Raw genomic sequence first — 57,671 nt, 5'->3', positions numbered from 1 at the left:
TTTTTGCGGTATCTGAAGGATGAAATAGAGAAAGACGAGGAATCTCTGCCGATACGAGCTTGAAACTATTATTTTGTCGACGTCAAAATGCCTGATTGTAAAAATGAAAGGCGGCTAAAGGAGGTTCAAGAGAGGCTTTACAGAAAGCCTCAGAGTCACTAACGCTCATTAATGGGGTGATGCGGTTGTGCTGCCTTTGTTCATCTATTTGATCATCAAGAGTTAGACGATGTTGAATTCCAAAAACACTACGAATTTTTAGCTTCTTTTGTTTGGTAAACAGGGCCCTGTTTCGTTTTTCTTCTATCTTTCAGGTAATACTGTTCTGATGTGAAAAATTCGGTATACAGCGCTTTCACCTTCTTGCTCAATAATAACAGCGCAATCACATTCGGAACGAGAATGAAAGCTAACGCTAAGTCCAGAAAGCCCCAGATGGCTTTTGCTCCGCCTGCGGCACCTATGATAATAGCCGCTAAATAGACGAATTTAATGACATGTCCCGACAGCCGTCCGAATAGAAATTCAGCTTGTTTTACGCCGTAAAATATGACAACCATAATGGTCGAGACAACAAAAAAGACGAGAGAAATCGAAACGAAGTACCCTCCGCCAGCTCCGAAATAATGCTGAAATGCAGCCGTAGTCAATGCTGCTGGATCATTTGAGGCGTCCTTCCCTGTCCAGACACCGGATGCAAGGACGACAAATGCCGTGGTGGTGCAGATAATCAAGGTGTCAATGACAATTCCGATCACAGACCAGAAGCCTTGTCTTACGGGGTGGTCAGTCATTGCCGCCGCATGTGCAATCGGGGCTGTTCCCATCCCGGCTTCATTAGAATACAGGCCGCGGGCAAACCCCCAGCGGATGGTTTCAGCCAAGGCAGCGCCTGCGAATCCTCCTGCTGCCGAAGAAGAAGTAAACGCATTCGAAAAAATAAGAGAGAAAAACACCGGCACAGATGAAAGATTCATTAGAACAATCAGGAGACCGGCTCCCGCGTATGCCCCTGCCATGAGAGGCACGACAAACTCAGTTACTTTTCCGATCCGCTTCACCCCGCCAATTACAACTAAACCAATCAAAAACGCGATGCCGATTCCGGCGTATATTTTATTGAAAGAAAACGTTTCGGCAAGAGAGACTGAAACTGAATTCCCCTGAACCATTATGCTTGGAATCAGCTCTACGATCAGTGCAACAGAAAAAAACACGCCGAGCCATTTCATGCGCAGTCCTTTTGTTATGTAATACATCGGTCCCCCGACAAATTCACCCTGCTCATTTTTTTCCCTGTAATGAACAGCAAGCACACTTTCTGAAAACTTAATCGCCATAGCAAATAAGGCAACCAGCCACATCCAAAAAACAGCCCCGGGACCGCCAAACATGATAGCCGCAGGCACCCCGACAATGTTCGCCGCCCCAATCGTCGAACTGAGGGCTGACGTCAATGCCTGAAGCGGCGTAACTGTCCCTTCTCCCTTCGGCTTTTTTCCTACGCTGCCGATCGTCTGCTTCAAAATGTATAGAGGATAGCGAAATTGAAAAAACTTCAGCAAAATGGTGAAGTACAATCCCGTCCCCGTCAGTAAGATGATTAGCGGCGGTCCCCACAGCCAATCAGATAGACGCTCTACCCATTCTAATAGTCGTTCCATCCCATCACCCTTTACCCGTTTATGGATCATTTCCCCACAGATGGAAAAACATAAACCTTTTAGAACAGACAGAACTGAGTCAAATTGAGGAAGAAAGGAAATTGGATGGCTAAAAAACAGCCGTCTGACAAGGAAAATTAAGTGGAAGAAGGTCTGTTTCGCCCAAGGCGATCATATACTTGATTCTTATAAAACGATGACGCTGGTTTGGAAAAAATGCCTTTTTTATCGGCAAGCTTATCGAGCATCAGCTGCTTCTCTGATTTTTTTCTTACTAATTGCTCACGTTCCTTTTCGTCATAGCACTTGGAGATTAAATGGTTGAGGGTCATAAGCTCTTTTTTAAGTGCCCCCTCATCATCAGCCATCCCTGCATTTTTTAACATACGATATCCCATCCGCAGAGATTCCGGCAAGTGGGCCGCATCATCCTTTGGCAGCGGTTTTCCCATTCCCGGCAGGTTGTCAAATTCTCCGTCTTTGATGGCGCGTTTAATCTTATCTTCAGACACAATATGAGAAAAATCCATCGTCCCACCTCTATTCATATAATGAACATATTTTATCATACAGCTGTCACAAACCATATTATTCCTTTATTGACAGAAAGAAACCTGTTTTTACATCTGGCGATTTCCTAGGAAATCGTTGATTCGACGGCGTTTTTCGCCACATTTTCCATCGGACGATTTTCACTTTTCTAATCAGCTGATTCGTGTTATATTGGATACGTTCGTTTTTTCTATCGTTTCGCTCGAACTGTGATCGGAAAAAAGGAGTGTAACAATGAAAACATTTATAAAAGAAAGAGGACTGGCCTTCTTCTTAATTGCGGTCGTCCTGTTATGGGTAAAGACGTATGTCGGTTATGTCCTGAACTTTAACTTAGGAATAGACAACACGATCCAGAAAATATTGCTTTTTGTGAATCCGCTCAGCTCAAGCTTATTCTTTCTTGGATTTGGACTTTTGTTCAAGAAAAAATTACAGCAGACAGCCATCATAGTGATTCATTTTTTAATGTCTTTTTTACTGTACGCAAACATTGTGTATTATCGATTCTTCAATGATTTTATTACGATTCCGGTCATTATGCAGGCAAAAACAAACGGCGGCCAACTCGGTGACAGCGCATTTTCGCTGATGAGACCGACTGACGCCTTTTACTTTATTGATACGATCATTCTGATTATCTTAGCGATTAAAGTGAACAAGCCTGCCGAGACGTCGTCTAACAAAAAATCATTCCGAATCGTTCTTGCGTCTTCGATTCTCGTTTTCTTAATCAACCTGGCAGTTGCGGAATCAGACCGTCCTGAATTGCTGACTAGATCATTTGACCGAAACTACCTTGTCAAATATTTAGGAACATACAATTTCACGATTTATGACGCTGTGCAGAATGTCAAATCCAACAGCCAGCGCGCACTCGCCGATTCAAGCGACGTAACGGAAGTTGAGAACTACATGAAAGCCAATTACGATGTGCCGAACAATGTGTATTTCGGCAAAGCGGAAGGAAAAAACGTCATTTACGTTTCACTTGAATCTTTGCAGTCCTTTATCATCGACTATAAGATTGACGGCAAAGAAGTTACACCGTTCTTAAATAAACTGGCACACGATAACGAAACGTTCTACTTTGATAACTTTTTCCACCAAACAGGACAAGGTAAAACATCGGATGCGGAATTTATGATGGAAAACTCTCTGTATCCGCTGGCTCAAGGTTCCGTTTTCGTTAACAAAGCGCAAAACACGCTTCAATCCGTTCCGGCGATTTTGAAGTCTAAAGATTACACATCTGCTACGTTCCACGGGAATACGCAGACGTTCTGGAACCGAAACGAAATGTACAAAGCGGAAGGCATCGATAAGTTCTTCGACTCTGCCTACTATGACATGAACGAAGAAAACACGAAAAACTACGGCATGAAAGACAAACCGTTCTTCAAAGAATCAATGCCGCTGTTAGAAAGCTTGCCGCAGCCGTTCTATACGAAGTTCATTACCCTGTCGAACCACTTCCCATTCGGAATGGATGAGGGGGATACGGACTTCCCGGCTGGAGACTTTGGTGACTCTGTCGTCAACAACTACTTCCAGTCAGCCCATTACCTTGATCAGTCCATTGAACAATTTTTCAATGACCTGAAAAAAGACGGGTTATATGATAAATCGGTTATCGTGATGTACGGAGACCACTACGGCATCTCTGAAAACCACAATAACGCGATGGCCAAAGTGCTTGGCAAAGACGAAATTACCGATTATGACAACGCCCAGCTTCAGCGGGTGCCGCTCTTTATCCACGCAGCCGGCGTGAAGGGCGAAAAAGTTCATAAATATGCCGGAGACGTCGATGTGGCTCCAACCCTTCTGCATTTGCTCGGAGTGGATACAAAAGACTATCTGATGTCCGGTTCTGATATTTTATCTAAAGAACACCGTGAAGTGATTCCGTTCCGTAACGGAGACTTTATATCACCGAAGTACACGAAAATATCCGGCAAGTACTATGACACAAAAACCGGTAAACAGCTTGATGAATCTGAGATCGACAAGTCAGAAGACTCACTCGTCAAGAAGGAACTCGAAATGTCCGATAAAATCATAAACGGAGACCTGCTGCGTTTCTACAACCCGAAAGGTTTTAAAAAGGTGAACCCTTCCGATTATGATTACACAAAACACGGCGAAGATTCAGAGACGTCAACAGAAGACGAAGATAAATAAGAAAAAAGCAGAGAGGCCAGCCTCTCTGCTTTTTCTATTTCACCGCAGCACGTAATTCCTCTGCCGCAAACTCGACATTCGGGCCAATAATGACTTGTACTGATTGCCCGCCCGATTTGACGACTCCTTTTGCGCCTGCTTTCTTTAATAACGCTTCATCCACTAAAGAAGTATCTTTCACTGTCAGTCTCAGCCTTGTCGCACAGTGATCAATCGTCTGCAGGTTTTCTTTTCCGCCAAGCCCCTTCAGCATGATGTTTTCATTGACAGACTGTGCTGTGTTCTCATCCAGCACCTCATCCAAGTCATCATCTTCCCGTCCCGGCGTTTTCAAATTCAACGTCTTAATTAAGACGTAAAACACGACAAAGTATACAGCCGCATAGCATATACCTACCAGAAGCAGAAGCAGCGGCTTTTCTGCAATTCCGTAGCTCAAAAGATAATCGATGGCACCGGCTGAAAAAGAAAATCCAGAGCGTATGCCGAGCAAATTAACGATGAATAACGACAGTCCGGTTAAAACTGCATGCACAGCGTATAACAGCGGAGATAAAAACATAAATGCAAACTCAATCGGCTCCGTAATTCCTGTAATAAAGGCAGTCAAAGCAAAACCAATCATCATTCCGGCCGTTGCTTTTCGCTTTGACGGCTTGGCAGTCACAATCATTGCCAGACATGCGGCCGGAAGACCGAACATCATAATCGGGAAGAAGCCCGTCATGTATGTGCCCGCTGTCGGGTCTTTAGCGAAAAAGCGCGCCAAATCGCCTGTCACTCCGTTATATTCGCCGAATTGGAACCAGAAAATATTATTCAGCACGTGGTGAAGACCAAGCGGAATTAACAGCCTGTTGAATAAACCGAATATGCCCGCGCCGATTCCGCCAAGCCCAAGCATCCACTCCCCAAACGCGTTAATTCCCGATTGAATTGGCGGCCATACCGCACCGAATATCCCTGCTAAAATGATTGTGAAAATAGCGGTGACAATCGGCACAAGCCGTCTACCGCTGAAGAACCCGAGATATTCCGGCAGTTTTGTATCCTTGAAGCGGTTATAGGTGTAACCCGCTATTAAACCGGCAATAATTCCCCCAAATACCGCCATGTTGTTTGCTTCATTAATTGATTTTGTTGCCGCGTCAAGCATCAGATACGAAATCGCCCCTGATAAACCCGCGGCCCCATTGCTGTCCTTTGAAATGCCGATGGCAATCCCAATCGCAAAAATAAGCGGCAGGTGATCAAAAACAGCGGTTCCCGCTTGATAAACAAACGGGATATCGAATAAATCCTCCCTGCCAAGTGCAAGGATAATCCCGACTGCAGGCAAAACCGCAATCGGGAGCATAAATGACTTTCCAAGCTTTTGTAAAAATGAAAGCATACCCATCCCCCTCTTACCCTTTTTTAAAAATATACCATACAAGATATCTAGTGATCTATACCAATTTTCCCGGCCTATTTCTTTTTTCTCAGGTTCGTGTGTTTCCTATTCTAGAGCCAATTGTGGTAAGCTTAAAATAGATTATTTAAAAAAGAAAGCGGGAATGACAGATGATTGTAACAAACGATCAAGAATTAGAAGGCCTGAAAAAAATCGGCAGAATCGTAGCGCTGGCGCGTGAAGAAATGAAGCGGAAAGCAGAGCCCGGCATGAGTACAAAAGACCTTGACCTTATCGGAAAAGCGGTGCTTGACGAGCATGGCGCTGTTTCGGCTCCGGAAAAAGAATACGACTTTCCCGGTGTTACATGCATCAGTGTAAATGATGAGGTGGCGCACGGTATTCCAAGCACATCCACTATTTTAAAAGCCGGAGATCTTGTGAACATTGATATCTCTGCTGAATTCGGCGGGTTCTACTCCGATACAGGCATCTCATTTGTGCTCGGTGAAGGAGAAGAACGCCTTCATAAGCTATGCCAATGCGCGGAAGATGCTTTCCAAAAAGGCCTGCAGCAGGCAAAAGCCGGCAAGCGCCAAAATCAGATCGGGAGAGCCGTTTATCATGAAGCACGTTCTCAAGGATTTACCGTCATTAAAACCTTGACCGGCCACGGAATCGGCAGAAGCCTTCACGAAGCGCCGAACCATATCATGAACTATTATGATCCATTTGATAACGCACTCTTCAAAAACGGCACAGTGATTGCACTTGAACCATTCATTTCAACAAAAGCGGAAACCATCGTCGAAGCTGGAGACGGCTGGACCTTTAAGACGCCGGATAAAAGCATGGTTGCCCAAGTTGAGCACACCATCGTCATCACCAAAGACGAGCCGATTATCCTGACAAAGCTGTAAAAACACATTTCGTATGTTTAACCTCCTCCTTTTACAGGTAAATCATCACTATTCACAGGAGGAGGCACTGTAATGAACAGAGATCAAGAAAAAATCCAAATTGAAAACGAAATGAATGCAATGCACGGAACAATAAAAGAAGAAATTTTAAAAGACTTTGAAGAATTTAAAGACTACCTGAAAAAACAAGTTAACCGGGGCAAGAAATTAGGATTAGATGACGGCAAGCTTGTCAAAAGCGCTGCGATCCTGGGAGACTACCTCGCGAAACATGAAGAGCCGCAAAACGGCGAAGAAATGCTGCTTCAGGAACTTTGGAGCGTTGCGGATGATGATGAGAAAAAACATTTGGCACAGCTATTAGTCAAATTGGTTGAGAAACAATAAAACACCTAAGCCGGGCGTATGCCCGGCTTCTTTATATTGTCACAGCCCGGCCCATCCAGATATGCTACACTAGGATTAATGTGTCTTGAAAGGAGCCTTTGTCCGCATGTGGTTTATTATTTTTGGAATCGTCTTTTTCATTGAAGGCATCATCATGACCGTTTTCGCCATGAAGAAAAAAAACGGGATGCTTACATATATCGGTATTGTGTTCAGCATCATGACACTTGGCATTGTCGTGCTGAAACTCACCGGGCATTAAATCATATTCAGCGTTTACTCCGCATATACATACAGGAAGAACGTTCGCATCACTAGTGCGAAAGACTCAGTTTCCCCCGCATCTCTTTTCAGCATCTTTTGATAGATGTTACAATGCCAATCGTTTGGTCAATCAGATAGGGAAAGGAGTTTTCTGACATGCATTACGGCAGTAAAGGCTGGTATGTAGCAGAATTAAAAAAACAGGGCATCACGAAATATGAAGGAAGAAAGCTTCAAAGCTATAAAACCTATTTTCTTGCCAACCTGCTTGAAACAAAGAAAAAACAATCCTGACATGGTGAAGCCGCGCACGTTTAGAAGCGCGGCTTTTTTATTGAATTGAAAGCAGCCTGTCCCGTTTTTTGATAAAGGAAGATCTCCAGCTTTCAGACAATGCTTCTTCACTTAACATCCGTTCAATGGCAGTGAGATTTTTTGTGTCATGGTATTTGATATGGTTTGCGAATTGGACGGATATGCCTTTTTCGCCTCTGGACAGCAGTTCGAGCTTTGCATCCGGAGCGACCCTGCCCTCTTCCAGCACGCGAAAATAAAATCCTGTATATCCGGTTTGCTGAACTTTCAGCACCATATCCTTCACACCAAACTTTTTGGCCAGTTTTATACACGGCTGACGCGGCTGGCTGACCTGAACAACGGCATCATCAAGCTGAAAGACATCCCCTATGCAAACGTCCTCCTCAGTCAGACCCTGTACCGTGAGATTTTCACCAAACGCGGCGTCAGGGAGCGATCTAGAGAGAAACTCAGTCCAAAACGGATAGTGCTCCGCGGGATAGACACAGACAGCCTTATCAGGGCCGCCATGATTGACGAGGTCCGCCTGTCCGTCTCCATCAAAATTCTCCCGATACAGCATAACCGCGGAAGCAGCCGGCCGCTTCATGATGCCGGTCTCTATTTTCTTTCCATCGTATTCAAGCGTCTGCGGCTTTCCCAGGTTAAGAGAAAGAATGGAATAATGCGCTGATGTCATACGAACACATCCCCTTTACAGTATATAAAATGATTGATTATCATAAAAAGAAAAGGTGGTTTTTACATGCTTCAATATCGAATCGTTGCAGACGGCCGGGTTCAAGGTGTCGGTTTCCGCTACTTTGTTCAAGCGGAAGCTGATAAGCATAAACTCACCGGCTGGGTCAAAAACCGTGATGACGGGCGTGTCGAGATTTTGGCCGAAGGGCCGGAAAACGCCTTGCAATCATTTCTTGAGGCCGTGAAGAAAGGCAGCCCCTTTTCAAAAGTTACCGGCATCTCTGTCACTGAATCCAGCAGCCTTGAAGGCCATCATCGGTTTTCAATAGTCTATTCGTAAGGCTTATCCTGATAAAAGTAATTCGGCTTGACGATTGAATTGTCATAGGACCTGTGAAAAATATGTGTGGAAGCTGGTGAAATCGGCGGAATCAGCCATGTCCAGTCACCCGTCAGCTTTCTGCCCGCTTCTTCCTCCTGCTCTTCAAACCGTTTAAACTGGCTTGCAGCCGTGTGATGATCAACGATGCTGACGCCGTGCTTTTTATATGAATGCAAAACAGCTTTATTCAATTCAACAAGCGCCTGATCCTTCCATAAATCCGCATTGTAATCAGTGGCAATACCGATAACGGATGCCACTTTTTTGAGCTTATCATACCGCTTTTCATCAGCCAGGTTTCTCGCACCGATCTCCGTTCCCATATACCAGCCGTTAAACGGTGCGGCATTATAATGAACGCCACCGATCTCAAGCCTCATATCCGCAATAATCGGCACGCCGTACCATTGCAGCTTCAGGTCAGAAAACGCTTCGAATTCCGGGTGGGTCAGCGGAACTTCTATCACCAGTGACCGGGGCAGCTCATACCAGACCGGCTGTTGGTCACCCTTCATGCGGAAAATAAGCGGCAGCAAATCAAAATCAGTCCGCTCTCCGCGCCAGCCAAGCTGCTCACAGGCTGCGGTAAGAGAACGGGAAGCAGGATCGCCGATTCTTTCTCCGTCGGAATCGTATCCCGCATACCGGATCAGCTGATGGTTCCAGATCTCTATCTGCTTTTCGCCCTTCTCTTCCGGAGGGAAAATCGTAATCGTCGGCCTGATTTTCCCGTTATTTGTTGCGGTTTCAATGTGATGCAATAAAGCGTCCCGTACTTCTTCTTTTGTCCGGACGTCACGTCTGTCAATGACATTCAGCGAATTCCAGAATAGTCTCCCGATGCAGCGGTTGCTGTTTCTCCAAGCCATTTTCGCCCCGTGCGCCAGCTCTTCCTTTGTATGTACATAGCTTCCAGTCCGGTCAATCTCACTTTTAATGTCATCGAGACGGTCTTGCACTTCATCCTCCTTTCCGAGTTCCTGATAGCAATTGGCAATAAACGCTTTCGCTTCATTCCATAGTATTTCTTTATCTTCCAACAAACTCTCCTCCAAATCGCATTCATGCTTCTCATTGTATCGTTTTTGAGCGGGAAGACAAATGATTTTTCTGCATCTTCTTGGAAAAACAAATAAAAAAACACCCGCGTTTGCGAGTGTCAAAGGGATGATAAATGATTGGCCAATTCCATTAAATCACTGCGAAAGTTTCTGCCTGTCATTGGGATGCCGTGCCCGGTCAGCAGAGCTTCCGGTTCTAGTTCGGCAAGTCTTTGAATGGACTCGGCGGCCGTCTCGGTGTCAGGTGTGAAATAAGCCGGCGGGCCGTGAAGCTCCTGTTTTTGAATGAAGACGTCCGCCATTTTTTCCTGTTCAACTGTAATCACCGCATCACCTGCGACAAGCACATGGCCGTCCTCGCGGAATAGTGAAATATGGCCGGGTGTATGGCCAGGTGTGGCGATCCAGATCCACTCGTCCAGAAACGGAACAGTGCCGTCTTCAGGCAATGCTTGAACATGAGAGGAAATATCGATTGAGTGGCGCGGAAACAGCGGCGACAGCTTGGCGACCAGCCCGCTTTTGCTGTCTGGCCGCGCCGACGGATAATCCTCTTTTCCGGTTACAAAAGGCATCTCCCGCGAATGAATATAAACAGGAACATCCCAATGCTCAAGGATCTCTTCAATGGCCCCGATATGATCAAAGTGCCCGTGTGTCAGAATAATGGCTTTCAAGTGATAGTCATCGCCGAATCTCTGTTTTGCTTCGTGTAGAATCATGCCGGCTGATTGAGGCATGCCGGCATCTATTAAAATAAATGAATGAGGTTCAGAAGGATATTGAATAAAATAGACATTCGCAATTTGCACGGTCAGACCATGTACACCCTTTGCGGCTTCGAACCCAGTCCCGCTTCTGACTGAAGTGAGCGGCATATAAGGATCACTCATGTAGACACCTCCGGTACGTTGTATGCCGTTAGTGTATGTCATTCCGCCCGAATTATCATGCAGAAATCGAAATGGCACCGATCAATAAAGCGGTAACCGTCATGACAATCACGGCGAGAACCGCCCATTTCAAAGCGAATTTTTGATGATCGTCAATGGAGACTCCGACAAGCCCGACAAGCAAATGTGTTGATGGCACAAGCGGGCTCAGCATATGAATCGGCTGGCCGATAATCGAAGCCCTGGCAATTTCCACTTTATCCACGCCGTATGCGACAGCCGTTTCTGATAAAATCGGCAGCACTCCGTAAAAATACGCGTCATTTGGCATGAGATATGTGAAAATGCCGCTAGTTAAGGCTACAATCGCCGGGATAAACCCGCCCATTTGTTCGGGAATCATCGACACAAGCGAAATCGCCATTTCGTCAACCATTTTGGTGCCTGTTAAAATTCCCGTAAAAACGCCTGCTGCAAAGATCATGGAGCCAATGGCCAGCACGTTGCTTGAATGTGCTGAAATACGCTGTCTCTGATGATCGAGGTTCGGATAATTCACAATAAGTGCAATACAGAATGCGATGACAAACAGCACCGTTAAACTGACTTTGCCTGATACTAAAAACCCTATCAATGAAAGCGTTAACAACAAATTGAACCACCAAAGCTTCGGCCGCTTCCACTCATCTTCAACCGCAGCGGCTGGTTCGTTGACATCGGCCGGCTGTTTCAGCTCAATCACACCGAGCCGTTTGCGCTCCGCTTTACCCAGAACATACGAAACTGCGACCATACAAAGCATTCCGCTTGCGATCACAGGGATCATCGGCCCGGTCAGCTCAGCCGGATCAACCCCGAGCGCGCTCGCCGCCCGCGGCGTCGCGCCTCCCCATGGAATCGTATTCATAATCCCCATGCCGACTCCGGCGATTCCCGCCAATATAATCGGCCGGATGCCGAGCAGCAGATAGAGCGGGAGCATCGCGCTTGTTGTAATCATATAGGTTGTTGAACCGTCCCCATCCAAAGCAACGAGCATCGTAAGAACCGCTGTACCGACAACAATTTTTAACGGATCGCCTTTGACCATATTTAATATTTTTGCAACCATCGGATCAAAAAGCCCCGTGTCAATCATAATTCCAAAATATAAAATCGCAAACATAATCATAACAGCCGTCGGCGCCACCTGCTGAATCCCCGAGATCATCATATCGCCAACTTCAGTGAACCCGAAACCGGCTATCAGCGCAAACACAATCGGCGTCAAAACCAATGCGGTCAGGACAGAAAGCCGTTTTGTCATGATCAGTACCATAAACACAAGCATCATAAGAAATCCTAAGATTGCTAACACATTCATTCCCCCTTTAAATGAATCCGCTTACATTTTATCCCCTATTCCCCTTTTGCCTTTTTGTCATCGTATGAGAAAAACGTTCTCAAGTAAATAATTTGGTTTTTATGTATTTTTAATTTTTTAAAACCGTTTTGTTCTTTTTGGTCATTTCTCCAACACAAAAAGCATTCCGCATACGGCAGAATGCTTTTTGCTTAATTGCCTGTCATGATGGTTTGATAAAACGCTGATTGTTCTTCAAGAAACCGTGTCGTTTCCTTGCTGTTTAAATAAAAGCTTTCCCAGTCCTGCTCATTTATCTTCTTTTTCCATTCGGGCGAGGATGTCACCTTTTTTAATGCTTGGTCCCAGTAAGAGATCTCTTCCTCAGACATGTTTTTCGGTCCCAGCACCCCTCTCCAGTGAGAGAAGACAAACGGAATGCCCTGTTCTTTCCACGTCGGCACTTTTGGAAAACCGGGCAGCCTTTTCTCTGACGTGACGGCGGCTAATGTAATCTCGCCGTTTCGCTCGTACGGCTTGGCTTCTGAAACGGTCATGGAAGCTGCTTCAATCTCATGCCTGATAAGCGCCTGAATCAATTCTTCACTGCTGTCAAACTGTAAAAACTCAATGTCAAAGGGATCAATCCCGTACATATCAGCGGCTCTGACGAATGAGAGCTGATCGTCATTGCCAAGCCCCGGAGAAAAACCGATTTTGACTTTGCCTGGATGCATCTTGATTTCCTTCAGCACATCCTTCCCGCTTTTCATAGACGATCCTTTCGGAAGAGCGACAGTCTGCCATTCCTTAGCGAGAATCGCCAGAGGCGTAAAATCATCTGTTTTTAATTTACTTTGTCCGAGCAGGTAATTGCTCAGGATTAAACTGGACATCATACTGATGGTCTGCTTACCGCTTTGGTTGACATATTTCCAGCCTTTGTCGCCTCCGCTCCCGGGTTTATACACAAGATGAATACTGCCTTTCATCAGCTGTTTTTGCCTGAGCACGGATTGGATGGCCTGCGCCGTTACATCCCAGCCCCCGGAAGGCTCGGCAGGCACAACGATCTCAACCGGCCCGTCCGGCAGTCGGGGAGCGGCCGCCTGCCGGATATCACCTTGTGTGAAGACTAATAGACAAATGAATATGATCACAAGTTTTTTCATGACTATTCAGCCGCCAAATAATATTTTCTCTCCGGTCTGCCGATAATCCCATACTCCAGCTCTGCCCGCGCTTCTTCCTTAGACACAAGATACTCGGCATAACGGCGGGCTGTTGTTCGTGACGCGCCCATTGTTTCTCCGAGTTCTTCCGCTGTCATTCCTCCGGCCGCAGTACGCAGCGCCTCTTTGATTTTTTTCAGTGTGATCGGATTGATGCCTGTCGGCAAATTCTCCGCAGTGACAGCTTCCTTAGGGGCGCCCCCGAAAATATGATCAATCATGGATTGGCTGACCTCCGGCTGAGACAGCAGCACCTGCCTTTTTTCTTTATACTGGAGCAGCACCTGCTTGAACTTATCAGCCGTTACGGGCTTAATCAAATAGTTTGCGATTCCCGCCCGCAGCGCTTCCTGTAAGTGGCGGGTTTCCGTTGCGGCTGTAATGATCATAATATCAACGTCCGGAAACCGTCTCCGTATCTCTGGAATCAATGCTGTTCCGAGCTCGTCCGGCATATAAATATCCAATAACAGCAAATCCGTTTTGTGTGTCTTCAAAAGCAACATTGTCTCTTTGGCATTGCCCGCTTTGCCGATAATGCTGAATCCATCTAGCTGCTGAATCAATCTCTCATGGATTTGCGCAACCCGAAAATCATCCTCCGCAATCACGATGTGAATCAAATGGATTCCCCCTTTGTCTGTTTCTCCTTCGGTATAAAAACAGTAAATACCGCTCCCCCGCTTTTTTGATTTGTCAGTTCGATCCAGCCTCCCAGCTCACGCACTGACTCTTTTACGTTGGCGAGCCCGTAGCCTCTCTTCATCCCCTTTGAAGAGTAGCCTCTTTCAAACACCGCTTCCATCTTATCGGGCGGCACTCCCGCCCCTGTATCGGATACTTCGATAACAACATCCCGTCCGATATCTGTAATAAAACATGAGACCTCCTGTACGCTTTGATCTGCTACAGCTTCGAAAGCGTTATCAATTAAGTTGCCGATAATCGTAATGAGATGAGACAAGCCGACATGAGGAGGAAGAGGTCCTAGTGTGCTGTTGTCATCGATCGACAGCTTCACCTTTTTTTCCGATGCTTTGCTCATCTTTCCTAACAAAATCGCCTGCACCTGCTGCGAATGAATATTTTGGAATAAAATATCATGCTGTTCATTTTGGATGGCGTATTCCTCTTTAATCAGTTCAATCGCTTCCTCATATTCGCCAAGCTCAAGCAGCCCTAAAATCGCGTAGAGCTTATTGGAAAATTCATGAGTCTGGGCGCGCAGGTCCTCTGAGTATTTCCGCACCTCTGTCAGCGTGTCAATCAGCTTTTTCAGTTCTGTTTTTTCTCTGAAGCTGATAACGATTCCGTACCTCTGTCCGCCTTGTGTCATGACTTTTGTATTGATAATAAAGACTTGGTCGTTGACACATACCTCCTGATTCGATTGCATTTCTTCCTGCTCAAGCACAGACATCAGTTCTGCTCCCGGCATCACGTCATCAACAGGCACGTTCATCACAGGCTCGGGAAGCTTAAGCATCTCAGCCGCCGATACGTTCATCATCGTTACAATGCCATCACGATTGGTGGCGATAATCCCTTCCTTAATCGCCCGCAGCATCGCATCCCGCTCCCGATAAAGAGATGCAATTTCGTGGGGTTCAAGGCCAAGCGTATCCTTTCTGATGCTTTTGGCAAGCGCGGCGGCACCGACAAATCCAAGCAGCAGCACGAGTACAGCCATGAAGCTTAAGTCTCGCAGATGTCTCTTAATGCCTTGCTCTGTCTTCGTCTGCAGAAAATCAACGGACACGCTGCCGATCACTTGGCTGCGCCCCTTTTGTTCCTCGATAATCGGTGCGCTGCCACGAATCACCCTTTGTCCATCCGCTTTTGTCTCTGAGACGTGAGAGCCTCCAAACAGGATTTCTCTGCTTCTCGTCAGATGCTTATTTTCGCTATTGTCCGAGGCGGTTCGGACCATTCCTTTTTCATCAAGCACATAAATGGCATAAGCGCCGGTCTGTTCTTTCATTTGTTCAATGACCTCCTGCGCCTCGGCAGCTTGCCCGTCTTTCGTCACGATGAGTCCCTTTGCCGGCGGCATATAGGAAATCGTTCTCGCCGTCTGCACCGCCAGCTGCTCTGCCTGTTTTCGCCCTTCTTTTGTTTGCTGAACGGCAAACGTGACCGTCAGCACGCCAATCACAAAGATCAGCAGCGCCGCAATCAACCCCATTATTTTCGTTTGCAGAGAAAAATGGAAACGCTTTTTCACCACAGCACCAGCCGTCCTTTCTACCTAGATCATACCATTTTTCTCCCGTAAATTTTCTTATTTTTCAAAATCCATTTCATTGATGATCAGAGGTTATGATTCAGATCATGATTTTTCCTCTCCAGATTTCCAGCAGCCTGTTTTGCTGAACACTCCTTTTTTCAGGAAGGAATCATTCCATCTGAACATTTCGATATATATATATATAGTATCTGAATGATTTGGTGAAGGGCGGTGGTTATGGTGAAAACGAGTATTATTGTGCTGACTTATAATCAATTGGCGCTGACAAAACAATGCTTGGAGAGCATATGGACGCATACCGATGATGACTGTATAGAAGTGATTGTTGTAGATAACGGCTCTCATGACGGGACACAGGACTACCTCAAACAGATTCCTTCAATCAAAACGATTTTTAATGAAACAAACAAGGGGTTCGCGAAAGCCTGCAATCAAGGCCTTGAGGCCGCTTCTGGAGACAATGTTCTTTTTTTAAACAATGATACTGTTGTGACGAATCATTGGCTGGAGCCGATGATCAAGCTGCTTTATCATAATGATAAAATCGGCATGGTCGGGCCTGTAAGCAATTATGTCAGCGGGCCTCAGCAAATTTCAGTTGATTACACCAGTTTAGAAGGAATTGAAGATTTTTCTCAGCGCCATTGCATGCGGCACCGGGGCAAATCAAGAAGCGTTTTAAGGCTGGTCGGATTTTGCCTTCTTGTCAAAAAAGAGGTGCTGGACAAAATCGGCGGCTTTGACGAGCGTTTTGGAGGCGGTTCATTTGAGGACGATGATTTGTGCCTTCGCGCTCTGCAGGCCGGTTATCAGCTGAAAATCGCCCTTGATTCGTTCGTGCATCATCACGGGCATGCCACGTTTTCCGGCAATCCGGATATAAGTATCAGCCGACTATATCAGGTCAACCGCCAAGCCTTCGTAGATAAATGGAAGCAGGATGTGACGGCTTTTATTGATCCCCAGCCAGAGCTGACAGCCCTTGTGCCTTCAAAAGCCCGCTCCATCCTGCATATCGGCTGCGGCGCAGGAGCTGCGGGTGTAGAGCTGTTGAACCGGCAAACCTGTACATTGCACGGCATTGAAGAAGATACATTGCTACGTACAATAGCAAGCGCTTATTATGAACAAGTCACTTCTGCCGATACCGAAACATGCCGCCTTCCTTATCCTGAAGCTTTTTTTGATGTCATTTTGATAGGAGACCTTTTGAACTGCGCGATGTATCCCCAGCGAACGATTGAGGCTCTTGCCCTTTATCTAAAGCCTTCAGGCTCATTAATTTGCAGCATCCCGAATACAGCTTATGCAGACACGCTTTTCTCATTATTATGCGGAACACCCGCACACACACATTTCATCACGCCTCAAAACGTAAACACACTATTTCCCGAACACCTTTATGACATAAAATCAACCACCTCTCATTCAGCCATTCCTGAATCGAACATACAGCTATTTTTACAAGAAGCTGAATATCTTGCCGGGCAATTTGGTTTGTCTTTGGATCACTTGTCAGAACATGCTCAGATTGATTACATGTTTGTCCATGCAATGAAGAAAAAACAGCCTGAAGCGGAGGTGGCGATTTGATTTCTATCAGTCTATGTATGATCGTGAAAAATGAGGAAGCCGTCATCGGCCGCTGCTTAGATTCTGTGCGGAGGATTGCTGATGAAATTAACATCGTGGATACCGGCTCAGTTGATCAGACGAAAGACATCGCTGCCCGTTATACAGACCGCATCTTTGATTTTGAATGGATAGACGATTTTGCGGCCGCTCGAAATTTTTCGTTTCAGCAGGCAACAGCTGACTATATTTTATGGCTTGATGCCGATGATGTGTTTACCGAGAAGGATCAAGAACTGTTCTTGGAACTAAAAAAAACGCTTGATCCGCATATTGACGCGGTATCAATGAACTATCACCTGGCGTTTGACGAAGAAGGCAACGTCACATCCAGCTTACGAAGATACCGGCTCGTAAAACGGGAAAGGGGCTTTAAGTGGATCGGCGCGGTCCATGAATATTTAGAGGTGTACGGAAATCTCCAACACAGTGACGCAGCGGTTTCACATATGCCGCTTAGCCATGACGCTGACCGAAATCTGCAAATTTATGAAAACATGGCCTCGTCAGGGAAGGATTTTTCGCCAAGAGATTTATTTTACTATGCAAACGAGCTGTGTGATCACGGAAAAATAGAAAAAGCGATAGAATACTATTTGCGTTTTTTGAAAACCAAGCAGGGGTGGGTCGAGGATAATATCAGAGCATGCAATAAATTAGCAGATTGCTATCATTCTTTGGGATTGAAGGAAAAAGAATTAAGCTGGGTGCTCCACACTCTCGTCTACGGGCTTCCCAGAGCGGAAACGTGCTGCAGATTGGGGTTCTCTTTTTTAGAAAAAAACGATGTTGAAAGCGCGGTCTATTGGTATGAAAAAGCAATTGAAAATAGAGGCTCAGAAAGCTTGGCTTTTCAAAACCGCGCCTGCGCCACCTGGCTGCCTCACTTACAATTAGCTGTCTGCTACGATAAGCTTGGCCAGCATCAGCTTGCCTATCAGCATAATGAATCGGCTTTACAATACCGTCCTCATGATTCAAGAATGCTTGCCAACAAAACATACTTTGAAGAGGTCCTGCAGCAGCAGGCTGACTCCGGAGGTGAACATCATGGAAATCAATAAAAGGTCACTTGCTGATTCTATGAAAGAATATGAGCGAAAAGATAAAGAATATTACAAAGGCATTAACCGGCAGCTGTTTGACCTGGTAGAACCCCATGCGAAAACCATTCTTGAAGTCGGTTGTGCTGAAGGCCTGTTTGGTGCAGTTGTTAAGAAAAAAACGAAATGCTCCTATTATGGGATTGAATCATATCCGCCTGCTGCCGAAAAAGCCGCTCATCACATTGACGAAGTGATAACAGGAGACATCGAAACATTGAAGCTTCCTTTTGAAAAAAACACATTTGATCACGTCATCTTCGGGGATGTATTGGAGCACTTAATAGACCCTTGGGCAGTGTTAGCTAACATGAAGCCTTACGTAAACGAAACAGGGAGCATTTTGGCAAGCATTCCGAATATCGGGCATATCTCAATTTTTGAAAGTCTGCTGTCCGGCAAATGGACGTATACACAGGCTGGGCTGCTCGATAAAACACACTTCCGTTTCTTCACCTTGCAGGAAATGAAGAAAATGTTTCATGAAACGGGTTACAAGGTCAGCCAAATTGAGCCTATTTCCTTTACGACTCACTATTATGAAAAAATGATCAGCAGACTGGCACATGTCAGAGCAAACATGGGAATTCACCATGCAAACTTTGAGGAGGAAGCCAGGGCCTATCAATATGTCATAAAGGCGCAAAAAAGATGAAACAGCATGTAAATGAAAATTCCATTTGCTTCATTACATGTGTCAATGATGACACCCTTTATGACCTCTGCCTGAGACATATCCAGTCTCTTTCAGTGCCTCCTCATATGGAGGTTGAGTTAATCGATATCCGAAAGGCTGACAGTATGGCCTCCGGCTACCAGGCGGCAATGCATCAGTCAGACGCAAAATATAAAGTGTATGTACATCAGGATACATTTATCATCAATCGTTCATTTATTTACGATATCCTTCATGTCTTTCAGCAAAACGATGCGCTTGGCATGATAGGCGTCATAGGAGCTGAAGAAGTGCCGCAAAGCGGGATTTGGTGGGAGGCTTCTAAAAAAGCGGGAAAAGTCATTGAATACCGCAGAACGTATAGCTATTTGTCGTTTGATGAGATAGACGAGACCGTAAAAACAGTTGAAGCATTAGACGGTTTATTGCTGGTCACTCAGTACGATCTCCCGTGGCGGAAAGAGATCTTTGACGGCTGGCATTTGTATGATACTTCGCAATGCTTTGAGTTCAGGAAAAAGGGGTATTTGGTCGGCATCCCCCATCAGAAAGAGCCATGGGTCATACATGCATGCGGCAATGAGTTTGATTCTGACCAGTATTCTGATTACCTTGAAAAATTTTTGAGGGAGTACTTTCAAACATGATAAGTCTTCCATTGAGCACAACAAGAAACCTACTTTTTTATAAAGTAGGTTTCTTGTTTCATATGCTTGAATTTTAAAAAAGAAGTGACTCTCATTCTCTATTATTAAGGGAACCTAATAGCATTTATATCTAGGTTTAGTGCGGAGCTGCCACTCACATTACTTACTGTGGTAAAAATTATCCTAACCTCATAAGAAGTCGTGCCTGTGACTGTTGTAGCATCTACATACGTTGTAGCCATTGGAAATCTTGACGTAATGGCAACATTAACATTTCTTTGGACGGCGCGTGTGTCTATCAATACTCCGTTTCTATAAATTCTGGTTTGGAAAGTAAAGTTCGAGTTAGCTGTCGTTGTCACATCAACAGAAATGGCAAGATCTAATTTTATTAATTGGCCAGCGACTGTTGGCAGACTTAAAGTTCCAATTGACGTTTCAGTACCGTTAACAGCAACTGTAACTGGGCCTGCTACCTCATTGTAAAACAGCTGCGGATTTGCCCCGGTTGGTCCGGTTGGTCCAGTGACTCCCGTTGGACCTGTTGCTCCTGTTGCTCCTGTTGCTCCTGTTGCTCCTGTTGCTCCTGTTGCTCCTGTTGCTCCTGTTGCTCCTGTTGCTCCTGTTGCTCCTGTTGCTCCTGTTGCTCCTGTTGCTCCTGTTGCTCCTGTTGCTCCTGTTGCTCCTGTTGCTCCTGTTGCTCCTGTTGCTCCTGTTGCTCCTGTTGCTCCTGTTGCTCCTGTTGCTCCTGTTGCTCCTGTTGCTCCTGTTGCTCCTGTTGCTCCTGTTGCTCCTGTTGCTCCTGTTGCTCCTGTTGCTCCTGTTGCTCCCTGTTGCTCCTGTTGCTCCTGTTGCTCCTGTTGCTCCTGTTGCTCCTGTTGCTCCTGTTGCTCCTGTTGCTCCTGTTGCTCCTGTTGCTCCTGTTGCTCCTGTTGCTCCTGTTGCTCCTGTTGCTCCTGTTGCTCCTGTTGCTCCTGTTGCTCCTGTTGCTCCTGTTGCTCCTGTTGCTCCTGTTGCTCCTGTTGCTCCTGTTGCTCCTGTTGCTCCTGTTGCTCCTGTTGCTCCTGTTGCTCCTGTTGCTCCTGTTGCTCCTGTTGCTCCTGTTGCTCCTGTTGCTCCTGTTGCTCCTGTTGCTCCTGTTGCTCCTGTTGCTCCTGTTGCTCCTGTTGCTCCTGTTGCTCCTGTTGCTCCTGTTGCTCCTGTTGCTCCTGTTGCTCCTGTTGCTCCTGTTGCTCCTGTTGCTCCTGTTGCTCCTGTTGCTCCTGTTGCTCCTGTTGCTCCTGTTGCTCCTGTTGCTCCTGTTGCTCCTGTTGCTCCTGTTGCTCCTGTTGCTCCTGTTGCTCCTGTTGCTCCTGTTGCTCCTGTTGCTCCTGTTGCTCCTGTTGCTCCTGTTGCTCCTGTTGCTCCTGTTGCTCCTGTTGCTCCTGTTGATCCGGTTGGTCCAGTTACTCCGGTTGGTCCGGTTGCACCGGTTGATCCTGTTGATCCCGTTGGTCCAGTTGCTCCTGTTGATCCGGTTGGTCCAGTTGATCCGGTTGGTCCAGTTACTCCGGTTGATCCGGTTGATCCGGTTGATCCTGTTGATCCGGTTGATCCGGTTGATCCGGTTGATCCTGTTGATCCTGTTGATCCTGTTGATCCCATTGGTCCAGTTACTCCGGTTGGTCCGGTTGCACCGGTTGATCCAGTCGCACCGGTTGATCCGGTTGATCCCGTGACTCCAGTTGGTCCGGTTGATCCGGTTGATCCGGTTGATCCGGTTTCTCCGGTTGGACCTGTTGATCCGGTTTCTCCGGTTGGACCTGTTGATCCGGTTTCTCCGGTTGGACCTGTTGATCCGGTTTCTCCGGTTGGACCTGTTGATCCCGTGACTCCAGTTGCTCCGGTTGCACCGGTTGATCCCGTGACTCCCGTTGGACCTGTTGATCCCGTCGCTCCCGTTGATCCCGTTGCTCCTGTTGATCCCGTTGCTCCTGTTGATCCCGTTGCTCCTGTTGATCCCGTTGCTCCTGTTGATCCCGTTGCTCCTGTTGATCCCGTTGCTCCTGTTGATCCCGTTGCTCCTGTTGATCCCGTTGCTCCTGTTGATCCCGTTGCTCCTGTTGATCCCGTTGCTCCTGTTGATCCCGTTGCTCCTGTTGATCCCGTTGCTCCTGTTGATCCCGTTGCTCCTGTTGATCCCGTTGCTCCTGTTGATCCCGTTGCTCCTGTTGATCCCGTTGCTCCTGTTGATCCCGTTGCTCCTGTTGATCCCGTTGCTCCTGTTGATCCCGTTGCTCCTGTTGATCCCGTTGCTCCTGTTGATCCCGTTGCTCCTGTTGATCCCGTTGCTCCTGTTGATCCCGTTGCTCCTGTTGATCCCGTTGCTCCTGTTGATCCCGTTGCTCCTGTTGATCCCGTTGCTCCTGTTGATCCCGTTGCTCCTGTTGATCCCGTTGCTCCTGTTGATCCCGTTGCTCCTGTTGATCCCGTTGCTCCTGTTGATCCCGTTGCTCCTGTTGATCCCGTTGCTCCTGTTGATCCCGTTGCTCCTGTTGATCCCGTTGCTCCTGTTGATCCCGTTGCTCCTGTTGATCCCGTTGCTCCTGTTGATCCCGTTGCTCCTGTTGATCCCGTTGCTCCTGTTGATCCCGTTGCTCCTGTTGATCCCGTTGCTCCTGTTGATCCCGTTGCTCCTGTTGATCCGTTGATCCCGTTGCTTGTTGATCCGGTTGATCCCGTTGATCCGGTTGATCCCGTCGCTCCCGTTGCACCTGTTGGTCCTGTTGATCCCGTGACTCCCGTTGCTCCCGTTGCTCCGGTTGGTCCAGTTACTCCGGTTGGTCCGGTTGGACCTGTTGCTCCTGTGACTCCCGTTGGACCTGTTGATCCCGTTGATCCTGTTGGACCTGTTGATCCCGTCGCTCCTGTTAATCCAGTGACCCGTTGCTCCGGTTGATCCGGTTGATCCGGTTGATCCTGTTTCTCCCGTTGGTCCAGTTACTCCTGTTGGACCTGTTGGACCTGTTGGTCCGGTTGGACCTGTTGGACCTGTTGGTCCGGTTGGACCTGTTGGTCCGGTTGGACCTGTTGGTCCGGTTGGACCTGTTGGTCCGGTTGGACCTGTTGGTCCGGTTGGACCTGTTGGTCCGGTTGGACCTGTTGGTCCGGTTGCTCCTGTTGCACCGGTCGGTCCTGTTGATCCCGTTGATCCCGTTGATCCTGTTGATCCTGTTGATCCGGTCGGTCCTGTTGATCCGGTCGGTCCTGTTGATCCGGTCGGTCCTGTTGATCCTGTGACTCCCGTTGGACCGGTTGGTCCGGTTTCTCCTGTTTCTCCCGTTGGTCCAGTTACTCCGGTTGGTCCGATTGATCCGGTCGCACCGGTTGATCCCGTCGCTCCCGTTGCTCCGGTTGGTCCGGTTGATCCCGTTGCTCCGGTTGGTCCGGTTGATCCCGTTGCTCCGGTTGGTCCGGTTGATCCCGTTGCTCCGGTTGGTCCGGTTGATCCTGTTGATCCCGTGACTCCCGTTGGACCTGTTGCTCCGGTTTCTCCCGTTGCTCCGGTTTCTCCCGTTGCTCCGGTTTCTCCCGTTGCTCCGGTTGCACCTGTTGGTCCGGTTTCTCCTGTTGCACCGGTTGATCCGGTCGCACCGGTTGATCCGGTCGCTCCCGTTGATCCGGTTGATCCCGTGACTCCCGTTGATCCTGTTGGTCCTGTTGCACCTGTTGGTCCTGTTGCACCTGTTGGTCCTGTTGCACCTGTTGGTCCTGTTGCACCTGTTGGTCCTGTTGCACCTGTTGGTCCTGTTGCACCTGTTGGTCCTGTTGCACCTGTTGGTCCTGTTGCACCTGTTGGTCCTGTTGCACCTGTTGGTCCTGTTGCACCTGTTGGTCCTGTTGCACCTGTTGGTCCTGTTGCACCTGTTGGTCCTGTTGCACCTGTTGGTCCTGTTGCACCTGTTGGTCCTGTTGCACCTGTTGGTCCTGTTGCACCTGTTGGTCCTGTTGCACCTGTTGGTCCTGTTGCACCTGTTGGTCCTGTTGCACCTGTTGGTCCTGTTGCACCTGTTGGTCCTGTTGCACCTGTTGGTCCTGTTGCACCTGTTGGTCCTGTTGCACCTGTTGGTCCTGTTGCACCTGTTGGTCCTGTTGCACCTGTTGGTCCTGTTGCACCTGTTGGTCCTGTTGCACCTGTTGGTCCTGTTGCACCTGTTGGTCCTGTTGCACCTGTTGGTCCTGTTGCACCTGTTGGTCCTGTTGCACCTGTTGGTCCTGTTGCACCTGTTGGTCCTGTTGCACCTGTTGGTCCTGTTGCACCTGTTGGTCCTGTTGCACCTGTTGGTCCTGTTGCACCTGTTGGTCCTGTTGCACCTGTTGGTCCTGTTGCACCTGTTGGTCCTGTTGCACCTGTTGGACCTGTTGATCCAGTGACTCCCGTTGGACCTGTTGGTCCGGTTTCTCCCGTTGATCCGGTTTCTCCTGTTGCACCTGTTGATCCCATCGCTCCTGTTGGTCCGGTTGATCCCGTCGCTCCTGTTGGTCCGGTTGATCCTGTTGCACCTGTTGATCCTGTTGGTCCGGTTACTCCCGTTGATCCGGTTACTCCGGTTGCACCGGTCGGTCCTGTTGATCCCGTTGATCCTGTTGATCCGGTTGCACCCGTCGCTCCCGTTGCTCCGGTTTCTCCCGTTGATCCGGTTACTCCGGTTGCACCGGTCGGTCCTGTTGATCCCGTTGATCCGGTTGCACCCGTCGCTCCCGTTGATCCGGTTGCACCCGTCGCTCCCGTTGATCCGGTTGCACCCGTCGCTCCCGTTGATCCGGTTGCACCCGTCGCTCCCGTTGATCCGGTTGCACCCGTCGCTCCCGTTGATCCGGTTGCACCCGTCGCCCGTTGATCCGGTTGCACCCGTCGCTCCTGTTGATCCCGTGACTCCCGTTGATCCGGTTGCACCTGTTGGACCGGTTGATCCTGTTGCACCTGTTGGCCCGGTTGGTCCAATCCCCCCAGCAGACTCTATTAAAGAAACATCATCAATTAGAACAGACCCAAAAGTAGTTTTACTTATTACCACTACTGCGTTTACTGCTTCAGCGGGGGTTTCAATTGTTCTATATATTTCATTCCATGTATTAAATGAGACATTTGGCAATTTTCCAGTAGCAATGATAAATTTCTGTCCGCCTTCAATTTGTTCTCCTTCACTGTTAACGAATAAAATTTGTATAGTGACTTGAGGACTTGGATTGTTCCCCGTTTTCCCAAGCGAAACAGTGAATATAAGAGATTGTCCAGAAACGACAGGCACGATCTGCCCTAAAAAAGCATAAGGCTGGCTGCTGATAAACTGTGCGGAATAGCTTCCAGAATGGGCAAAAGTATTAATAACGGACGTATTTGCAAAAGCCCACCCCGTCAGATTGCCGGTTTCAAAACCTCCATTTACAATCACATTATTCACCCTACATCATTCCCCGCCCTCTTTTCTTAGTTCCAGCTATTATATGCAGGAAAACTATCATCGGTCTGTAAGGTCACTAGCAAAAATAAAAAAAGGTGATTGTCCCTGCATCACCTTTTTTCACTGTATTTGCGGAAAACCTGTTGCATGAAAAACACGAATTGCCGCATCTAAGCTAGATATGCTGAAAGTACGCCGGACATTTCTCACTAGGTTAAGCAATCCTGCCATTCATCATCTGTTACTCACGCCCTGAAGTAATGCGATCAAACATAAAAAAAGGCAGACCGCGTCTGCCTTTTTTCTTTCTACCATATCCCTAATAATTTCCACCATAACCCGCCGATCACAAGCCATGTGACAATATGAACGATCGACAGGATAAATCCGATAGACCACCATTTGCCTTGCGAAATGTAGCCTGCTCCGAAGAAGACCGGAGCCGCTCCAGAACCGTAGTGAGTTGTTGACCCGAACAGATTGCTGAAGAATGCGAGGCTCAGCGCTGCTAAAAGCGGCGGTGCGCCCGCTGCCACGACCACAGCCAAAAATGCTGAATACATCGCACTGATGTGAGCCGTCGCACTTGCAAAGAAATAGTGAGAGTAATAATACACAACAATTAAAATTAAAAATGCCACAATCCAAGAGAATCCAGATACAGATGATTTCATGGCGTTGCTGAACCAAGAAACCATGCCTAATTCATTCAGGAAGTTGGCCAGCATAACGAGCGCCGCAAACCAAGTGAGCGTATCCCAAGCGCCCTGTTCTTTCTTGATATCATCCCAAGTCAGAACCTGTGATAATAAAAGAACTGACAACCCAATCAATGCGGTTGTGGTTGCGTCGATGTTGAAGCTGCCGCCAAAAATCCAAAGAACAAGCACTAAAAGAAACACAATAACCATGGAAAGCTCTGATTTTTTAAATGGTCCCATTTCTTTCAGTTTTTCGGTTGCGATTTTCGCTGCGTCCGGTGTTTCTTTAATTTCCGGCGGATACAGCTTGTAAATCACAAGCGGCGTGATGATTAAACTTACAAGTCCCGGAACAATCGCGGCAATTGCCCAGCTTGTCCATGTTAAGTCCACCCCTGCGACATCATGGGCCAGCTTGGCAATCAGCGGGTTTGCCGCCATCGCCGTCAGGAACATAGCAGATGTAATCAAGTTTCCCTGAAAACCGGTTTTTAATAAGAAAGCACCGATTTTTCTTTCTGTTCCATCTGCCGGGCTTGATCCGAATGTTTCGGATAATGATCTGATAATAGGAAATATAATGCCTCCTGCACGCGCCGTATTACTTGGAATAGCAGGTGATAATATTAAATCACTGAACAGCAGTGAATAAGAAAGTCCAAGGGTTTTCTTCCCGAATTTCTGAACGAATACATACGAAATTCTCGCACCTAGCCCGGTCTTGATAAATCCCCGGGAAATAAAGAATGCGATGACGATAAGCCAGATGGTCTTATTCCCGAATCCGCTTAATGTATCCTCAATTGATAATGTTCCAGTTAGTGCAGTAACCGCCAATGCAAAAATTGCAATTGCACCCATTGGCAAGGGCTTGGAGATAAAGCCGATAATTGTCGCGACGAAAATCGCAAACAAATGCCATGCTTTAGGTTCAAGTCCGGACGGAGCGGGAATAAACCAGATGATTAGTCCCACAGCGACAGTAATAAGCAATGGAACAAGCTTTACTGCTGACTGTTTTCCTGCGTCTTTTTCTGAAGCCATAAATAGGTCTCCTCCTATATACTTGTTTTCCGATCCCCTTTCCCATTCTACTCCTTAACTAAGTTAATAAACATTTTAATTAATTTAAAAAACACAAAGGTGAGCACCTTTGTGTTTTTTCTACTTAATTTAGTTTACCCGCGCCCGCTTGAGATGTAACATTTGATTTCACATTGGCGGAAGCATCAATTGTTCCATGCAGAGATGGCGTCCATCCGACAGAGGAGCTCAGCCCGTTTGCAGCCGATGCGTTGATCTGCGTACCGTTCAGCAGTGTGCCGGAATCATATAAGGCCGTTCCTCCGCTGAATACGCTGATCGTTTTAGCAGCGGTCAATCCCGGAACGTCAATGGCATTGTTTTGTGCGTAAATTTTAGATGATTTTCCGATTCCCCAGGCATAGCTGAAAGCATAACTGGAAGAGCTTGTACTGCCTTCATAATAGTTGTTGTAAACGTGTACCTGTCCAAAACGGACTCTCGGTGCGCGCTGAACGATATTTTTGTAGCGGTTGTGATGCAGTGTGATTTTTAATTTGCCGTCATCAGAAGTTTTGCTGTCGCTTGATCCAAAAATGGAGCTTTTATCATGATCGTGATAGAAGTTATAAGACATTGTAATGTAGTTAGCGCCGTTAGAGGCATCAGTTTGGCCGTCATGGTGCTGATATTCTCTTCCAAAATATTTTGGAGAGGTGCTGTCTGGACGGGAACCGTCATTAAATGTACAGTGATCGATCCATACATGTGTACCACCGTTTATTGTGATGTTGTCATATTGTGAATTCCAGTTTCCTGAACTTCCGTCAGTCGGATCCCATTGCGGAAAATAGTCATATGCGTCTTGGAATTCGATATTGCGGATAATGACGTTATCGCTCTTGATCTGGAAGTTTCCGCCCAGAATTTTAGCATTTGACCCTGAACCGACGATCGTCGTATTTGCAGGGATATCCACCATCACGCGTGCTTTTTGGTTTTTCTGTGAGCGTGCTCTGGCCTCTTCCTGTGTTCCTGATGGTTCTTTTTTGCCCCATGTGCCTGGGTCATAGGCCTTCAAATATTTGTTCAGATCGTACGCTGGATCTTTATAATCATTCAGACCAAGCGGCTTTAGATTGTCATCAACATTCATGTCAATCGTTCCCTTGATATAAATGATTTTTGGCGTTGTGTTTGTGTCCTTGCCCAAAGCCGAAACGAGCTGATTCCTGTTGCTGACTGTATACACGTGGGATGACGAGGCTTTTGATCCGCCTGTTGTGCCAGTCGAGTAGGCTCCCCAGCCATCATTCGATCCTAACGTCTGATGGCCCAAATCCGCTGCGTTCGCCCCAACCGGAGTCAAGCCTAATAACAAAGCCGTAGCTAACATCACTTTTTTCATTCAGTATGAACCCCCATTTTCTATTTTATGAGAATTTGTTCCATTTTCTCACAAAAATATAATAGCAAATTCATGGACATCCATAACCGAAAATGTACCGCCTATTATTGCGGTATCCTGCAAAAAAACACCGCAAAGACCGCAAAAATAAAAAACCCCAAAAGGACGATAATCGCCTTTTGGGGTTACAATCCTGCATTACGCCCAAGATTTTACTTTTTCGTTGTCTGTCACAAAGAGAAGGACTTTCCCTTCATCGAGCCGTTTTTCAAACTGAGCCGCTTCGTCTTCTGAAAAACCGATTTCATGAATTTTATTGCGAAGCTCGTCCCCTTTTTTGTTAAACATGTTCCCTACCGCGTGTTTGAAACCTGTTTCTTTGGCTCCGATCGTGTTGGCATTGGTGTTGTCTGCCAGTCGTTCCGTTCTGTCATCGTCGTGAGTTAAGACGTATACATCCTCTTTTGCGACACCCATTTGCTGTAGTTTTTCTACATCCTTCATGAGCTGTTCGTCGTTTGTATATTCTCTTACAACTGGTTTCATTTCTAATTCCTCCTTCATCATTTCTATGTTATGTTTATACCCGATCCTGTTTCTATGAAACAGCATCCAGAGCATTAGGCATAAAAACAGGAAGAATGGTAGTAGATATTTATTTTCTGATCATGGTAAAGTGATAGGAACATAGTATTTTCAGAATAGTCTTAAATCAAAACCGCTGCACGGAGTGTCCGATTTTGAATCGCCATCTTTATCCGTACAAGCAGGAGGTATGTCCAATGCAATACTTTTCACCAAAACAGCAATACAATGCGTGGGTTGTGAGTGATTTAGTAAAACAGGTCTTCCATCAGCGTGTCGGCTATTCAGCAGGCATTCATCAGCTTGCCATCTTCGCCGAGAAAACATTTCACATCGATATTGACTTTGTTTTCTCTATTGTTATGAATATCGGAGACATTGAATTTGCGATCTCTGAAGAAATAGAAAAAAAATTGTCCGGCTATCTCAGCGTTCTCCTTCCCCATGTCAGCAGAGATATGCTTGAAGCCTCTAAAGCCAACGCCAGTTCGTTTTTATCCCACAGACACGGCGATGCTGTGTACGATTTATTTGTGCCAGATGACGCTTACATCAAAAAAACATAAAGCAGAGGTCTTCTGTTTCTTTATTTAAAAAATATTGACATAGAAAGCCATACTATTATAGTGTTTATTTGTGATAATGATTCTCATTATTAAATTCAGAAAAAAAGGAAGAAAACAAATGCGCACCTATCCTAATAAGTTTATTGCCATCATCAGTGTTTTATTAATCGCTTGTTTCCTTATATCCGGCTGTTCATCAAGTCAGGATAACAGCGGCAGCAAAGCCGGAAGCAAATCTAAGGATTCAAGAGTCATTCAGCACGAAGACGGGAAAACAACAGTGACCGGCACACCTAAAAGAGTCGTTGTGCTTGAGCTTTCATTCCTGGATGCTGTCTACAATCTCGGCATCACGCCGGTCGGCATCGCCGATGACAACAAAAAAGACATGATTCAAAAGCTGGTTGGCAGCTCGATTGATTATACATCAGTAGGCACGCGAAGCGAACCGAATCTTGAGGTCATCAGCTCCTTGAAGCCTGATTTAATCATCGCTGACGCTGAACGCCATAAAAACATTTACAAACAGCTGAAACAAATCGCGCCGACCGTTGAATTAAAAAGCCGGGAAGCGACTTATGATGAAACAATGGACAGCTTCAAAACCATTTCTAAAGCATTAAATAAAGAAAAAGAAGGAAAAGAAAAACTCACCGACCATACAAAGGTCATTAACGATCTGAAAGCGGAGCTTCCGAAAGATGAAGACCGCAGCATCGTTCTCGGAGTGGCAAGAGCCGATTCCTTCCAGCTTCATACGTCATCTTCTTATGACGGAGAAATCTTCAGCATGCTCGGCTTTACGCACGCCTTGAAGTCAGATAACGCGTATCAAGAGGTCAGCCTCGAGCAGTTAAGCAAAATCGATCCTGATATTTTGTTTATTTCAGCCAACGAGGGTAAAACAATCGTAGATGAGTGGAAAAAGAATCCGCTCTGGAAAAACCTAAAAGCGGTGAAAAACGGACAAATCTACGATGCAGACCGCGACATTTGGACAAGATTCAGAGGAATCAAATCCAGTGAAACAAGCGCCAAAGACGTGCTCAAAAAAGTGTATAATAAGTAGGACAAAAGAGAAGCGAGGAGAATCCTTGCTTCTTCGTTTTTGCAAACAGACGCAGTAAGGAAGTGAGACTGTTGTATTACTCAGCCAAACGGCGCTCATCATCAAGATTAATGGTTTTTATCATTGCACTGATCATCCTTATTTTCGGGCTTGGGCTAAATCTCTCAGTAGGCGCCTCAGACATCGGCATCATTGATGCTTTGACATATCTTTTTGTATGGGACGGATCAAAAGAACAGCTTATCATCTCTACTCTTCGCCTCCCCCGCACATTAATCGGTGTTTTCGTCGGCGCCAGCCTGGCTGTAGCTGGGGCGCTGATGCAGGCCATGACAAGAAACCCTCTGGCTTCACCTCAAATTTTCGGTGTGAATGCGGGTGCATCGCTGTTTGTCGTTGCTTCTCTCGTCATTCTGCCGGCATCGTCCTACTCATCGGTTGTGTTTGCTTTTGCAGGTGCGGCGGCAGGCGGCGCAATTGTGTATATGATTGCCTCTTCCGGTGGAATGACACCTGTCAAACTGGCGCTGTCTGGAATGGCGGTGCATTTGTTCCTGTCCTCCATGACACAGGCGATTATTATTTTAAATGAGTCGGGAGAGGATGTGCTGTATTGGATGACGGGTGCGATTGACGGCAGCAACTGGCAGGACGTCATGACCATTGCCCCGTTTTCTGTCATCGGTATCGGACTTGCCCTTGTGTTTTCAGGTCCCGTTTCTGTTCTCGGACTCGGTGATGAAACGGCAAAAGGACTCGGGCAAAACATGAACGGCATGCGGATTCTGATCAGCTTTATCATTTTAATTCTTTCCGGCGCTTCTGTGGCGGTTGCCGGCCCAATCGGCTTTGTCGGGCTGCTCGTTCCGCATATCGTCCGTAAGCTGATCGGAGAAAATTACAAGTATGTGCTGCCGTTTTCGGCACTGTTCGGCGCCATCTTATTGGTGTACGCAGATGTCCTGGCCAGATGGATTGCATTCCCTTATGAATCCCCGGTCGGCATTGTCACCGCCATTATCGGCACACCATTTTTCTTATATTTAGCAAGGAAAGGGCGAAATCTGAAATGAAGAAATCAACCAGAAAACAAAAACGCCCCTTGCTGGCCATCCTCATATTGGCTGTCATCTTGCTAGTGCTGTCCGTGATCAGCATCGGCTTCGGGGCATTGTATATTTCACCTGATGCGGTGGTTACGAATCTGTTAGGGATGGATCATTCCTTCGAGTTTATTATTCAGCAGTACCGGCTCCCCCGCATTATACTGGCGATTTTGGCAGGCGCCGGACTGGCCGCTGCCGGAGCCATTTTGCAGGGTGTCATCCGAAATCCCCTTGCGTCTCCGGACGTTGTCGGAATTTCAAAAGGGTCCGGACTGGCCGCCATGGCCGTTATTCTCATTTTCCCTGAGTCTCCGGTCTACGTGCTGCCGTTCTCCGCATTTGCCGGAGCAGCCATTATTGCGGTAATATTATTAATGATAGCCCGCAAAAAAAGCATTCAGCCTTCTTCCTTGGCTTTATCAGGTATTGCCTTAGGCGCGGTCTGCCACGCCGGCATGCAATATATGATGGTCAAATTTCCGGGGGACGTCAATGCAGCGCTCATTTGGCTGACAGGCAGCCTCTGGGGGAGAAACTGGGAAGAAGTCAAGCTCCTTGCGCCATGGCTTCTTGTCCTTTTGCCGATTGTCTGCATCCTCATTCCGAAGCTGGATCTGATGTCACTCGGAGATGAGCTAGCGCAGGGTCTCGGCGAAAACGCAAACAGGCTGAGATTCATTCTGATTTTCACCGCAGTTGCGCTGGCGGGGAGCTGTGTAGCCGTCGTTGGATCAATCGGTTTTATCGGGTTGCTCGCTCCGCATATCGCCAGAAGGCTTGCCGGAGAAAAAGCTAAATATTTACTGCCTGCATCGGCATTAATCGGTGCTATTATATTACTAATCGCAGATACATTAGGACGCGGCATCATGCCTCCGGTTGAGATACCAGCCGGCATATTGACAGCTGTGATCGGCGCGCCTTATTTTTTATATTTATTGAAATTCGAAGCGAGGAAACAGTAGGGAGAGGATACCATGGGAAAACTGGCTGCAGACCAGCTCACTCTTTCATATGACAGCACAGTGATTATTGACGGAGTCGATTTAAAGATTGAAGAAGGAAAAATCACTGTGCTCATCGGCGCCAACGGCTGCGGAAAATCAACAATCCTCAAATCGCTTGCCAGGCTGATGGCTCCAAAAAGCGGCACGGTTCTATTAGAAGGAAAAGATATTCATCGCCAGCCGTCCAAAGAAGTGGCTAAAAAGCTGGCGATTCTTCCTCAGTCTCCTCAGGCGCCAGAAGGATTGACGGTACAGGAACTATGCTATTTCGGCAGACATCCTCATAAAAAACTGTTATCCAAGCATACGCAAGAGGATCACGATATGGTAGAGTGGGCGCTTGACGCAACCGGAATGAATGAGCTGAAGGATCGGACACTTGATGCCCTTTCAGGCGGTCAAAGACAAAGAGCCTGGATTTCCATGGCGCTTGCACAAGGCACTGATTTGCTCTTGCTCGATGAACCGACCACTTACTTGGACATTTCTCACCAAATTGAGGTGCTGGAGCTGCTGAAAAAGCTGAACCGGGATCATGGACGCACAATTGTCATGGTGCTTCACGACTTAAACCAAGCCGCTCAATATGCTGACTATCTGATCAGCGTACTGGACGGAAAAATCTACAATGCCGGAACACCGGAAGACGTCTTTACCCAGCCGTTTTTCCGGGAAGTCTTCGGCTTGGAATGCTGCATCATGAGAAGCCCGATCGACCAGAAGCCGATGTGCCTGCCGATGGGACTTTGCCCGAAACTACGGACGTGATGAAAAAGGAGAGGATACCCTCTCCTTTTTTTATGCGGCTTACTTTTTGTATTTCATCACTTGTCCGTGTTACATTGGTGTCAATCAAATGATAGGAGGATGAATATGACAACAGCTCAACAGCAGATTCAATTAGCCAGACGTCCGCAAGGGGTGCCTGTTCACGAAGACTTCCGCTTTGAAACGATATCCGTTCCTGAGCCGAGGCAAGGTGAGGTGCTTGTCAAAACACTCTATGTGTCAGTCGATCCTTACATGCGCGGGCGAATGCAAGACACGAAGTCATATGTAGAGCCATTTGCCTTAGACGAAGCGCTGTCAGGCGGTGTCATTGCTGAAGTCGTGTCAGACGGAGATAAGCTCAAACAAGGTGAAATCGTCATCGGAAACCTGAACTGGCAGGAATATTCCGCTGTCAGCGAGTCCGCCGTGCGAAAAATTGATACAAGTCTGGCTCCTGCTTCAGCGTATCTCGGCATTTTAGGAATGACCGGTTTGACGGCTTATTTTGGCCTATTGGACATCGGCCGCCCGAAGGAAGGCGAAACCGTGGTTGTCTCCGGAGCTGCAGGGGCTGTCGGTTCCGCTGTCGGACAGATCGCCAAAATCAAAGGCGCACACGTCGTCGGTATCGCAGGCTCTGATGATAAAATTGACTACTTAAAGAATGAACTGCATTTTGACGAAGCGATTAATTACAAAACCGCAGATGATATTCAAAAAGCGCTCGCTGACGCTTGTCCGAACGGTGTCGATGTGTATTTTGACAATGTCGGCGGGCCGATTTCAGATGCGGTCATGAACCTCCTTAATGAGTTTGCCCGCATTCCGGTGTGCGGCGCCATTTCTTCCTACAACGCGGAAAACGAAGCGGATGACATGGGCCCTCGCGTCCAATCCAAGCTAATCAAAACGAAGGCGCTGATGCAAGGGTTTATCGTAAGCGACTACTCCGACCGTTTTCCTGAAGGCGCAAAACAGCTGGCGGAATGGCTGAGAGATGGAAAGCTTCATTATGAGGAAACCATCACTGAAGGCTTCGAAAACATTCCGGATGCGTTTCTTGGCTTATTTAAAGGAGAAAATAAAGGAAAACAGCTGATCAAAGTCAGCGATCCGAGCTGAAGATGAAAATGGGAGGGCTTTTTGCCCTCCTTTTGGGTTTATATGAGGTCAGCTACGAAGAATCAGCGTAAGAAAACCATCTTCATCTGGTTCCGTATCCTCCAAAGTGAAACCTGCTGCTTGAAAGCAAGCTAAACTGATTTGATTGTCTTCTTCAATGCATGCCACCCATTCCCGTACGCTAGTAAAATCAGGTTCGGTCAGCAGTTTTTGCAATATCCGTTTTCCGTACCCTTGAAGCCGGTACATAGGATTAACGATCAATCCAATATACGTCCGCTCCTCCCCGAACTCAATAACGGCCATCCCTGCTGGCAGCTGTCCATCATATGCCATGATGACAGTATCCTGTTCATCTTTATTTACCCGTGCATACCACTCATCTAATGGCAGCATGCCATCCATTCTCCGCCTGGTATCTTCATGTTCAAACCAGTGTTCAAGGATTTTCAGCTCTGGCTCCTTCACTACTTGAAATCTGTCTATTGAAACCATCTTCCCACCCCCGCGCGAAACCTTTTCTATTATTTTACAACAAAAAAGAAGGGCTTTTGCCCTCCTTTTTATTTCGTCTTCAATTTTCCGCCGGCATACACAGCTTCACTCAGCTCCACGCCAAGCTTCTTCGCCATTTTCTTCAGCTTTGATTCCTCCAGTTTTGTAACGAGACTCAGCACGTTGCCCTCTTTTCCGGCACGGCCTGTTCTCCCTGATCTGTGAACATAGCTGTCTTCATCAGGAATATCGGCGTGGATCACATACGGCAGATTTTCAATATCCAAACCGCGCGCGGCAATGTCAGTTGCCAAAAGCAGCGGGAACTCGCCCTGCTCAAACGCTCTAATGATTTTCGCACGCTCCATTTTTTTCGCCTCACTGTGAAGGATGCCAAGGTCAACATGATGGTACGCCAGCTTTTCCGCGTACACACTCAGGTTGCCGATATCTCTCACAAACACAAGCGCCTGCATGCCTTGAAGCCTTGAAAGCTTTTGCAGCAGCTTCACTTTGTCGCGCTGGTCACAGATGATGTATTGATGCTTCACTTTTCCCGCTTCCGCCTTGCTGCGTTCTACCTTCAGAACCTCAGGCTCTTTCGTCATGTCGCGGAGCACATCTTCTGTTTCTTTCTTCAGTGTGGCAGAAAAACAAAGAAGCTGGCGGTCTCTTAATGTCGTTTTAATGATTTGCTTGATCGTTTCACGATGCTCCGGCAGGACAAGCTGATCGGTTTCATCAAGTACGATCGTTTTTACTTCATGCATCTTGAGCTTTTTCGCTTGAATCAGCTCAAACACCCTGCCCGGCGTCCCGACGATCAAATGCGGATGATTTTTCTTCAGCTTTTCGACCTGCTTCTTCACATTCGCCCCGCCGATTAAGGAAACTGCACGTAATTCTGATCCCGTTTTCCAGTCCTGGATCACCTGAAAAATCTGCATCACCAGCTCACGTGAAGGTGCTAAAATCACAGCCTGCGGATGCTTCTGATCAGGTTTGATGCGCTCCAATACCGGCAGTGCGTAGGCAAGCGTCTTCCCCGTTCCTGTCGGCGATTCAGCGATGACATCCTTACCTTCCATGATGAGTTCGGCTGCCTGCTCCTGTACAGGAGTCGGCTCTTGGAAGCCTGAAGCGTTCCAATTTTCTTTGATAAATGATTGTGCATTATGTAAAAATGGCCAAGTTTGCGTCATTTTGTTCTCCTCGATTCTTAAAATCTATTCCATAGTATCTCAAAACAGCGCGCGGAACGCAATTTTTCTTTTTCTTTCCTATGCCTTTCAACAATCGACTTCCTCCTTTATAATCAAAAGGGTGAATATTACACGCCGATTGTGCGTGTTTGATAACGATAGAGGTGTAAACATGAGTATTTTATCTGTAAAGGACTTAAGCCACGGCTTCGGTGACCGGGCCATTTTTAATAATGTATCTTTCCGTCTTTTAAAAGGCGAGCACGTCGGTCTGATCGGCGCAAACGGTGAAGGAAAATCGACCTTCATGAATATTATTACCGGAAAGCTTGAACCTGATGAAGGAAAAGTCGAATGGTCAAAAAATGTCCGTGTCGGCTACCTGGATCAGCATACCGTGCTGGAAAAAGGAAAATCCATCCGTGATGTGCTGAAAGACGCATTCCATTACTTATTTGCGATGGAAGAAGAAATGAACGAGATTTACAACAAAATGGGTGAAGCTGATCCTGACGAGCTTGAAAAGCTTCTTGAAGACGTCGGTGTGATTCAAGACGCGCTGACAAACAATGATTTTTATGTGATTGATTCCAAGGTAGAAGAAATCGCCCGCGGACTTGGCTTGAGTGATATTGGACTTGACCGTGACGTTACTGATCTGAGCGGGGGTCAGCGTACAAAAGTGCTTCTCGCCAAGCTGCTTCTGGAAAAACCGGAAATCCTGCTTCTCGATGAGCCAACCAACTACCTTGATGAGCAGCATATCGAATGGCTGAAACGCTACCTGCAGGAGTACGAGAATGCGTTCATCTTGATTTCCCATGACATTCCGTTCTTAAACAGTGTCATCAACCTGATTTATCATGTAGAAAATCAGGAGCTGACACGCTACGTTGGTGACTATCATCAGTTTATGGAAGTCTACGAGGTGAAGAAACAGCAGCTTGAAGCGGCCTACAAAAAGCAGCAGCAGGAAGTCGCAGAGCTGAAGGATTTTGTTGCCCGCAACAAAGCCCGCGTCAGCACGAGAAACATGGCGATGTCCCGCCAAAAGAAACTCGATAAGATGGATATGATCGAGCTTGCGGCAGAAAAGCCAAAACCGGAATTCCACTTCAAGCCGGCGAGAACGTCAGGCAAGCTGATTTTCGAAACGAAGGATCTCGTGATCGGTTACGATTCCCCGCTCTCCCGTCCGCTGAACCTCCGCATGGAGCGCGGCCAAAAAATTGCCCTCTACGGCGCAAACGGGATTGGGAAAACGACATTGCTGAAAAGCCTGCTTGGTGAGATCCAGCCGCTCGAAGGCTCTGTTGAACGAGGCGAGCACCTCTTTACCGGCTATTTCGAGCAAGAGGTCAAGGAAACAAACAACAATACGTGTATTGAAGAAGTTTGGAGCGAATTCCCTTCGTACACCCAGTATGAAATTCGCGCCGCTCTGGCAAAATGCGGACTGACAACAAAGCATATCGAAAGCCGCGTCTCTGTCTTAAGCGGAGGCGAAAAAGCGAAGGTCAGACTGTGCAAGCTGATCAATTCGGAAACCAACCTGCTGGTGCTCGATGAGCCGACAAACCACTTGGATGTTGACGCCAAGGAAGAACTCAAGCGCGCCCTCAAAGAATACAAAGGCTCCATTCTTCTTATTTCTCACGAGCCTGATTTCTATATGGACATCGCGACAGAAACATGGAACTGCGAGTCTTGGACGACGAAAGTGCTTTAAACCGAAGAAAACCCGCCTGCTGAAGGGCGGGTTTTTTACTGCCATTTTTTCTGAACGATTCTCAATAGCTCTCTGTCTTTTAAAATGAGCTGCAATGGCGAGGTGAATTCATCAAGTGTCAGCTCTCTTTTGGCAGACAGCTCAAAGTCTTCCTCATCAGCCCATGCGGTGAACCACTCGACAGAAAAGCTGTTTTTCATGACGCCGTGTATGTAATGAGCACCTGTAAACACTTCTGATCATATTCGTCAGGCTTTGCCTTATCCATGGCAAACGTCCCCTCTTCAGCATGAACCATCACCTGATATGGCAATCGCAAATGAACGGATACATCCTCAGTTTCTTCAAGATAAATGCCCGCCGCGTCGATGCCTGACCGAAGCGGATGCCCTTTCCGTGAACGCCGTTCTTGCTGACCGAAAAAACCGGTTTCTAAAGGCATTTTAGCCGTTAAATAGTAAAATTGTGTCATAAAGGCTGTCCTTTCCTGCACCAATTCGATTATGATGCCATTATAACGAATAATACTTACTGATAGTGAAGGGGTATATCATGATCATCGGCAAAAAAGAATTCAATGTAAATGAACTTCAATACACCATTCGATCAGCTCGTGCAGAGGATGCACAGAAGCTGTCTGCATTAAGGCTGAAAATTGATGGAGAAACGGAATACATGGATCGGGAGAAGGGTAAGGATTTCATAGATGCACCCGGTTTTGAACAACGGATAAAGGAAGATACTGAGAAGAAGAGAAATTTATTTTTAGTTGCTGAAGTGCAGGATAGGCTCGCGGGGTTTTCCAGATGTGAGGGTACTGATTTAAAGCGGTCCTCTCATAAAGTGGAGTTCGGTGCATGCGTGTTAAAAGAATTTTGGGGTTATGGCATCGGGAAGCATCTTTTACAGCAGTCTCTCTCTTGGGCGGACACCAACGGAATGAAAAAAATCTCATTGAATGTCCTGGAAACAAACGAAAGGGCCATTTCACTATATAAGACATACGGATTTGAAGCAGAAGGAATCTTAAAAAAGGAGAAATTGCTTTCTGACGGAAACTACTACAATACGGTTGTAATGGGAAGGTTCCATGATTAAAAAAGACACTGCATATGCGCAGTGTCTTTCGTTATTAATGCCCTGCTTTAATTCCAGCAAGATGTTTACGTCCCATGAGAAGGACAAGCATGCCGACAAAAACGACGATCCCGCCAACTGTATACGGCGTGCTTGCAGTGAAGTGTTCTGACAGCATTCCCGCAATCCACGGAGCGAGCGCGCCGCCGATGAAGCGGACTGAGCTGTAGGCTGAAGACGCGATTGATCGTTCAACAGGCGCAGCCCCCATCACAGCGGTTGTCATGATCGTGTTGACCATACCAAGGACAGCACCAGCGACAACGATACATGTAATAATCAAAGTCTGATGGTCTGTCCAGATCCCCATGATGATCAGAATGACCGCAAAAGCGATAAAGAGAACAACCAAGGAACGCACTGTGCCCAGCGCTTTGTGCACGAGCGGCGCGGTAAAGACTGATGTAATGGCCAGCAGAAGGCCCCAGCCGAAGAAGACATATCCAAGACCGTGCTCATCTAAATCCAGAACGAACGGAGAATAAGCGAGCAAAATAAAAAATCCAAAGTTGTATAAGAAAGCCGATACCGCCATTGTCAGCAGGCCTTTATATTTGAGTGCCTTCATGGCGTCAAATACCCCAACGCGTTTCGCCGGTTTCGGCAATTTCGGCAGCATGAAAGAAATCGCGATTAACGCAATAAACATCAGGACCGATACCCCGAAGAACGGCGCGCGCCATGAGATGCTTCCAAGCTCTCCGCCTGCAAGCGGTCCGACTGAAATCCCGAGTCCGAGTGCTGCCTCATACAAAATAATTGCTTGGGCGCTGCCGCCGACAGACACGCCGACAATGACCGCAAGCGCTGTTGAAATAAATAAAGCATTACCTAGTCCCCAGCCGCCGCGATAGCCGACAAGCTGAGCAATTGAGCTTGAACTTCCGCCAAGCGCTGCAAAGACAATAATAAAAATAAGTCCGAGAATTAACGTCCATTTTGCGCCGATCCTGCTGGAAATGGCTCCTGAGAAAAACATCATAAATCCGGTAACGAGCAAATAACTTGTAAATAAGAGTGATACTTCACTAGGTGAAGCATGTAATTGTGCGGCAATCGCCGGAAGAATAGGATCGACCAGCCCGATTCCCATAAAGGAAATCACACAGGCAAACGCGACAGCCCATACAGCTTTCGGCTGACTGAGCAAGCCCGTTTTCTGATTTACTTGTTTTGTCTTATCCATTTGACCTAACCTCCATCTTTATTCCATTAAAAGAAACGCTACAAAAATAGCGTTTGGCAAACTTTTCATTCGATTGATTGAATGGCACGCTCCGCTTTATCTTTCATGCCGTGCAGACGTTCCTTAAAGCTTTGGAATGTGCGGATTTTTTCATCAATCAAATTCAGCTGGTGATTCAGCGTTTCCTGAATTTCCTCCAGCTTCTCTTTCCGTTCCTTTGGATCCAGTGACAACAAATACCCCTCTTTGTTTAACTCTAGCTGGCGGCTGGTTTCCATGAAATGCTGAAGCTCCTGAAGGGAAAAGCCAAGCACTTCCTTTGTGCTGATCACTTTCTCAAGCTCCTCCATATCATCCTCTGAATAAAGTCTTACGCCGCCGTCCGTCCGTTTCGGTGCTGGAATTAAGCCGATTTCTTCATAAAACCGAATGGTTCGCTTTGTCAGCCCGCTTCTTTTGGCAACTTGATCAATCTTCATCCATTCCAAGGTAAATCCCCCTTCGCCGTTTCTGTAATCATTATACACCTTTTACACCTTAACGTAAACGTTAAGTTTTGAAATGTAATAAAAAAGACGAGTACGTAAAGCACCCGTCCTTCATTAGCCTATTTTTAAGCTAAGCTCCCTGTCACTGACAAAGACTGCTTTTGCATGCTTTCAGAAAGCAATCGATACGCAATCACTTTCTTCTTATACTGTTTCACGACGTCGATATGGTCGTCGTAGCTGTACACAAACAGCTTTACATCTTTTTTGCCTTTTTTCGTATCTATCACAAGCGGTGTACCGCCGTTTTCAGGGTATAAATAACGCTCCTCGTCGCCTGGGTAAATATAATATTTCTCCAGGAAGACAGCTTCGTTAAATTGATCAATCATGTTCCTTTTCTCTTCACCCTCGAGACGCTTTCCATTTACAGAGAGAACAGCATCTTCGTTGTTCACCTTGGCGTGCACCTCGAATTTGCTAAGCAGCCATTCTATGACGCCTGTTGGAAGGCAGGTTAAAACGATTTTCACCAGACTCATGAGGATTAACATCACGATAGCCCATGTCATACTTCATCATCTCCGTTAGTTTTCCATGTGCCGCTGACACACAATTCCATCCTATCATAAGCTGGCTGTTTCGTTTTTGTACATTATGTGAAAAAAAGTGCGGCCTGCAGTAGGCCGCACTTTTTTAGCTTTCCAGCTCTTCTATCATGAGGGACAATTCTGTCCAGCGATCCATCGCTGCCTCAAGCTCTTCCGCTGTTTTTGCCTGCTCGGCCATCAGCTCTTGAATTTTCCCGAAATCACTGCCCGCCGCGGCGATATCCGCTTCGAGCTGTTCATGCTTTTCTTCAAGCTCGGCAATTTTATCTTCAATGCCGTCCCATTCAAGCTGATCTTTGTAAGAAAGCTTTTTCCGTTTTTTCTTCGGTTCCGCTTCAGCTGTTTTGACTTCAGCTGCGGGTTTCTCAGCCGTTTTTTTTGCTTTGGCCTGCTCCATATAGTCGCTGTAGGAGCCTTGGAACCGTGAAATCACGCCATTCCCTTCAAAGACAATCAAACGGTCTACGACGCGGTCAAGGAAGTAGCGGTCATGGGATACGGTGATGACAACGCCAGGGAACTGTTCAATATAATCCTCAAGCACGCTTAACGTTTCTGTATCCAAGTCGTTCGTCGGCTCATCGAGAAACAGCACATTCGGCTCCTGCATTAGAACCTGAAGCAAGTATAAGCGCCGCTTTTCTCCGCCGGACAGCTTGCGGATATAGGTTTGCTGCATGGAGCGCGGGAAGAGGAAGCGCTCAAGCATTTGTTCAGCGGTGACGATATCGCCGTCCTCTGTTTTCACGACTTCCGCTGTTTCTTTAATGTATTCAATCACCTTCAGCTCACCGTTCATTTCACTGTGATCCTGAGTATAGTAGCCGATTCTTACTGTCTGGCCGATCGTAATATGCCCGCCGTCAGGAGTGATTCGTCCGGCAAGGCTGTTTAACAGTGTTGTTTTTCCAATGCCGTTCGGCCCGATGATCCCGATTCGTTCACCTGGTATAACCAGTTCATTAAATCGATCGACAAGCACGTTTCCTCCATAAGCGATCATCACGTTCTCCGCTTCAATTACTTGCTTTCCAAGACGGTGGGAGCCGATCGCAAAGTCGAGCGAGCCGGCTGACTGAGGGCCTTTCTGCTCCTTAAGCGACTCCACCCTGCCGATTCTCGCCTTTTGTTTTGTAGAGCGTGCTTTCGCTCCGCGTCTGAGCCAGGCCAGTTCACGGCGCAGCAGATTTTGCCGCTTTGTTTCTTTTTGCTCGGCCTGCGCTTCCCGTTCCGCGCGCTTTTCCAAAAAGACTTCATAGTTGCCTTTGTAGGTATAAAGACTGCCCCGTTCAAGCTCATAAATGCGGTTTGTCACGCGGTTTAAGAAGTACCTGTCGTGCGTCACCAGCATGACGGCGCCTGGATATTGCGCCAAATACCCTTCAAGCCATTCAATCGTTTCATTATCCAAATGGTTCGTCGGCTCGTCTAAAATCAGAAGATCAGCGGGTTGAATTAAGTTTTTCGCAATCGCCACCCGTTTTTTCTGTCCGCCTGAGAGCTCGTTCACAGGCTTTGTCACGTCAGTTACTCCCAGTTTCGATAATACCGTTTTCGCCAAGGTATTCGCATCCCACGCGTTGTTTGCATCCATTTTCGCCTGCGCCGCCAGCAGGTGTTTCTGGCGTTTTTCATCTTCCGGGTCTTCTCCCAGCTCATAGAGCGCCTTTTCGTATTCACGGAGCGTTCTCATGACAGCCGATTCACCGGAATAAATATGCTCAAGAATAGTTTGTCCAGCAGGCAGCTGCGGGTCCTGATGAAGAAATTCAACATGCACGCTGCCGGATTTGGCGATGTCGCCTTCTTCAACAGATTCCAAGCCGGCGATCACTTTCAGCAGCGTTGATTTTCCGGTGCCGTTCGGCCCGATTAATCCGATTCTCTCATTCTCTTCAATATGAAAGGAGATATGGTCAAATAACGTCTTATCTCCGTATGTTTTGTAAAGGTTCTCCGCTTTTAATATGCTCATGGTTCCTATCAATCCTCACGTAAGTTCATGTGTACATTTTAAATCAGCCGCTGGAATAAAACTAGTAAAAGAGCAGACAAATTTCATGGAAATACCGGACAGAAAAAAAGACCGGGGACTCTGTCCCCAGTCTCTTACTCTTCTTCAAGCGCTTTTTCTGCCATTTTAGCGAGATGCTGCGCACTGCCTGAGATCTCCTGCATCGTGGCGGAAATCTGTTCAACAGCCGCGGCTTGTCCGTCAGTATGCTGATTAATCGATTCAATCGATTCTTCTAGCCCTTTTAACAGGCTGTGGATTTTTTTTGTGATCTGATCGATCTGGCCGACATTTTCTTTCGAATGCGTCGCAAGCTTTCTGATTTCATCTGCTACGACAGAAAAGCCTTTTCCGGACTCTCCCGCTCGTGCCGCTTCAATCGCAGCATTTAAACCGAGCAGATTGCTCTGATCAGAAATGCCTTTCACGGTTACTGAAATATCGGCGATTTCTCCCGCGCTTTCGCTTACCTTTTTCGCTTGTGAGGAAATGCCCGACATTTGCGATGAGAATCCATTAATGGAGTCAGAAATATCGGAAATGGCCGCAGCCGTTTGTTCAACGACAGCCGATAAGCTTTCCGCTACATCATGAAGCTTAGAGGACTCCTCAAGGCTCGTGCCGAGGCCCACTCCTCCAATCACTCTCCCGTTCTGGTCATGAAGCGGGATGGCGCGTGCGATCAATGGGAAACCGAACAATTCCTTCGGCACCATGCTCGTTTTTTTCTGATTGCTGCGGATCGCGTCTGTGATGATATCTCCTTCTTGCAGCGGATCTCCGGTTTTTACGTTAAGGGAGAAGGTTTTTGCCGGAATATTGACCAGCAATTTCTCTGTATCATAAATGCCGATTGTAATATCATCCTGAACCAGGCTGTTTAAATAAGGGGCTACTTTTACAAATGCGTCTAGAAGATCTGCTGTTTCATTTTCCGTTCTTATGCTCAATTCCAATCACTCCTTTTATTAGTAAGGGAAGCTGCGTTTTTCGTGCTGAACTGAAATCCATTTCAGTGTCGTAAATTCTTCAAGACTCCATTCGCCATTTAATCGGCCGAGGCCAGATTGCTTTTCACCGCCGAATGCCACATTCGGTTCATCATTAATCGTCGTGTCATTCACGTGAATCATGCCTGTTTCAATGCGTTTCGCAAAAGCCACACCGCGTTCAAGGTTGGAGGTATGTACGGCTCCGCTTAAGCCAAACGGGGTATCGTTTGCAATATCCACCGCTTCGTCTTCTGAATCAAATGTCATGAAGGAGACGACTGGCCCGAACAGCTCTTCCTTGGCAATGCTCATAAACGGTTTCACGTCTTTTAAGATGGTCGGCTCCACGATCGTTCCGTTAAATCCGCCAAGCTTCACTGGAACAGCCCCTTCTTCAATCGCTTTCTCAACAGATTTCATTAACCCGTCAGTCTGCCTGCTGTTGATTAAAGGCCCGATAATCGTATCAGGGTCCATCGGGTCACCAACTTTCAGCGATTCCACTTTTGCCTGATACAGCTCAAGGAATTGATCATAAATTGATGAGTGAACCAGTACGCGATTGGCTGACATACAAATCTGTCCTTGATGGGTAAATCTGCTGAACACTGCCGCATTGACTGCATATTCGATATCCGCATCTTCAAGCACGATAAAGGCGCTGTTTCCGCCAAGCTCAAGAAGCGGCTTTTTAAAGTGCTTCATCGCAAGCTGGCCGATGTAACTGCCCACTTTCGTAGAGCCTGTAAATGAGATGATCCGCGGCACCGGGTGTTCGACAAAGCTGTCACCGATTTCTGCGATGTCAGTGACAACAACATTCAGCAGTCCTTCCGGAACGCCCGCATTTTCAAAAATCTTCGCAATCAGCGTACCGCCGCAAATCGGTGTTTCTTCGTGCGGCTTCAAAACGACGCCATTGCCTGCTCCCAGTGCCGGGGCTACTGATTTCATAGATAAAAAGAATGGGAAGTTAAAAGGACTGATGACACCGACAACGCCTGCCGGCACGCGATATAATCTGTTTTCCTTGCCGTCTATTGTAGAAGGAAGGATTTTCCCTTCCATGCGGACAGGGAACGTCGCCGCTTCTTTGATGATGTTTTTCACGAGTCCGATTTCAAAAGCTGCTTTCAGCCTTGTTCCGCCCAGCTCTTCCATAATCAAATAAATGATGGCTTCTTCATTCTCTTCAATATACGTAACGGCTTTTTCTAAGATTGCTCTTTTCTCGAATGGGTTGACCGCATCCCATTTTTTCTTTGCCAAAGCCGCCGCCCGGTACGCTTCATCTACATCATCAGCTGTCGCTTTTTGAAAGGATGTGATTGTTTTTTGAGTATAAGGATTTTTGTTTTCCAATACATTTGGGCTGCTGCCCTCCTGCCATTTTCCGCCAATAAATTGTTTGTTTAATTCTTCATATTGAAACATGGTCAGCATCTCCTTTTTACCAGCAAATCAAAATATGGCCAATCTATCATTTCTATCGGTTCACCATCAGCAAAATTCAATATCCCCTTTGTAAAAATTACTATATTATGATACGACAACGCTTTTTAGCTTCTATCGTTTAAAGTAGAAAAATATATGATTGACTGTGTCAAATTTCGACAATATAATACAACAAGAAATGTATATAATGATTAGAATATTTTGAAATCTCCAGGAGGAACTTTTCATGAGTTCATTATTTAGGAAAAAACCGCTTGAAACATTAAATGCGCAGAGCCAATCCAACAGCCTCGCTCGCACTTTAAGCGCATTTGATTTAACACTTCTCGGTATCGGGTGTGTCATCGGCACTGGGATCTTCGTTATTACAGGAACAGTGGCCGCGACCGGTGCCGGTCCCGCCCTGATCTTATCGTTTATTTTAGCGGGCCTTGCCTGTGCGCTTGCCGCCTTCTGTTATGCTGAGTTTTCGTCTTCGATACCAATCTCGGGAAGCGTGTACTCATACTCCTATATCACACTTGGAGAGCTGCTCGCCTTTTTAATCGGTTGGGATCTCATGCTTGAATATGTCATTGCGCTGTCGGCGGTTGCCACGGGCTGGTCGTCATACTTTCAATCGCTGCTCGCCGGCTTCAACTATCATATTCCTGCTGCGCTGGCAGGAGCTCCGGGAAGTACGCCGGGTGCCGTGTTTAACCTTCCGGCTGCGGTCATTATTCTCATCATCACTGCAATTGTCAGCAGAGGCGTCAAAGAAAGCACACGCTTCAACAACGTGATTGTGTTGATGAAAATTGGAATCATTTTATTGTTCATTATTGTCGGCTTCGGTTATGTCAAACCTGATAACTGGACGCCTTTTATGCCGTTTGGAATGAAAGGCGTCATTGTCAGCGCGGCAACGGTTTTCTTCGCGTATCTCGGATTTGACGCGGTATCCAACGCTTCAGAAGAAGTGAAGCATCCGCAAAAAAACATGCCGATCGGCATCATTTCAGCTCTGGCCGTCTGTACCATTTTGTACATCACGGTATCGCTTGTTTTGACAGGGATGATGCCTTATGCCAAATTAAATGTCGGTGATCCGGTTTCCTTTGCGCTTAAATTCGTCGGCCAGGATGCGGTTGCGGGAATTATTTCTGTCGGCGCTATCATCGGAATCACAACAGTGATGCTCGCATTGCTGTATGCCCAGGTCCGTTTAACCTTTGCCATGAGCAGAGACGGTCTATTGCCGGGTTTGTTCGCAAAGATTCATCCGTCATTCAAAACGCCGTTCCGAAACACATGGCTGACAGGAATCGTCGCGGCGGGAATCGCAGGGTTCATTAATCTCGGCACACTTGCGCACCTTGTAAACATGGGGACGCTTGCGGCATTTACAGTCATTTCGATCGCTGTTATTGTGTTAAGAAAGAAACATCCGGAAATCAAAGCCTCCTTCAGGGTGCCGTTCGTTCCGGTTGTGCCAATCATCAGTGCTGGAATATGCCTTTGGTTTATGTACAGCCTTCCAGGCATCACATGGCTTTCATTTGTTATCTGGATCGCCGTCGGAACGCTCGTTTATTTCCTTTATGCAAAAAAACACAGCTTATTAAACAAATAATGATAAGCCGTCGGTGCGGACATTTTAAACGTCCAATCCGCCGGCTTTTTTCGTTTTGGCGTGTGCTATACTTTGAGTACACATACAGAAAGGAAGACAAGTCTTGAAACCATACCGCACTTTATTATTTGATGTAGATAATACCATTTTGGATTTTACAGCAGCAGAAAAATCAGCGCTGCGCCTGCTGTTTGAAGATCAGAACATTCCGCTTACCGATGAAATGGAGTCCCGTTATCGAACAATTAATCAAGGCCTCTGGAGAGCCTTTGAAGGAGGAAACATGACTCGCGATGAAGTGATGACCACCCGCTTTTCCGCTTTGTTCAAGGAATATGGCTATGAAGCAGACGGAGTGCTGCTAGACCAGAAATATCGCAGCTTTCTTGAAGAAGGGCACCAGCTTATGGACGGGGCATTTGATCTCATCACAAAACTGGAACAGCATTTTGATTTGTATATCGTGACAAACGGCGTTTCCAGTACTCAGTATAAGCGTCTCAGAGATTCAGGATTATTTCCGTTCTTCAAGGATATTTTCGTTTCTGAAGACACAGGTTTTCAAAAGCCGATGAAAGAGTACTTCGACTATGTGTTTGAACGGATTCCCCATTTTTCAGCGGAGCACACCTTAATCATCGGCGATTCGCTGACAGCGGACATCAAAGGCGGACAGCTCGCCGGAATTGATACGTGCTGGCTTAACCCTGGCATGAATGTCAATGATACAGAGGTTGTGCCAACGTATCACATCCGTAAGCTTGAAGAGCTATATCATATTCTCAAAATCGAAAACACAATCATCAACTGTTAAGCGGCAGGTGCTGCTTCCTTCCAGAAGGAGTCTTTTTTCCTGTTGATAAATCCTTCACCTTATGAATAATATGGTGGTATGCACTGGTTATATATGTTAGGAGGAGAATCATTTGGCTATTGCCGCCCCGCTTAAAGAAAAACCTGTTCAAAAACCCGGCACCACCGTGTATCCGATCTTGATGATCATCGGAATCTGCCACATGCTCAACGATTCGCTGCAGGCTGTGATTCCGGCCATGTTTCCGATTTTGGAACGCTCCATGAGCTTGACATTCACACAGCTCGGCATCATCGCTTTCACGTTAAACATGGTGTCATCCGTCATGCAGCCTGTTGTCGGCTGGTATACCGATAAACGGCCGCGGCCGTACGCCCTGCCGATCGGGCTGACTGCCAGCATGCTCGGCATATTGGGCCTTGCATTTGCCCCGTCATTTGTGACGATCTTGTGCTGTGTGTTTTTTATCGGATTAGGCTCCGCTATTTTTCATCCGGAAGGCTCCCGTGTGGCATATATGGCCGCCGGCACAAAACGCGGGCTTGCCCAGTCCATTTATCAGGTCGGAGGAAACTCAGGCCAAGCGATGGCACCCCTGATTACCGCGCTGATCCTTGTTCCGCTCGGACAATTCGGTGCTGTCTGGTTTACACTTGTAGCCGCGCTCGCCGTTATGTTTCTGCTTTATATTGCAAAATGGTACGCCGCTCGGCTCGGCAGTCTTGCACAGAAGCAGGGCACCCAAAAGAGAGCCGCTGTACAAAACTCGTCTGTCACCAAGTCCGTTATATCTGCTCTTATTATTATTATCTTTTTGATTTTCGCGCGTTCTTGGTATACGAGTGCGATCGGCAACTTTTACACGTTTTATGCGATGAATACATATCACGTAAGCATTCAGCAGGCTCAGAGCTATATTTTCGTCTTTTTGCTGTTTGGCGCTGTCGGAACCTTTCTCGGCGGCCCGCTCGCAGACCGTTTCGGAAAACGATTCGTCATTCTCTGCTCGCTGCTGTGCTCTGCGCCTCTGGCGATTCTGCTTCCATTTGCCGGCCCGGTTCTGGCCTATGGCGTTCTCGCTTTGATCGGCTTGGTTCTCATGTCGAGCTTTTCCGTAACGGTTGTATATGCACAGGAACTTGTCCCCGGAAAAATCGGCACGATGTCCGGTTTAACCGTCGGCCTTGCCTTCGGTATGGGAGCAATCGGCGCTGTGGCGCTTGGTGCTCTAATTGACGCCGCGGGACTGACCCCGACCATGATTGCCATCGCGTTTCTCCCGATTCTTGGCATCCTCGCGTTTCTTTTGCCGAGTGACCAGAAACTGAGAGAATGGCATAGCTGAAAAAACCCCTGCCGGGCGGCAGGGTTTTTTTAATCAAGCTGTATAAAATGAGTGTCCGGCACCGCGTGCTTCGGGATAAAGCCGTCGGCAAAGTCCGGAAATGCCGTCTGTATTTCGTCAATCCACCTTTTCAGATTTAACACATACGGCATATAAATCATTTCAATGGCCGCTTCGTCTTCAATGCGGTAATACCAGCAAAGATTAAATTCGTTCTCCGTGACCAACGTAAACCCGGAGAAATGATAGAAAATCAGCGGCGTTTCATCTAGATAAACACGGCCGTTCTTTTGAGTCACCTTATAATTTTCTATATTCCAAAGCGCCGTATTGACTCCGGTTGATTTGACAACATGCACACCCTGATACTGCGCCGGCCACTTCTCCACATACCTTTGATCTCCGTACGTCTTTCTTTCCGTATTCATTTCCACCGTGCAATATTCAATGCAATCCTGTCTCCATTGCCATACCGCTTTATAAGCTTCTTCTGTATTCCGGGCGCCGACAAAGCCTGTGTTAAAACGTCCGGTCCGCTCATAATAAGACATGAACCGCGGCGAGTTGCGGTGATCGGTCAAATACAGAGAAGCCGCCGGGTTTTCGCCAAAAATGCGCGCTGGATCAGAAAAGAAAAACAGATCGGTATCCATGTGGGCATAATATTCGGCGTCATCCCACTGGCTCATGACATGGAACAAAAATGCGGGCTTCAGTGTCCAGCAATACTCATGGAACGTTCTGTTGCTTTTCGCTTCCAATAGCTCCGGATCTTCCATTTCATGAAGCTGCACAAAGGTGACATGCTCCCATGGCACGTGCTGAAGCAATTCATATGCCTTCTGATCAACACACAGCACATATAAATGAAAATCATCACAATGCTCATGGAGGGAATGAATCATAGGCATCAGTTTAAAGATGTGCGTCCTTGACACTATTGTTGAAAAATGAAATTGACTCACCATACCACATCCATTTATCTAAGATCCACGTGCAGTAAATCATTGACAAGCGCATACAGTGCATTAGAAAAATCGTTCACGCCAAGCTTCTTCTTCGCTTTTGGCAGAAGCTTTTTAACGGCTTGCAAATCAAAGTTTTTCGCTGTCACCCTCGGTGTTTTTTTCTGCCAATCCGGGTCCAGATTGCGATCCTTCACGACATGGAGCAGCTCAAGAAACAGATGCAGCAGCATGTCGTATTTCTTCGAGTCCAGCAGTTTGTGTATATCAGACATGATCCTGTTGGTCATGTCTGGAGGGAATGGGCCGTTAAAGGCAAGATGAACATCTAATGACTGAATGTTGTTATATTTGTCGCACATATAGGCAATGTTTGTTCTGATATCGTCTACTGACTGACAATTGCTTGGGTGCTCCTGATGAACGCTGACAATATCGCGATGCAGTCTGAACGTCAGTCCGGCCTGATGGAGCCTGATCCCAAGATCATAATCCTCGAACCCGTACCGTACAATGCCTTCGTCAAACAAACCGAGATCAGCCACATGCTTTCGTTTTACTGATGAATTGTTTGTGATAAAAAAACGCCACGGCATATGGTAGCCCTTTAAGTCATCGCCGTATTCATCCAGTATCCGCTTCAGCACGTCAATAAAATCGGTATCAAGGTCAAAGCTTTGATTTAAGAAGCTTTCGTTTTTGATATCCGCCTCTGACAGAAGCTTTTGTTTGTCTTTTTTCGGCATTTCATCATATAACTTTGCAAGCTGCTTCTTATGTTCATCTTCAAAGCGCTCATAATAATAGCTGTAGATCCTTTTCCAAAACAAACCGCACACGACAAGATTCTCTTCGTTTTCATGCGCTTTGATATGCTTTGCCACAAGATCCTTGGCAGCAAGCATATCGCTGTCATGGAATATCAGAATATCTCCTCTGGCATTGCGGACCGCCTGATTTCTTCCGTAGGCAATGCCCCTGTTTTCTTTAATCCGTACAAAAATCAGCGGAAAGTCCGCTTGAAACGATTTGAGCATCGAGAGCGTCCCGTCCTCAGAGCCATTATCCGCTACGATGACCTCAAACTCTTCAGCGCACTCCTGCTGGTTTAAGGACAGAAGACTGTTATAAAGGCGCTCCTTTGAATTATATGCAGGAATAATAACGCTTGCTTTCACTTCATTTTCACTTCCTGTATTTAATCATTTATTTGTTATCATCTTTTGAAGCAAAACCGTTAAATTCAGGGTCTAGCGCTTTGATATGCTGAATGATATGCGGCAGGGTCTGCTGGTACAGCTCATGCACAAACGGCAGGTCTGTGCGTGTTGTTTCGTGAATCTGTTTGATTTCATTGATGCTGACGATTCGATATCCGCTGAAATGATAGAAGATCAGCGGATTTCCATCTTCCAATACAATCCGGTCATCCTTCCAGGAAAACGTGTGCTGTCCGTAATTCCAATGGCCGATGTTCACACCTGGTGTCGTAATGTCACACACATTCGGAAACAGCTCAGACATATAATCCAAATAGCCCTGATCCCCGAATTTCCCTTCACCCGGCGCATTTTTACATTCCTCAAGACAGCGCTCCTTCCACCACTCCAAACAATCCGTCCCTGCTTTATCATGTTTAAAGCTGATAAAGCCAGAGTTATATCTGCCTAACAGACGCTGCAGCATATCAATTTGCTCTCTTTCAAACGAAGGAATAATGATATCGCCCCGGGAAAGCAGCACCGAGCAGTCCGGCTGATTCGTAAATATCGGTGACGGATCGGTGTAGAAAAATAAATCTCCGTCAATATACGTCACCCGTTCCAGCTCGGGATTGCTGTTCAGCACAGCTTGCAGAAAGATCGGCTTCATCGTCCAGCAGTACTCGCTTTGATCCCTTGTATCCTTCAGCTTCAGGAGCGTTTCATTTTCAAGCGCTGCCACCGGCACAAGAGTCAGCTGCTTCATATTCAATTTCTGCAATACGCGGTGCGTGTCATCATCCATACAAAGCGTAAAAATGGGGCTGTCTTGATCGACTTGCGCTAAAGACTTAAATAAGGCGACTGCCTGATATAATCTTCCTTTTGATAAAACGGTGCAATAGGCGCTCGTCATGGTATGTTCACCTCATTTCGCGTTACTTTTTGAAGAATTCTGTATACCACCCAATGGTTTTTTCAAGTCCTTCATCAATGGTGTAAGCAGGTGTCCAATTCAGCAGCTTTCTCGCTTTTTCCGCGGATAAATATTGGTGCTTGATTTCATTGCTTCCCTGGTTCAGCACCTTTGGCTTCAGATTGCTGTTCATTTTCTTTAATATTTTTTCGACTAATTCAAGCACAGTCAGCTGAATCTCATTGCTGAAGTTAAAGGCTTCCCCGGCGAGATTGAGTTCCTCCATTTTCTCCGCCAGAAGCAGGTAAGCCTGAACGGCATCTTCAATATAGAAATAGTCGCGGACAAAGGTGCCGTCGCTGCGGATTTCGGGAGCTTCCCCGTTCAGCACAAGCTGAATCGTCTGCGGAATGATACGGTTGAGGTTCAAATCCCCGCCGCCGTACAGATTTCCGCAGCGCGTAATACAGACCGGAAGGCCATAGGTGTGAAAATACGTATGGCTGATCAGATCCGCGCAGCTTTTCGATACGTCGTACGGATGCTTGCCTTGCAGCGGCATATCTTCATCGTACGGAAGGTTTTCTTGATCACCGTATGCCTTATCGCTTGACGCGACAATGACACGCTTGATTAACGGATGCTTCCGGCAGGCCTCAAGGATATTCCACGTGCCGAGAATATTCGCCTCAAAGGTGGAAACCGGGTTGCGGTTTGCAACGCCGACAATCGCTTGTGCAGCGAGGTGAAACACCGTATCGATTTCATACTCTCCAAGCGCGCGTTCAATCACGGGCAAATCTTCAAGAGCGCCCTGCACGATGTTCATTTTCTTCACATGTTCTCCCTGATAAAGATTGGACTGAGGCACATGATCTCTGACAAGCCCCGTCACGTTTGCGCCCTGTTCGATCAGCTCTTTCACCAAATAGCTTCCTAAAAGACCTGTACAACCCGTGACAAATACGTTTTTATTTTTCCAGAAACTCAAATCAGTTCACCATACCTTCCATACATGTTGTCCTTGATCCCACATCTTGTTGACTTCCAAAAGATTTTTATACGTATCGATTGCCGTCCAAAATCCGTAATGGCGATACACGGCAAGTTCACCGTCTTTCGCAAGGTTTTTCAGCGGTTCATCTTCGAACATGGCGTTCCCGTCCTTCGGCAAATAATCGAAAACCTTTGGATCGAGAACGAAAAATCCGCCATTGATGATGCCGTCACTCGATGTCTTTTCAGAAAAAGTTTTCGCTATACCATCCTCAACCGTCAAGGTGCCGAACTGCGAAACTTTATCAATGCCGGTAACAGTCGCAGCAGCACCCTTTGTCTGATGATAGCTGATGAGATGAAAAAGATTGATATTGGCCAGCCCGTCCCCATAGGTGAGCATAAACGTTTCATTGCCGATATAGTCCTTCGCCTGCAAGATTCTTCCGGCTGTCAGCGTATCTTCCCCTGTCTCCAAAAACGTAATTTTCCACGTTTCAGGCTGTCCCAGCATCTGCACCTCTCCTGTAGAGCTGTCGAGCGTGAGGCTGTTGTGCTTCCATTCGTAATTCAGAAAATATTCTTTGATTTTTTCTCCTTTGTAGCCTAAAAGCAGAATAAACTCGTTCACTCCGTAGTACTGATAGATTTTCATAATATGCCATAGAATCGGTTTTCCGCCTATCATGGCGAGCGGTTTAGGAAGTTCATTCGTGACCTCACTCATTCTCGTTCCTTTTCCGCCGCAGAGAATGACCGCTTTCATCTCTACCCCTCATCTCTATGAATATTGAGTTCGAAACCTTGGTACCTCCTTACAATCTATCAAGGCATTTCCCCGATAATTTGTCCGATTCCAATACCGGTTTCAAAATCTACTGTAATGATATGAGAGAGAGGCGGCCTTGGTGACCAAATGGAATCTATTTTTTCAACTTGGTTATGTAACCACACAAAAAAAGAGCCCTGAGCGCGGCAATACGCCCGCTCAAGGCTCTTCTTTGTCTTATTCGATATCTTTTTCCTTGCCGTAATGATAATCAGACGGATCAACGGCTTTAAAGTCACTGAGTTTGTGGAATCTCAGCAGGTCTTTGTAAAGGACACTGTCAGAAAGCTTCAGCTGCTGTGTCACTCTTGTTTTCAGGTTCTTCGTATCTTCATTCGCTTTTACTTCTTTACCTGTCTTCGTATCATAGATGATATTGTCGACAGATGTGTACTTCGGCGTTACGAAGTCGCCGTTTCTAAACGCCACTGTTTCGTCGTGGTCTTTAGAGAATAAATCGGTACCGAAGTTGATATATTTCTCAGAATCAATACCTTGCAAGTGAAGAAGTGTCGGCATAACGTCAATTTCACCGCCATACGTATGGTTCACTCCGCCTTTTTTGCCAGGGATGCGGATCATCAGAGGCACGCGCTGGTTTTGCGCGTTTTGATAATCTGTGATCTCTTTTCCGAGAATTTCTTTCATCGCGCGGTTATGGTTTTCAGAGATACCATTGTGGTCACCGTAAATCATGATGACTGAGTTGTCATACAGACCTGCTTCCTTCAGTTCCTTGAAGAATTGCTCAAGGGACTCGTCAAGGTAACGGGCAGTCTGGAAATAGCTGTCGACTGTATTATCGCCAGTCGTCGCTTTCTTAATCGTCGCGTCTTTTTCATCCAAGTTAAACGGATAATGGTTTGTCAAGGTAATCAAATGTGCGTAAAACGGCTTTTTAAGAGATTCAAGTTTTGGAATTGATTCTGTAAAGAACGGCTTATCCTTGAGCCCCATATTAATGATGTTTTCTTCTGACATGTCATACGTGCTTGCGTCGAAAAATTTGTCATAGCCGATATGTTTGTAAATCTGGTCGCGGTTCCAGAACGATTTGTAGTCACCATGCAGGACGGCGCTAGTATAGCCTTCCTTCTGATCCAATATCGCAGGAAGCGACTGGTATGTGTTTTCGCCTTTTGTTACAAATGCGGAGCCTTCTGGAAGACCGAAGATCGAGTTATCCATTGTCAGCTCGGCATCAGATGTTTTCCCCTGACCTGTCTGATGGAAGAAGTTATCGAAGTACGTGACGTCTTCGCCGCCGTGGGCCAGTTTATTTAAGAATGGCGTAACTTCTTCACCGTTCAGCTTGTAATCAATCAGGAACGACTGGAAGCTTTCCAGATGAATCTTAATGATGTTTTTGCCTTTGGCAGACCCAAAGTACTCAGCGTTCGGCTTCGCGTAATGAGACGTCGTGTAATTCTCGACACTTGTCAGATCATCGCTGCTTGCATACGCTCTTTGCGTTTCTGTTTGAGCCGTCTGCACACCGTCATAAATGGTGTAATTGTAAAGACCTAAGTATTTTACGATATAATTGCGGTCAAACGTTCTTGTCAGCAGCTGCGGGCGGTCTTTTTCCGCAAAATGCAGGTTGATGAAAAATAGTGCGACCCCGGAAAGAATCACCAAAGACGCAAAACGTTTTTTCATTTTGAATCCTTTGAATTCAGGTCTCCAGATCAATACCGCAATCAAGATGATAATATCTAAGAAATAGAAAATATCATGACCGGCCATGATGCTGAAAATACCGTCGCCCATGTTTCCGACGTTGCCGGACTGTTTAATGTTCGGGAACGTTAAGAAATCATCAAAGAAACGATAGAATAAAATATTTGCATATAAAATGAACGTCATCACAAAATCAATAATCAGCATAATAATAGCCGATTTTCGCCCTTTCGCAAGCAATGCCAGTCCTAAAAAGAAGACGGCGCTTGAGAACGGGTTAAACACCAAAAGGATTTCTTGGGTTGTGCCTTTTACCCCAAGGTTAAACTCTGTTTTGTAGGATAAATACGTTTTTGCCCAAAACAGTATAACAGCCAACACAAAAAAGCTAAGTTTGTAAGAAAAAAGTTTCTTCATGGCAACCTCTACTTTCTTAAACACGTTAAGTCTTTATTTACTTTTACTTTCTCTTTTATCCTGTCTTCCAATTCCTTCTTTCCAAACAAAATCAAGGCATCACACAACAAATAAATATACCGCGCTATACCGGGATATTTACGTTTTGCACATACCATTTCTATTACACCTATTTCAAACCAAACACTGGACGAAAGAAGCCCTCAATTCGTTTCACTTTTTTCTCGGAAATAAAAAAGGTTTCTTTTGTCCTGCCCGCTTTTGGAAAAAAAGAAATAGATACCGAGTATAAGAATAACATAAACTAGCAAAAACGAAAAATAGGTCTTAAGGACAGCCCGCCCTTCAGGCGGACTGTGGTTATTGTATGCACAGACGTTTAGCGAGATCACATTTTTTTAAAAAGGACATAACAAAAGGACTGGATCTCTCCAGTCCTTTGTAAAAACAATCAAATTCCCGACCAGACATCCTTTGCATACATGCCTGTTTCCTGCAGATGTCTGAGCCAGTTTTGCGCTTCTTCTTCACTGGTGCCATGAACAGATTGATACGCGTTTTGCAGCGCGGCCTCCACATCAGGCGCCATCCTGCTGCCGTCACCGCATACATAAAGACGGCCGCCGCGGTCGAGGATCGAAATTAAGGTTTCCGCATGCTCCGCCATGAGGTGCTGAACGTACGTTTTCGGTATGCCTTCTTTACGGGAAAAAGCCGTGTGCACAGTAACAATTCCGTCTTGTTCAAACTGCTTAAGCTCATCTCGGTAAATAAAATCGCGATCGTTTCTGCAGCCAAAATAAAGATGGGCTTCGCCGAGCGTTTTTCCCTCGCGTTTTAAAGCTAACCGGGCTTGCAGGAATCCGCGGAATGGCGCAACTCCTGTTCCCGGCCCCACCATGATGATTGGTGTTTCAGGGTCTTCCGGAAGCTGAAATCGGGATTCCGGCGTGCGGACAAACATCACGACATCATCTCCCGCCTTCCGCTCCGCTAAGTCATTCGATGCCACTCCGCGATATTCGCCGCTGCCGCTCCAAGCCGGCCCGCGCACAACGCCTACAGTTATCGCGGCTTGTTCCGGATTCACCCGCGGGGAGCTTGAAATCGAATAATACCGCGGTTTTAACGGGCGTAAAAGCTCTAAAAACCGTTCAAACGGCATTTCACATGATTCATATTGCTCGAGCAGATCCAGCATGGAA

General features: G+C 46.7%; 49 protein-coding genes and 4 pseudogenes (1 of these 53 cut by a window edge). 23 read left to right on the top strand and 30 right to left on the bottom strand.

Annotated features, from left to right (window positions below):
- Positions 1-248: 248 nt before the first annotated feature.
- On the bottom strand, positions 249-1,664 hold the full coding sequence (locus NST56_RS04245) for a sodium:alanine symporter family protein (RefSeq protein WP_339180239.1): 1,416 nt from the start codon (positions 1,662-1,664) through the stop codon (positions 249-251).
- A 137-nt stretch (positions 1,665-1,801) separates the two neighbouring features.
- Positions 1,802-2,194 (bottom strand): DUF1992 domain-containing protein, encoded by a 393-nt coding sequence (locus NST56_RS04240; RefSeq protein ID WP_339180236.1) that lies wholly within the window; start codon positions 2,192-2,194, stop codon positions 1,802-1,804.
- Positions 2,195-2,450: 256 nt separating this feature from the next.
- Between NST56_RS04240 and ltaS the strand changes: the two genes are divergently transcribed.
- Positions 2,451-4,400, top strand: coding sequence for a lipoteichoic acid synthase (ltaS, locus tag NST56_RS04235; RefSeq protein ID WP_339180233.1), 1,950 nt, complete (start codon positions 2,451-2,453; stop codon positions 4,398-4,400).
- A gap of 34 nt (positions 4,401-4,434) precedes the next feature.
- Here ltaS and nagE read toward each other — a convergent pair whose 3' ends face one another.
- Entirely contained in the window at positions 4,435-5,793 is a 1,359-nt protein-coding gene (gene nagE / locus NST56_RS04230; RefSeq protein ID WP_010333380.1) for an N-acetylglucosamine-specific PTS transporter subunit IIBC, read from the bottom strand.
- Between the two features lie 170 nt (positions 5,794-5,963).
- Here nagE and map point away from each other — a divergent pair, with 170 nt between their 5' ends.
- From map to NST56_RS04210, 4 genes are all read left to right on the top strand, one after another.
- Positions 5,964-6,713, top strand: coding sequence for a type I methionyl aminopeptidase (gene map / locus NST56_RS04225; RefSeq protein WP_010333379.1), 750 nt, complete (start codon positions 5,964-5,966; stop codon positions 6,711-6,713).
- Between the two features lie 72 nt (positions 6,714-6,785).
- Positions 6,786-7,100, top strand: a complete 315-nt coding sequence (locus NST56_RS04220; protein ID WP_268447335.1) for a DUF3243 domain-containing protein — start codon at positions 6,786-6,788, stop codon at positions 7,098-7,100.
- Between the two features lie 106 nt (positions 7,101-7,206).
- Positions 7,207-7,362, top strand: a complete 156-nt coding sequence (locus NST56_RS04215; protein WP_339180225.1) for a hypothetical protein — start codon at positions 7,207-7,209, stop codon at positions 7,360-7,362.
- 158 nt (positions 7,363-7,520) lie between these two features.
- Complete coding sequence (locus tag NST56_RS04210; RefSeq protein WP_010333376.1) at positions 7,521-7,658, top strand: YflJ family protein; 138 nt, start codon at positions 7,521-7,523, stop codon at positions 7,656-7,658.
- Positions 7,659-7,695: 37 nt separating this feature from the next.
- Here the strand turns inward: NST56_RS04210 and NST56_RS04205 are convergent, their stop codons facing one another.
- A complete protein-coding gene (locus NST56_RS04205) occupies positions 7,696-8,361 on the bottom strand; it encodes an MOSC domain-containing protein (protein WP_268505992.1) in 666 nt (221 codons plus the stop codon).
- Between the two features lie 66 nt (positions 8,362-8,427).
- On the opposite strand from NST56_RS04205, the gene NST56_RS04200 reads away from it, so the two are divergent.
- Positions 8,428-8,703: an acylphosphatase gene (locus tag NST56_RS04200; RefSeq protein WP_010333374.1), complete on the top strand. Its 276-nt coding sequence runs from the start codon at positions 8,428-8,430 to the stop codon at positions 8,701-8,703.
- Here NST56_RS04200 and nosA read toward each other — a convergent pair.
- The 6 genes and pseudogenes from nosA to NST56_RS04170 all read right to left on the bottom strand — a co-directional run bounded on the left by nosA (position 8,694) and on the right by NST56_RS04170 (position 15,500).
- On the bottom strand, positions 8,694-9,785 hold the full coding sequence (nosA, locus tag NST56_RS04195; protein WP_339180217.1) for a nitric oxide synthase: 1,092 nt from the start codon (positions 9,783-9,785) through the stop codon (positions 8,694-8,696). The two genes, NST56_RS04200 and nosA, sit on opposite strands and share 10 nt — an antisense overlap.
- 119 nt (positions 9,786-9,904) lie before the next feature.
- Positions 9,905-10,699, bottom strand: a complete 795-nt coding sequence (locus tag NST56_RS04190) for an MBL fold metallo-hydrolase (protein ID WP_339180215.1) — start codon at positions 10,697-10,699, stop codon at positions 9,905-9,907.
- Positions 10,700-10,754: 55 nt separating this feature from the next.
- Positions 10,755-12,056, bottom strand: coding sequence for a citrate transporter CitM (gene citM, locus NST56_RS04185; RefSeq protein WP_268450848.1), 1,302 nt, complete (start codon positions 12,054-12,056; stop codon positions 10,755-10,757).
- A gap of 197 nt (positions 12,057-12,253) precedes the next feature.
- A complete protein-coding gene (locus tag NST56_RS04180) occupies positions 12,254-13,213 on the bottom strand; it encodes a tripartite tricarboxylate transporter substrate binding protein (protein ID WP_339180211.1) in 960 nt (319 codons plus the stop codon).
- A gap of 2 nt (positions 13,214-13,215) precedes the next feature.
- Entirely contained in the window at positions 13,216-13,896 is a 681-nt protein-coding gene (locus NST56_RS04175; RefSeq protein ID WP_010333368.1) for a response regulator, read from the bottom strand.
- Positions 13,868-15,500: pseudogene (locus NST56_RS04170) on the bottom strand (sensor histidine kinase). The gene NST56_RS04175 and the pseudogene NST56_RS04170 overlap by 29 nt, the downstream one beginning before the upstream one ends.
- A gap of 237 nt (positions 15,501-15,737) precedes the next feature.
- Here NST56_RS04170 and NST56_RS04165 point away from each other — a divergent pair.
- The 6 genes and pseudogenes from NST56_RS04165 to NST56_RS04140 form a co-directional block, all read left to right on the top strand.
- Positions 15,738-17,114 carry a glycosyltransferase gene (locus NST56_RS04165; protein WP_339180207.1) on the top strand — a complete coding sequence of 459 codons (1,377 nt, stop codon included), beginning with the start codon at positions 15,738-15,740 and terminating at the stop codon, positions 17,112-17,114.
- Positions 17,111-18,217, top strand: coding sequence for a glycosyltransferase (locus NST56_RS04160; protein ID WP_339180204.1), 1,107 nt, complete (start codon positions 17,111-17,113; stop codon positions 18,215-18,217). The genes NST56_RS04165 and NST56_RS04160 overlap by 4 nt, the downstream gene beginning before the upstream one ends.
- Positions 18,204-18,911, top strand: coding sequence for a class I SAM-dependent methyltransferase (locus tag NST56_RS04155; protein WP_339180201.1), 708 nt, complete (start codon positions 18,204-18,206; stop codon positions 18,909-18,911). Before NST56_RS04160 ends, NST56_RS04155 begins: the two co-directional genes overlap by 14 nt.
- Positions 18,908-19,579 carry a glycosyltransferase family protein gene (locus NST56_RS04150; RefSeq protein WP_339180199.1) on the top strand — a complete coding sequence of 224 codons (672 nt, stop codon included), beginning with the start codon at positions 18,908-18,910 and terminating at the stop codon, positions 19,577-19,579. Before NST56_RS04155 ends, NST56_RS04150 begins: the two co-directional genes overlap by 4 nt.
- An 814-nt stretch (positions 19,580-20,393) precedes the next feature.
- Positions 20,394-22,517, top strand: coding sequence for a DUF4573 domain-containing protein (locus tag NST56_RS04145; protein WP_339180196.1), 2,124 nt, complete (start codon positions 20,394-20,396; stop codon positions 22,515-22,517).
- A gap of 64 nt (positions 22,518-22,581) precedes the next feature.
- Positions 22,582-24,459, top strand: a pseudogene (locus tag NST56_RS04140) (DUF4573 domain-containing protein); the annotation flags it as partial.
- 177 nt (positions 24,460-24,636) lie between these two features.
- On the opposite strand, the pseudogene NST56_RS04135 reads toward NST56_RS04140, so the two are convergent.
- The 4 genes and pseudogenes from NST56_RS04135 to NST56_RS04120 form a co-directional block, all read right to left on the bottom strand.
- Positions 24,637-25,014: pseudogene (locus NST56_RS04135) on the bottom strand (NTTRR-F1 domain); the annotation flags it as partial.
- Positions 25,015-25,331: 317 nt separating this feature from the next.
- The gene (locus NST56_RS04130; RefSeq protein WP_010333359.1) at positions 25,332-26,768 is read right to left on the bottom strand and encodes an anion permease; all 1,437 of its coding nucleotides are present in this window, start codon (positions 26,766-26,768) and stop codon (positions 25,332-25,334) included.
- A 124-nt stretch (positions 26,769-26,892) separates the two neighbouring features.
- Positions 26,893-28,155, bottom strand: coding sequence for a pectate lyase (locus NST56_RS04125; RefSeq protein WP_326196933.1), 1,263 nt, complete (start codon positions 28,153-28,155; stop codon positions 26,893-26,895).
- Between the two features lie 198 nt (positions 28,156-28,353).
- Positions 28,354-28,701 (bottom strand): general stress protein, encoded by a 348-nt coding sequence (locus tag NST56_RS04120; RefSeq protein ID WP_010333357.1) that lies wholly within the window; start codon positions 28,699-28,701, stop codon positions 28,354-28,356.
- Between the two features lie 236 nt (positions 28,702-28,937).
- On the opposite strand from NST56_RS04120, the gene NST56_RS04115 reads away from it, so the two are divergent.
- The 6 genes from NST56_RS04115 to NST56_RS04090 all read left to right on the top strand — a co-directional run bounded on the left by NST56_RS04115 (position 28,938) and on the right by NST56_RS04090 (position 34,381).
- Positions 28,938-29,306, top strand: coding sequence for a DUF3212 family protein (locus NST56_RS04115; RefSeq protein WP_010333356.1), 369 nt, complete (start codon positions 28,938-28,940; stop codon positions 29,304-29,306).
- A gap of 118 nt (positions 29,307-29,424) precedes the next feature.
- Positions 29,425-30,375 carry a Fe(3+) dicitrate ABC transporter substrate-binding protein gene (locus NST56_RS04110; protein WP_339180191.1) on the top strand — a complete coding sequence of 317 codons (951 nt, stop codon included), beginning with the start codon at positions 29,425-29,427 and terminating at the stop codon, positions 30,373-30,375.
- A gap of 71 nt (positions 30,376-30,446) precedes the next feature.
- Positions 30,447-31,448 carry a Fe(3+) dicitrate ABC transporter permease FecD gene (gene fecD / locus NST56_RS04105; protein ID WP_024120546.1) on the top strand — a complete coding sequence of 334 codons (1,002 nt, stop codon included), beginning with the start codon at positions 30,447-30,449 and terminating at the stop codon, positions 31,446-31,448.
- Positions 31,445-32,446, top strand: a complete 1,002-nt coding sequence (gene yfmE / locus NST56_RS04100; RefSeq protein ID WP_229148884.1) for a Fe(3+)-citrate ABC transporter permease YfmE — start codon at positions 31,445-31,447, stop codon at positions 32,444-32,446. Before fecD ends, yfmE begins: the two co-directional genes overlap by 4 nt.
- A 12-nt stretch (positions 32,447-32,458) precedes the next feature.
- The gene (gene yfmF, locus NST56_RS04095) at positions 32,459-33,256 is read left to right on the top strand and encodes a Fe(3+)-citrate ABC transporter ATP-binding protein YfmF (RefSeq protein ID WP_339180186.1); all 798 of its coding nucleotides are present in this window, start codon (positions 32,459-32,461) and stop codon (positions 33,254-33,256) included.
- A 105-nt stretch (positions 33,257-33,361) separates the two neighbouring features.
- On the top strand, positions 33,362-34,381 hold the full coding sequence (locus NST56_RS04090) for an NADP-dependent oxidoreductase (protein ID WP_326217762.1): 1,020 nt from the start codon (positions 33,362-33,364) through the stop codon (positions 34,379-34,381).
- A gap of 48 nt (positions 34,382-34,429) precedes the next feature.
- Here NST56_RS04090 and NST56_RS04085 read toward each other — a convergent pair whose 3' ends face one another.
- Both NST56_RS04085 and NST56_RS04080 read right to left on the bottom strand, forming a co-directional pair.
- Positions 34,430-34,876: a GNAT family N-acetyltransferase gene (locus tag NST56_RS04085; RefSeq protein ID WP_010333350.1), complete on the bottom strand. Its 447-nt coding sequence runs from the start codon at positions 34,874-34,876 to the stop codon at positions 34,430-34,432.
- A gap of 68 nt (positions 34,877-34,944) precedes the next feature.
- Positions 34,945-36,078, bottom strand: a complete 1,134-nt coding sequence (locus NST56_RS04080; RefSeq protein WP_326334436.1) for a DEAD/DEAH box helicase — start codon at positions 36,076-36,078, stop codon at positions 34,945-34,947.
- A 172-nt stretch (positions 36,079-36,250) separates the two neighbouring features.
- On the opposite strand from NST56_RS04080, the gene NST56_RS04075 reads away from it, so the two are divergent.
- Positions 36,251-37,807, top strand: a complete 1,557-nt coding sequence (locus NST56_RS04075; RefSeq protein ID WP_010333348.1) for an ABC-F family ATP-binding cassette domain-containing protein — start codon at positions 36,251-36,253, stop codon at positions 37,805-37,807.
- A gap of 118 nt (positions 37,808-37,925) precedes the next feature.
- Here the strand turns inward: NST56_RS04075 and NST56_RS04070 are convergent.
- Positions 37,926-38,075: pseudogene (locus NST56_RS04070) on the bottom strand (hypothetical protein).
- Positions 38,076-38,359: 284 nt separating this feature from the next.
- On the opposite strand from NST56_RS04070, the gene NST56_RS04065 reads away from it, so the two are divergent.
- The gene (locus tag NST56_RS04065) at positions 38,360-38,905 is read left to right on the top strand and encodes a GNAT family N-acetyltransferase (RefSeq protein WP_326334437.1); all 546 of its coding nucleotides are present in this window, start codon (positions 38,360-38,362) and stop codon (positions 38,903-38,905) included.
- 34 nt (positions 38,906-38,939) lie between these two features.
- Here the strand turns inward: NST56_RS04065 and NST56_RS04060 are convergent, their stop codons facing one another.
- The 6 genes from NST56_RS04060 to yfmT form a co-directional block, all read right to left on the bottom strand.
- The gene (locus NST56_RS04060) at positions 38,940-40,130 is read right to left on the bottom strand and encodes an MFS transporter (protein WP_010333345.1); all 1,191 of its coding nucleotides are present in this window, start codon (positions 40,128-40,130) and stop codon (positions 38,940-38,942) included.
- A gap of 65 nt (positions 40,131-40,195) precedes the next feature.
- Complete coding sequence (locus tag NST56_RS04055; RefSeq protein ID WP_095714401.1) at positions 40,196-40,618, bottom strand: MerR family transcriptional regulator; 423 nt, start codon at positions 40,616-40,618, stop codon at positions 40,196-40,198.
- A gap of 125 nt (positions 40,619-40,743) precedes the next feature.
- The gene (locus NST56_RS04050; protein ID WP_168747174.1) at positions 40,744-41,190 is read right to left on the bottom strand and encodes a YfmQ family protein; all 447 of its coding nucleotides are present in this window, start codon (positions 41,188-41,190) and stop codon (positions 40,744-40,746) included.
- A 124-nt stretch (positions 41,191-41,314) separates the two neighbouring features.
- Entirely contained in the window at positions 41,315-43,204 is a 1,890-nt protein-coding gene (locus tag NST56_RS04045; protein WP_326196928.1) for an ABC-F family ATP-binding cassette domain-containing protein, read from the bottom strand.
- Between the two features lie 134 nt (positions 43,205-43,338).
- A complete protein-coding gene (locus NST56_RS04040; protein ID WP_326196927.1) occupies positions 43,339-44,199 on the bottom strand; it encodes a methyl-accepting chemotaxis protein in 861 nt (286 codons plus the stop codon).
- A 12-nt stretch (positions 44,200-44,211) separates the two neighbouring features.
- A complete protein-coding gene (gene yfmT, locus NST56_RS04035) occupies positions 44,212-45,669 on the bottom strand; it encodes a benzaldehyde dehydrogenase (protein ID WP_151174825.1) in 1,458 nt (485 codons plus the stop codon).
- Between the two features lie 247 nt (positions 45,670-45,916).
- On the opposite strand from yfmT, the gene NST56_RS04030 reads away from it, so the two are divergent.
- The 3 genes from NST56_RS04030 to NST56_RS04020 all read left to right on the top strand — a co-directional run bounded on the left by NST56_RS04030 (position 45,917) and on the right by NST56_RS04020 (position 49,461).
- Positions 45,917-47,302: an amino acid permease gene (locus NST56_RS04030; RefSeq protein WP_010333339.1), complete on the top strand. Its 1,386-nt coding sequence runs from the start codon at positions 45,917-45,919 to the stop codon at positions 47,300-47,302.
- 103 nt (positions 47,303-47,405) lie between these two features.
- Positions 47,406-48,116 (top strand): YjjG family noncanonical pyrimidine nucleotidase, encoded by a 711-nt coding sequence (locus tag NST56_RS04025; protein ID WP_339180170.1) that lies wholly within the window; start codon positions 47,406-47,408, stop codon positions 48,114-48,116.
- A 112-nt stretch (positions 48,117-48,228) separates the two neighbouring features.
- Positions 48,229-49,461: an MFS transporter gene (locus NST56_RS04020; protein ID WP_010333336.1), complete on the top strand. Its 1,233-nt coding sequence runs from the start codon at positions 48,229-48,231 to the stop codon at positions 49,459-49,461.
- 29 nt (positions 49,462-49,490) lie between these two features.
- Here the strand turns inward: NST56_RS04020 and NST56_RS04015 are convergent, their stop codons facing one another.
- The 7 genes from NST56_RS04015 to NST56_RS03985 all read right to left on the bottom strand — a co-directional run.
- Positions 49,491-50,426, bottom strand: coding sequence for a putative nucleotide-diphospho-sugar transferase (locus NST56_RS04015; RefSeq protein WP_010333335.1), 936 nt, complete (start codon positions 50,424-50,426; stop codon positions 49,491-49,493).
- 14 nt (positions 50,427-50,440) lie between these two features.
- Positions 50,441-51,604 (bottom strand): glycosyltransferase family 2 protein, encoded by a 1,164-nt coding sequence (locus NST56_RS04010; protein WP_010333334.1) that lies wholly within the window; start codon positions 51,602-51,604, stop codon positions 50,441-50,443.
- Between the two features lie 28 nt (positions 51,605-51,632).
- The gene (locus NST56_RS04005) at positions 51,633-52,544 is read right to left on the bottom strand and encodes a putative nucleotide-diphospho-sugar transferase (RefSeq protein WP_339180163.1); all 912 of its coding nucleotides are present in this window, start codon (positions 52,542-52,544) and stop codon (positions 51,633-51,635) included.
- Positions 52,545-52,566: 22 nt separating this feature from the next.
- On the bottom strand, positions 52,567-53,535 hold the full coding sequence (locus tag NST56_RS04000) for a GDP-mannose 4,6-dehydratase (protein ID WP_339180161.1): 969 nt from the start codon (positions 53,533-53,535) through the stop codon (positions 52,567-52,569).
- Between the two features lie 6 nt (positions 53,536-53,541).
- Positions 53,542-54,306, bottom strand: coding sequence for a glucose-1-phosphate cytidylyltransferase (locus tag NST56_RS03995; RefSeq protein ID WP_010333331.1), 765 nt, complete (start codon positions 54,304-54,306; stop codon positions 53,542-53,544).
- Between the two features lie 240 nt (positions 54,307-54,546).
- Complete coding sequence (ltaS1, locus tag NST56_RS03990; RefSeq protein WP_010333330.1) at positions 54,547-56,466, bottom strand: lipoteichoic acid synthase LtaS1; 1,920 nt, start codon at positions 56,464-56,466, stop codon at positions 54,547-54,549.
- Between the two features lie 451 nt (positions 56,467-56,917).
- Positions 56,918-57,671: the end of a bifunctional cytochrome P450/NADPH--P450 reductase gene (locus NST56_RS03985; RefSeq protein WP_339180157.1), read on the bottom strand. Its footprint extends 2,435 nt past the window's final position; only the last 754 of its 3,189 coding nucleotides appear in the window; its start codon lies off the right edge, out of view; the stop codon is at positions 56,918-56,920.

It is taken from the genome of Bacillus sp. FSL R5-0560 (assembly GCF_037966305.1).
In the GTDB taxonomy this organism is placed as follows: domain Bacteria; phylum Bacillota; class Bacilli; order Bacillales; family Bacillaceae; genus Bacillus; species Bacillus mojavensis.
The sequence above is the reverse complement of the archived record's forward strand: the minus strand, read 5'-3'. Positions and strand labels throughout refer to the sequence as shown.

Coding starts and splice junctions, on each gene's coding strand:
- NST56_RS04190 (WP_339180215.1), bottom strand. CDS start 10,699: ATGAGTGATCCTTATATGCCGCTCACTTCAGTCAGAAGCGGGACTGGG.
- NST56_RS04200 (WP_010333374.1), top strand. CDS start 8,428: ATGCTTCAATATCGAATCGTTGCAGACGGCCGGGTTCAAGGTGTCGGT.
- NST56_RS04150 (WP_339180199.1), top strand. CDS start 18,908: ATGAAACAGCATGTAAATGAAAATTCCATTTGCTTCATTACATGTGTC.
- NST56_RS04115 (WP_010333356.1), top strand. CDS start 28,938: ATGCAATACTTTTCACCAAAACAGCAATACAATGCGTGGGTTGTGAGT.
- NST56_RS04090 (WP_326217762.1), top strand. CDS start 33,362: ATGACAACAGCTCAACAGCAGATTCAATTAGCCAGACGTCCGCAAGGG.
- NST56_RS04210 (WP_010333376.1), top strand. CDS start 7,521: ATGCATTACGGCAGTAAAGGCTGGTATGTAGCAGAATTAAAAAAACAG.
- NST56_RS04205 (WP_268505992.1), bottom strand. CDS start 8,361: ATGACATCAGCGCATTATTCCATTCTTTCTCTTAACCTGGGAAAGCCG.
- NST56_RS04165 (WP_339180207.1), top strand. CDS start 15,738: ATGGTGAAAACGAGTATTATTGTGCTGACTTATAATCAATTGGCGCTG.
- ltaS1 (WP_010333330.1), bottom strand. CDS start 56,466: ATGAAGAAACTTTTTTCTTACAAACTTAGCTTTTTTGTGTTGGCTGTT.
- NST56_RS04065 (WP_326334437.1), top strand. CDS start 38,360: ATGATCATCGGCAAAAAAGAATTCAATGTAAATGAACTTCAATACACC.
- NST56_RS04030 (WP_010333339.1), top strand. CDS start 45,917: ATGAGTTCATTATTTAGGAAAAAACCGCTTGAAACATTAAATGCGCAG.
- yfmE (WP_229148884.1), top strand. CDS start 31,445: ATGAAGAAATCAACCAGAAAACAAAAACGCCCCTTGCTGGCCATCCTC.
- NST56_RS04245 (WP_339180239.1), bottom strand. CDS start 1,664: ATGGAACGACTATTAGAATGGGTAGAGCGTCTATCTGATTGGCTGTGG.
- NST56_RS04060 (WP_010333345.1), bottom strand. CDS start 40,130: ATGGATAAGACAAAACAAGTAAATCAGAAAACGGGCTTGCTCAGTCAG.
- NST56_RS04120 (WP_010333357.1), bottom strand. CDS start 28,701: ATGAAACCAGTTGTAAGAGAATATACAAACGACGAACAGCTCATGAAG.
- NST56_RS04085 (WP_010333350.1), bottom strand. CDS start 34,876: ATGGTTTCAATAGACAGATTTCAAGTAGTGAAGGAGCCAGAGCTGAAA.
- NST56_RS04130 (WP_010333359.1), bottom strand. CDS start 26,768: ATGGCTTCAGAAAAAGACGCAGGAAAACAGTCAGCAGTAAAGCTTGTT.
- NST56_RS04215 (WP_339180225.1), top strand. CDS start 7,207: ATGTGGTTTATTATTTTTGGAATCGTCTTTTTCATTGAAGGCATCATC.
- NST56_RS04050 (WP_168747174.1), bottom strand. CDS start 41,190: ATGACATGGGCTATCGTGATGTTAATCCTCATGAGTCTGGTGAAAATC.
- NST56_RS04110 (WP_339180191.1), top strand. CDS start 29,425: ATGCGCACCTATCCTAATAAGTTTATTGCCATCATCAGTGTTTTATTA.
- ltaS (WP_339180233.1), top strand. CDS start 2,451: ATGAAAACATTTATAAAAGAAAGAGGACTGGCCTTCTTCTTAATTGCG.
- NST56_RS04240 (WP_339180236.1), bottom strand. CDS start 2,194: ATGGATTTTTCTCATATTGTGTCTGAAGATAAGATTAAACGCGCCATC.
- NST56_RS04045 (WP_326196928.1), bottom strand. CDS start 43,204: ATGAGCATATTAAAAGCGGAGAACCTTTACAAAACATACGGAGATAAG.
- yfmF (WP_339180186.1), top strand. CDS start 32,459: ATGGGAAAACTGGCTGCAGACCAGCTCACTCTTTCATATGACAGCACA.
- NST56_RS04075 (WP_010333348.1), top strand. CDS start 36,251: ATGAGTATTTTATCTGTAAAGGACTTAAGCCACGGCTTCGGTGACCGG.
- NST56_RS04125 (WP_326196933.1), bottom strand. CDS start 28,155: ATGAAAAAAGTGATGTTAGCTACGGCTTTGTTATTAGGCTTGACTCCG.
- NST56_RS04005 (WP_339180163.1), bottom strand. CDS start 52,544: ATGACGAGCGCCTATTGCACCGTTTTATCAAAAGGAAGATTATATCAG.
- NST56_RS04180 (WP_339180211.1), bottom strand. CDS start 13,213: ATGAAAAAACTTGTGATCATATTCATTTGTCTATTAGTCTTCACACAA.
- NST56_RS04080 (WP_326334436.1), bottom strand. CDS start 36,078: ATGACGCAAACTTGGCCATTTTTACATAATGCACAATCATTTATCAAA.
- NST56_RS04155 (WP_339180201.1), top strand. CDS start 18,204: ATGGAAATCAATAAAAGGTCACTTGCTGATTCTATGAAAGAATATGAG.
- nagE (WP_010333380.1), bottom strand. CDS start 5,793: ATGCTTTCATTTTTACAAAAGCTTGGAAAGTCATTTATGCTCCCGATT.
- yfmT (WP_151174825.1), bottom strand. CDS start 45,669: ATGTTTCAATATGAAGAATTAAACAAACAATTTATTGGCGGAAAATGG.
- NST56_RS03995 (WP_010333331.1), bottom strand. CDS start 54,306: ATGAAAGCGGTCATTCTCTGCGGCGGAAAAGGAACGAGAATGAGTGAG.
- map (WP_010333379.1), top strand. CDS start 5,964: ATGATTGTAACAAACGATCAAGAATTAGAAGGCCTGAAAAAAATCGGC.
- NST56_RS04220 (WP_268447335.1), top strand. CDS start 6,786: ATGAACAGAGATCAAGAAAAAATCCAAATTGAAAACGAAATGAATGCA.